The following is a 57671-nucleotide window of genomic DNA, read 5'->3' on the forward strand; positions in this document are numbered from 1 at the left end:
GACTCTCCTACCGATCCAAGTAAGTACAGTTTGGGGCCAAGTGAGGAATGTGAAGGTGCTAAACAAACCATTTGTCAGATCAATGCACCTGCAAATCCATCAAATCCCTCACAACCCGATATGACGGCACTTGTTACCCCATCGGGATCATCTACACCAACAACTATCGCACTTCGTATCAGCGCTGCCAATAGTAGTAAAACACCAAATGAAACTGTCACCGATTTCAGACCGTTTTAATGCAAGCCACACATCAAAAAAGTAGCGAGGAAACTATCCTTCGCTACTTTTCTTATCTATTCTATCCCAGTTATATTTTTGACTTCAATCGGGATATTAAAAATATAGTCTTTGCTATTTGGCTTCAGACTAAAATCTTGAATCTTTCCGTCAACGATGACAGTGCGAACGATTTCTTTTTTAAAACGTTCGTCTTTATTCAACCGTCTCAAATCCGACCACCTTACCCCTCTACGGACCAACTCTTTACGCCGTTCCTGAATAACTATCTTCAATAAAGCTTCGATGTTATTTTCCGTTATCGGCACAAAGAATTGCTTCTCAATCCGATTTTGTAAGAGCTCATTTATTTGCTGCTTAGCTAGCGTCGCATTGCCCAATCGTGCATTACTTTCAGCAGCATTTAATAGGACTTCAGAAGTAGTCGATCCAACAAAGAAAAGGTACGTTCCCGAACCTACATAATGACCTTTAAACGTGTAGCGTCCATCGGTTCCTTTTTTATAATTCGCCCGAAACCTCAGGTCATGAGTATCATACAATTCCAATAATTCATCAGTCATATAAGAACCTCTACTTCCACCAAACATTGTTGTACCATTTGAGTACGCAAAAAACAAAGTTTCTGCATTCATAGCCGGATAAGGAAAAGATGCATCCACAGCCATTGCATTGAGATCCATCAACTTATTGTATCGTGTCAAGACCAATTCAGCATATTTCTTTGCATTTCCATAATCCTCCATCGCCATATAGACTCTTGAGAGTGCAGCATGAGCCGAAATTTCACTAGGTCGCGTCACTATCCCCAATTCATTGGGAAGCAAGACAGCAGCTTGCTTCAAATCCTGAATAACCAAACGGTAACATTCCTCGACTGTTGACCGCTTGGTTTTATCATTGATATCTGAAGTTAACTTGAGCGGGATTCCATCCACATTATTATCGCCCTTTTGATCAAAAGGAGCCGCGTAAATCTGCAAAAGCACAAAATGCATAAAAGCTCGATGGAATAGTGCTTGCCCTTTAATATTGTTTGGATCGAGGCCTTTTAAAATTTTAATATCCGACAACCCGTCCAACACCGTATTCGCTATCGCAATGGCGTTATAGGCATCTCGCCATACTATCAATTTCTCCGTTGCTGAATATATATCTGGATTTTGAAAGGAATACACCTGCTTGTCAAACACATCAAGATTATTATAACCAGCATCCGTAAGGAGAAAATCATCCGTGCAAGCTTCCAAGAAAAAGGGGTAACTTCCGAGATTCAGCTGATTTCCTGCATCTAACAAGGCTTGCATATCTTCCAGCGTAGTTGGTACTGTTGAGGTTTTATTTGTTTTATCCTCCAAAAATTTATTACAGGAAACCAGACAAAATAGGCTTGCTATAAGTAGTTTGTAAATATATTGCTTCATGACACATGTATTAAAAGTTAATATTCCCACCCGCTGAAATCACGCGCGGAGCAGGCAAATCCAAATAATCCGGATCGATATTTTCCTTATTTTTTCGCCAGATCAATCCCACGTTACTTGCTCCAATATAAAGTTGGCCTTTGATCTTATTGTTCCTTAGGCCAAAGTTGTAACCGAACCTAATATTTTGCAGCCTAATGAGATCACCCTTAATGATATTATTCGAAGAGTGCTGATAAAACAGATCACGATAACTATCGTTGGGGTATTGCATCGATGGAACTGTTGTCACCAATTCATCCCCCGATTTCTGCCATCTTTTGGCAAAATCAGCATGCCCATCCCATGAGTCAAATAGACTACCATACACAATGGACTTCTTCTTAAAATAGTGGCCAAATTTGAAGAGCAGGCTAAAATCTAGGTAAAACTTGCCATACCCTATGGTATTATTCCATGCTCCGTATACTGGCGGCAAAGCCGTACCATGATAATTCAGGTATTGCAATGAATCCGTAGTCAGGGCCTGATAATCTTTTGATATTTCACCATTTTTATGTCCCCTCAGATCACCATTGACAGGATCCAGTCCAGCAGATTGATAAGAGAAAACAGGGTACAGTGATTTGCCCAATAGCGGCATTAGCGTCTGCCCACCATCCAGATACAGGCTTGTCGTACCAATTATCCCTCTATAATCAGTCACTTTATTTTTACTATAGGAAAAGTTGAAGGAAGACTGCCAGTACCCTTGTCCGAATTCGCCATTTGAAGATAGGGTTAAATCAATACCATGCGTTGCAATCGTGCCTACATTTCTTGTCAAAAGCGAATATCCAGAAGTCGGATCAAAAGGATCATCAGCAAGCAGATCGAACGATTTTTTTCGATAATAGTCTAGATTAGCAGTTAATTTACCGCCATAGATTGAGAAATCCAACCCAAAATTGAGGGTACGTACCGTTTCCCATTTTAGCCCCGGGTTTGGCGGGCTTCCGATCAGGGCATAAGGCAGATTCGAATATCTAGCATTGCCTACATAACCGATCACTGTTTTATTGAGTGCTCCAGAGGGCTGTACACCACCGTAACCGAAGGTTGTCCGCAATTTAAGATAATCGATCCAGTCGGCCCCTTTCATAAATTTTTCCTTTGCCATCTGCCAAGATAGACCCGCCGACCAGAGTGGATTCCACTGGCTGTTGATATTCGTCCCAAAGGAATTAGCGGCATCCTTACGGGCAGAGAAAGAAAGTCCGTATTTAGCCATGTATTCGTATACGCCATTAAAATACATGGAAACGGTCCGCGACAATGTTCCTCCATACGAATCCAATGGTGTCATAAACCCATATCCGAGTCCACCATACAGCTGATAGATGGCGTTATAATCCAAACTTTTGCGACTGAGAACTTCGGTACTGTAACCATAAGATCCCGAAGAGCGCTGGTCGAGATTTCTGCTGTACAGTTCTGAACCAATCAGCGCATTCAGGACATGATTGGTCCCAAAAGACTTGTTAAAGCTCACTTGTACCCGTCCCCGATGCGATTCCATCTCATTGTCCGCATTGCGCAATATAGCTCCAAACGGAAAATCGTACAGTTTTGCCCCATCGACAATCCGCGTATACTTATTGATCAAATCCCGCACCTCAAAAGAATCTTCTCCGGAGAGCGATTCCGATTTATTGATACTATTCTCATAACCATAGATCAGATCTGCCTTTAGGAAGCGTAAGATATCATAATGCAGGTTAAAATTGAGGTAAACATGTCGATTCCAGGATTTGTAAGTCGACTTATCCCGATCCTCCAGCGGTCTGTAGCTCCAGTCCAATAGTCCATCGGCATTTGCCTGTTCAAGCAAAGAGGCATTATAAAATCTCGGGATTGACAGGAAGTTTCCTTCCGCATCAGCCAATGAAGCATAAGGGTACAACTTATTTTTTCCTCCGCCTGGAACCATGGGATAACGTGGTGTTGAGGAGAAAAGCCGATCCCGACCATTGATCAGAGAAAGCGTGTTCTCTATGGATAGCTTTTGTCCAAATTGCCACCTGTTGGTAGTCCTCAAGGTTATCCGGTCATTATTCGCCCCTTTGGTATCCCCTGTACCGCGATCATACCCAACCGAATACCGATTTCTATTGGTTGCATTGCTTGTGGAGATATCCAAAAAGTACTGCTGATTGACAGCTGCCTGATAAACATATTTCATCAAGTCATTTCGGTAATCATGTTCTCCCAACGCTTTCAGTCTAGTATCCAATACATTATCAGACAAGCTCCCAGTTTTATTGGCATACAACATATTTATGACAGGCGAAAATATAGTAGTCTGATTATAGGCACTATTGTATGCATCATCGTAATACTTATTATCAAATAGAAAACGTTCCACTTCGATAAAATCTTTACTGTCGATCGTCTTGTCATAGAACAGGTCAGGCTTGCTGCTAACCATGGTTGTTGTCGTAAAATTGACTATAGGCTTACTGCCGACCCTCCCTTTTTTTGTGGTCACGACGATCACGCCATTTCCTGCTCGGGATCCCCAAATACTGGAAGCTGCCGCATCCTTTAATACGGAGACAGTCTCCACATCATTTGGATTGAGATCATCCAATGTACCATCGTAGGGGAAATTATCGACCACGATGAGGGGTTGGGCCGCAATTTCAGAAAAGGTATTTATGCCTCGTATATTTAAAACGGATTTTCCAGACCGTCGATCAAACTGTAGGCCTGCCACTTTACCCTCTATACGGTCCAAAATCCCTTTGCTCGGAATTTTATTAAAGTCTTTATTGGACACCAATCCGAAGCTACCTGTAGCCCTGTCTTTCGGGATGATCTGATATCCCGTGTTCACTTGCACCTCCTCGAGTCTATTGTCTTTTCTATCCAATAGAATGGTCCGATTTGTCACATCGGTATCCCAGTTTATCTTTTTGGTTTCGAATCCCAAGGCCGAAACTTTAACAAACCTTATCGCATTGGAAATGGAGAACTCAAATCTACCCAAGGAATCCGTCCGATAAGATGGGGAAGTTCCGTCCAGTTTAATCGTTGCGTAAGCAATGGGATGATGATCCTGATCAATAACATTCCCTCGGTATTTACCCTGCGCAAAGGCCAAAGTACAACAGACAATCGTTAAGATCAGACTAATTAAACTTTTCATAGAGACGGTTATATTTGATAAATGTTTCAACATTCTCCATTTCAACCAAACGTTTTAAGGTTAATGCCGCCACTGTACCGTTTTGATCTACCCAAACATAAAATGGGAACGTACGATGAGGGAACAGCTTTATCAGGTAATCGTCAGCATAAACAGAGCTCAGGTCGTTTGTCCGCAGAACATCTACCGGCATCTTGTGAATACGTTGATATGTGTCTAATTTACCATATGAGTTTACGAGTAAAACATTAAGTTCCTTCCCAAAGCTCTTTTGGATTTTAATCAGATCTGACATACCACTGATACAAGTGCCACAGGTAGTAGACCAAAAGTCCAGAATAAAAGATTTGCCTTTGTATTTGGATAGTTCTACAAATGCTGTATCCCCTTGATTATATATTTTCACTTTCCGCGACCAGAAATCGGCAGGCAGTTTATTTCCAACGAGGACCTGCTGCACCGTATCAAGCCCATTGGCCCCGCTGTCCTGGCGGGGCGTCTGGGCAGATAAACTAAACATAGAAACTAAAAGGAAAGAGAAAGCCAATATGACTATCCTTCTATCTTTTTTCAACAGGTCATTGTGATGCATGTTGAATGGTGTTTTTAATCTTTTCATATTAGGTATTTGTGTGGTTAATAGATTGAAAAAAATCATGGATTTTTTTTGTTAGCTGGATTTCCTGCATATTGACCTCTAATGTTGACAGTTTTATTTGATCTGTATCAATCTGACGACTATGTATCAGGAAATACGCCATTAAAGCACGCAGGATATCCGCCAAAGAGAGTGTTTGCTTTACAGGTTCCGGCTTGTTTTTGGCCACCGATCTGAGAGTTTGGCATTTGAGATCTAATGCATAGAAGTATTCGCGTATTGTGGCGAGCGGGTAATTATCCCAAAAACTTTCGATACATTTCAATGGATCGTAACTGTCCTCATGAATTTCGTAGAATGGCCTGTCAAGATGCAGGAGATCTTCATAAATGGTTTTCATGTGTTTCGTTTTTAGCTGTGACCATAGCACATAACATCCCCTGTCCGATCGAAATCAGCTTTTTGTGGGTTCCTGAACGGACTCAGGTCACAGCAGTGAATAAATAAGAAAATAGGTTCTCGGACGCGGTGCAGGACAATTACACATGATTTGATAGAGACGATACCGCATCCGTTGGAAAAATAAAAAACCGACCTTTTGTATAGAAAATAAATATCTATTTTTTCTAGAATCTTTGCATGTGAATTGCAAAATCCGTACTTTTAAGCTGCTAAAAATAAAAGAAACGAGGATCGTGCAATTGTCGGGCATTGATCTTGAAAAAATCAGGTCGGCAAAATCAACAACATTGTGCCCATAAGCGGGGCTTTTTGAGCCTTTCTTAATGCACATTTCAATACTGTAGGTATTGCGCGTTGTTGATTTTAAGCTCTTTGATACTACTCCGGTGGGCAGTACTTGTTCTTGATGAGCAGCGCAACTGCATCTTGGCGACAATGATCCTTGATCTGTCGTTGTGGGGTGCGTGTGCTTGAATTTGACTCTTTTAATTTCATAATTATTAGCTGGGTTATTACTAAGAGTCTCGAGGGAAGAAAGTGGAGGTATATTAAGATAGGCTCCTGCTTTCAGCCGGCAGAGGGTACTAGCAAAGACCACGACGCAGCATCCAGCAGGAGCCTATCCTACGATTGCAAATATAGGCAAAAGTAGGGATAAAACTCCCAGTGGTCTCGCGTCTGTAAAATTGCTAGTTTTTCTGTCGAGACTCAATCAGCGAACTGATTATTAACAAAGATAATAATAAAAAATATTATCGCAAAATAATTTGCGATTTAAATACAAATATCTGTATAACAATTATTACAAAATGAAGTTTGATAAATTTCTGAAAACCCTAAATAAAGAATTTGAAGCGATACTCTCTAATAAGTATCCTTTAGAGTCCTTGCAACTAAATAGTGATTTATCAACAGTAAAAGGCAGAGTCTTTTACAAAGCTGTAGATCTCTTATCAAATAATTTTGATGAAGACTGTGAAAATGCATTATCAGAAATTGCGAACTCTGCTCAAAAAAAATTCTCAACAAAACAAAAAGACAAAATGAGAGCTGAGAAGACTTTAAACAAGTACCAAAAGTTTATTGCTCAGTTCGTCTCATCACAAGGTGACGTTTCAGAAAAAGCAAGTATTGAAAATACAAGATTTACGAAAGTACTAAATTTAACAGCGGATGACTTTTATGCTTATGAAGTTTTTTTGATTGCGAAATCTCAAAATATCGGACTGAAAGACGCATTTGAACAATTATACAAAGAAACACTTACTGACAACTAATTCTTCCTCATAAAAGGGAAAAAATCAATGGGATAATACGTAACTCTTTTCTACGGCAATTGCGAACCTCCAATAATCGGGATTATACCTACCAAGTAAAGTCGGCAGCTGATATTGAACATTAAGCAGAAAAACAGTTGCAAACTTATTGATATTAAAATATTTATTAATAAATTGGTTCTGCCGGTGCTAGAGGAAAACCAACTTTTAGCTAAGCGCCTCGATTTATTAGGGCGCTTTATTTTAAAATCATCGTTGAATATCATTAAAAATACTTTTCATAAAATTAGTTAATAATAGATAACACCCCTCGCATCGCCCGATGACAGGGGTGTTTTTTTATTCTTAAATCCGTAAAAAATAAAAAGCCACTCCCTTTCGGAAATGGCTCACAATAATTATTTATAAAATTTAAAGTATTTGATTATAGCTCTTATGTTAACTTTATAAACTTAGAAACATCAACAGTAGGACTAACAATGAAATGTCAACAAATTATCGACTTGCGGGCAATTGGTAGCCTATGAAAGAAGGAGAAAACACAGATTTTTAAAATATTCTGGGATAATAGGAGAGGCTGAAAAGAAAAAATTGCTGGATATTATTGACATTGACTTGTCTAATAACATTGTCTTGTAAGATATTACGGATTGTTCTGTTGTTTTTTAAGATATCATAAGCAGAAAGCTTGATTTCGAGCTGCTCTTTTTTCAGCATCCGATAGTACAGTTCGATATTCCAGAGATACTGCTGGTCTGAGGGCAATCCTACTGTATAAAAATTTTTAGCGACCAATCTACTAATTAAGGTCGTTCGTCTAGGCCAGCTCAACACAGCATCCAGGCCCAGATTATGCCCCCCTGTCCGAACCCTAGTCATTCCTATTTTATTCCAGTTTGTGCTAAATGCACCTGACAATCCTATTTTCAGCTGCTCAAGCAGGCCATATAGAGTCCTTGTTTCGAGCCGGAAATCCGTTGACAAACTTTTGTAACGCACCTCATTGCTAAAAAAATAATATTGGTTAGCATTGAGCCGGCTTGTCAGTTCAATGTTAAAGGGCTTATTCCATATTTTTTTGCCTATCTTATATTGATAATCACCCTCAATGAGGGGTAGTCCTGCTGCATTAATGGTCTGGGTAAGTATAGCACCGTCTGCCAGATAGCTTATATTGTCTGTTAGCGCATTTTTCCGAAGTGAATAGGCTATGTGAAGACGTTGCGACATATTCTTATCATAACGCAAGTCGATATAATCAAATGAAAATTGATATTGTTCTTCGGCCCGTAAGGTGTTATTTCCAGTACGATTATAGTCTTTCTGAGTAGTATCTATCAAGGCGATCAACTGATAAATCCCTGGCTGTTTCAACAGTGAACGATAAGCAAACGTTAAAGATTTATTTGAGAGCTGCAGTGCCCGCTCGTACCGTACAGTTGCTGATGGCAATGTAGATAGAAAATATTGGTCCAGTGACCGAAGCTTATGGCTTGAAACATTTTTTCGGGACAAGGCCTGCAAGCCGAACGTTGTGGTAACAAACAAGCTATTTACACCTTTCCCCGTCGACTTGACAACTCCTTTAGATACGCTTAACTCTGGTGTCCATATGGCTTCCTTTAAGTTGTCTATATAGGAAATTGCCTCGTTTTTGATCGTATAGGCTTCTTTTAACGTATCAAGAAAAAGGTCAAGCTGGTCTTCATTCATTTGATTAAGAATCAAATTACTGCGTATATCTAATATAAGGCTGGGCTGCCAATTAAACGCACGTTTTACGAAATTATTGAGTCCCAGATTGGCGTCCAGTTCATGTCGATTATTGCTTTGGTCAGTCTGCTTTAGACGATTGAGAGGGATTTCATTATTGAAAAAAATATCCTCTTGCTGTCCAAGTTGGTTATTTTGCGTTTCAAATTTATAATACAGTTCAAACTTCGAGGCAATCGAATCATTACGCCTCAAGTTAAAACCCAGTTTTCCTTTATGGCGGTCTTCGTCTCTATAAATGCTTTTTTCTAAATTTGATAACAGCTGATTTCCCTGGTCGATCACATTCCGATTATACCGTTGCCTACCACTTGTCTTGTTTTTTTGAACATCTGTATTGATGCGAAGATCCCATTTATTATTTTTGTACTTGATTACACCTAGGTAAGACTGGTTGATTCCATCACTATTGTGTTGCTGCTTTTCAGCTATATATTGTTTCTGATCTCCCTCAAGGATTCGAATTTCCTGAATATCCGTTATGCTCTCTGATTTTCTGTCATTCAAAAGCAATTGGATATCAGTGTTTAATTTCTTGTTCCAATTTCGTTCAAATTTAGCACCTCCAATTAAGAATTTATTCAAACCTGTTTGCCCAAACATTGGCGTATTGGCCTCAAGATTCTCCCCCCCTGGCTTGTAAACATTTGCTGCCAGAAAATCGCTCAAATTGCGAGCGATCTTGTTGGTATTGTTACCGCCTGCAAAAAGACTAATTTGATTTTTCGGGTTAAAAACATTGACTAAAAATGTTCCCTCTTTATGTGCTTCAGTGCCTTCACTTAATGAAACCTTTCCGAATAAACCTCTTTTCTTCTTATTCTTAAGGATAATATCAATTTCGAATTGCTCTTCTTGATGGGCTGTATTTTGTGGGCTTTCATAGACTTTCACTTTTTCAATAGCATCAGAAGGTAGATTTCTGGTCGCGATAGCTGGGTCTCGGCCAAAGAAAGGCTTGCCTTCAACAAGAACTTTAGCCACGTTCTTTCCATTGACTGTAATCTTACCATCCCCCCAAACGATAATTCCAGGTACTTTAGTCAAGAGATCCTCTACAACTGCGTTCGGCTGCAGTAAAAAGGCCTCTGGATTTATTTCCAAGGTATCGCTATTCATTAATATCGGTGGGCGATTGATAACGACCTCTTCCATCCTCCTCGAAGTCCTGTTAAGCTGGATGTTACCTATATTGATCTCTGTCTTTCCAACCGGCACCGATATATCTATCTCTGCTTTGTCAAATCCAATATGCGATATTCGGATTTGGAAAATGGAATCTACAAAAGATAGCTTGGCAAGAGTAAAAAAACCGGTATTATTTGTAAATCCATAGTGTAGTATTTTGCCATTTTTCTTTTGGTATATTGTTACCGTAGCAGCAGCAATAGGTTTCTTAGCCACGCTATCAATAACATAGCCCTGTATAGCCAATTTCCTGTCGGAAATGGATTGGCAATGGACCATGATGTGTGCAGCTAATAAAAATAAAATAATTAGAGATCTAATCATTTAATATGCTTTTTACATTTTTCAAATAAGCGTCCGTTTGATTAGGATACTCTTTAAAAGGTATAAATATTTTATCTACTCTCAATGGATCAGGAGACAGAACAAAAAGGAAAGGTAAATTCTTATTTTCCAAACTCAATCCTAAATTCTGTTCTTCAATAAAGTAGGGTTGTATTTTTAGCCCTAAATCTTTATACTTAATTCTAAAATCTCTTGGACTCATTCCATCTATGATCATACACACATGATGTTCATTGCTTGCGAAAAAAGTCTGCAACTTATTTAATACCTGATCAATACAAAGATGGCAGTCATACTGAGAATACCTGAATACTAACAAAGGTTGTTTTGAAGCGAGTTTCTTAATCGATATTTTATTATTATTTATATCCAAAATATTAAGCTGTTCTTCTACCGTTTTCCCAGTATTAGGAATGACTAACTCAGGATAGATATCCAAAAATAAATTACCATTGTCGCTTGCTGTTATTGTATTCTTATTTTTTGCTTTGGATTGCGGAAGCCACTGGGCTACTATATAGGCAAAAGCTGTAATTATGATGAAATAAAGTATGAAAATATGAATTTTGAGCTTTAACATGATAGTTAATATGGTGAATAATCTTGTTTCAAGTATGATAGCCTTAGAATAATATTGTGTGATCTTCTACTCATCAATGCTTTTAAATGAGTCGGGAGTAAGCTCTCCCGTTCTGACATTGAGAGTTCTTCATATCTCCGTTTTAACGAAAGAAAAGGTAGTTCAGAGATCAATGCTCCCTGATCTATACCAATTACAGGGCTTAATCGCTCCACAATAGACAGGCCTGTTGACAGATCTTCTGTTTTTCTCAGATCAAATAAATCTCCTGTTGACAAATTATACAAAAAAGTGCCTCCTTTCGCATTAGGAAATAAATTGAACGTAAGCCAGCTTCCTGATTGATAAACTCCCTGTATTAAATAGATTATAGACCTATTTGACCGTAAATACTCATTCCATCGATTGTAATACGCTACATTACTTAGAAAGTCCCCAGGAAGCATATTTGACAATGGTAACATGAATCTATACCTTAAATACGGCACAGCAACGCTGTCTATTCCATAAACTGAATAATCATATGGTCTGGTAAAAAACATATTACCCCTGTCAGAATGATAAAAATGAAGCCTACTTTCACTCAATGAAACATTTTTCCGTGCAGTATCAGCTGGTAAATAAGAACTAAGTCTTTTCCCTGTTTGTGCTTCATAGCGAACAAGGCTAACAAAATTAAAATCATCATCAAGATGATAGTATAGTTGATAGCCATTGAATGTTACATAATCTCTATAGTTTCTATCCCGTACTTCAGACTCTAAAACATTACTGTTTAGATCCAAAGTGTATGTCCGTGAAAGCATATGATCATCAAACGAAAGAATGTCTTTCGTCTTTTCAATAGCAAAGCGAGAAATGGACTTAAATGGTCTATTAGCATTGTCTTTATCTAATTTATGACTGAAGCATCCGTCTTTCTTAAAGAAGAAGAGTGTGTTTAAATTTCCATCTAAAATAATATAGTAATTTTTAGATACCTCCAATTGTGATATTCCTAAAAATTGGGATTCTCGATTAGTTTCAAGAGGAACATATCGAATAGAATCAAACAGTTTTACGTCAACTCCTACACTGGCCGATGCAGGATCTATTCGAATTTCGAGCGTTTTTGTTGCTGAATCCGTCATGAATCTACTGTCGGCCCTACACATTAAGACTTGAAACAAGGAAATCAATATAGCGAGTAGAATGCCGTAAGTATCTTTTTTACTTTTTAACGTCATATACAATTATACTTTTGGGTTTTATTAGCGTTAGAATAGGATTTTGGTTATTCCCATTTTTATACAATGTCTTCAAATGGTCAGGCAATGAGGATAAGTACCCTTGATTTTTTATGTTACGGGTTATTGCTTGTATAATTTGGCTAGCTGAAACCGACGAAATATAACTATCACCATCAACTCCTAAAACAGTGTTATTTGCAATAGGTAGAAAAAAAGTAGAGGAATCAGAAAGATAATTCCTAAAATCAATTGCAACTTCAGATCTAAGGGAATAAAGAAACGTACTCTTATACCTAGAACCAATCAACCTACACGAGAGCATATCACCTGCTTTATAAAAATCTGTGATTAAATACACCTTAGAGCGACTAGAATCTAAATATTTACGTCTTTTGTTACTATACTTTTTGTTTGTTAAAAAATCCTCTGGCAGTTTGAACTTTTCTGGCAAACATATATCTATATACCGATTTATTTTTCCCTTTTTGTCAAATTCATAAACAGTATAATCTCCTGGGCGGGAAAACAGCAAATTTTCCTTGGATCTAAAAAAATACTTTCGAGCATCATACATATCATTATAATAGATTATAGAGGGATCAAAAAATAAATAGGAACCTAATTCCTTTTCGCCTTCGTTGACGACGATAGTTGGCGAACTATCTGTATTCGAATTTCTACTTTCGTATGAAAAATAATTGATTGTATACTTACCTAAATGATAAAATTCTCGAATGTTATAATCAATAGGCTTTTTATCTCGCATTTTTAAAAAATTTCCAGAAAAATCAAACTCATAAACATTAGGCTTCTGTTGGTCTAAAAAGGATAAAATTTTGCGATTAGGATCTAATGAAAATTTAGCGATGCTATTATAAGGAACAGGTATGTCCATATTTTTTGGACTAATTCTTCTAACAAATTTTCCGTCTTTGTTGAAAAATAAAATTTGATTAGACATTCTGTCCAGAATCAGATATAGGCTATCAATAATCTCGATCTGTGATATTTCCGCGAATTCCGATTCAGGAGTTGTTTCCAATGGAATAAATTTTACAGAATCTAAAAAATTACTTGTTCTCAGAGATAAAAGCTGATCTGGCTGTATTTTCAGGAAACGTAAATCGGAACGCTGATTAGTAGCATTCCGATTTACAGAATTTGAACATCCCCATCCTAAAAAAATAAAAAACAAAATAATCGCTGTAACCGATAAATATTTCATTTAGAATAATTATCTCGTTTCCAAACATTCAGGATTATCTTCTTCTCGACAAGGTACAAATTTGTCATAACAGGTCCAACCAGTAACTCGAACCTTTGTTTGAGTACAACTTTCTGACTCGTCTCTTGAATCTACACAGGTGATATCTTTCGTAACTATTGGCTCTGAACCAAGTTCATACGAATATAATGTTCCTATCAGACGGCCCTTGTCATTATACATTTCTTGTGACCCTCGCAATTCGCATGCTGGACATTCTACGTCAAATGTTTCTGCTACCCGAGAATACTGGTTGTATTCAACTTTCGTTATCGAGCAGTTAACAATACCGGCTGGGGGATCATCCGAAAAGCTTGTCCCAACAATTAAACAGCTCATAAGAGCTGATAATACACATAGTTTTTTCAAAAAGTTCATAATATTTAATTCTATTTATAATTAATACATGCTAATTTGTTTTGGTCAAAGAAAAATAGAATGCTTGTACAAATCCTCAATAAAATAATTATTGAATAAAAGTTTCAGAAATTCATTTCAGAAATAATAAAGCTCTATATGTGTAAATTTCAATCGCAAAACTTATATTGCAAACATAAATAAGGATAATTAACTAAATATTAATCAATTATTAAACTTAATTTAAAAAACATATATATAACATCAGTACCGTCCTAAATAAATTTTAAGGCCATAAAAATCTCTATCTACTGTTGTTTCCATGCAGATTTTGTTGATACTTTCGGATTTGACCCTCCCTTTGCGTTTCAGAACAGGTTAAACTGTCCATTTTGATCGGGTGGTTTACCCGAAATAAATGGGTCATCGGCCCATTTCTACAGATCAATCTTCACGAAGATATTCAGCCTTATGAAATTCACCAGATTGGATAGGTTCCAGCTATATTTCGCCCGTTTTTGAATGTACCTGAAGAGTAGTATCCCGATCAGCGTTGTCCAGATCTGGATGTAAACGGCATTCTCAGAGTTGTCTACAAAACTGGAGACCTTTAACCGCTGCTTGAGGTGCTTAAAGAACGTCTCGATCTCCTAGCGCTCTTTGTAAAGTGCAGCTACCGTGGCCGCCTTCCATTGAAAATGATTGGTCAGGAACTCGTATTCCACATTTTTGATACTGTCCCAAACCCGGACAAGACGCATCTTCTTATTTCCGTACCGAGCTGCTGAGACGCCTTCCAAGGCAACAACTTGATCTTCAATTACCCCAGCTTCTTTCAGTTCATCGCTTTGCCAAGACTTCAATACCGTATATTTCATATTGGGTTTGCTCCTTGTTACGAAAAAGCAGCCCTTGCTGTCCAAAACGTTCATCCAGGCGTAATCGACGTAGCCCCGATCGACCACCAACACACATCCTTTGGGAAAGGATAGGGCCTTTGCCACTGTGGATTCATGTGTCTTGCCATCGGTAATGTGCACGAAGCTGGGCATACAGCCATCGTAATCCAGTATCGTATGTAGTTTAATCGCACCTTTGGCACTTCGGAACCTTGCCCAATCAAACACCGAAAGGCAAAGCGGGATCACTGTGGCATCCATCAGCAGCACTTTGCGTTTCAACATGCGCAGTTCTGAGCGAAGATGCGTTTATATTTACCATGGTGGTGATTTGTTTTAGCGAACTAAATATAGCATTCCCTGCTATATCATTCACCACCACTTTTTAAATCACGTTTAGGACGGTACTGATATAACATTTAAAACAGTTAAAAAATGGCAGCAAAGATAAAAATGTATTTTCTCAGATTCTTGGTCTGATCGACCGCAGCTTTTTTGATAGAATTGTTCGCAAGCATGATTCGGATAAACATCCTACGTGTATCAACAGTTGTCCCTATCTGATGAACATGCTTTTCTGCCATTTATCTTATGCGGATTCGGTGCGGGACATCAGTAATGGTTTACGGAACACCACTGGCAACATACGTCATATCTTTATTATCAACGGTAAAATTTTCTCATCACATAGTCCGTATTTAAAATTGTTCCTCTTTTATCGTCGGTAAAAGAGGATTTTTTCGTTATGGATACATCTTCCCGAATTAGTAAAGATGGGAGTGGAATAAATTCGTTTTTATAAATTAAAGTGCTTATGCTTGCCTCAACAATACATGCCACGCTACCCAGCAGAACAGCGTCCCTGGGCGTGTCTTTTGCTTTAGTAGCCAATCATTATTTCTTTATGTACGATAAACAAGCCTTTACTATTGATGAACAAATAAAGCAATTAACTAGAAGGGGATTGTATAAGGCATCGGAAAGACCAAAAATCACGACATCCAAACAGGTTTACGATATACTTTTCAATAACTGGCATCTGGGCAAGACAGAAATGACCGAACAGTTCTATATCCTGATAATGAACAGAGCAAACAATGTGATCGGGATGACCGAGATATCCAACGGAGGATTTGCTGGCACCTATGTTGATCCAAAACTGATATTCTCCATTGCCCTGAATGCACAGGATCATCCATCACCCTTGCCCATAACCGTCCAAGATCTAATCTGAAACCAAGTGAACAGGATCTGAACATAACAAAAAGCTGGTTGAAATCGGCAAGCTATTGGACTTGTAGGTATTTGATCATCTGATATCGAACAGGTACAGTTACTATTTTTTTGGAGATGAGGGACTGATGTAGTCCAATAACTGCCAGCTGTTTTTAAAATTGCTGGCTTTCACATTAAAATGACTCTCACAAATTAGTTAGCTATCGGATCATTATTGGTTCTTATCGGATCATATCGGATCATTTTTAGATGAAAATGTGTATATTCGATGTATGAGTTTAGAAAATGTACACACGCAAAAGCTTGATCTTAACTGGAAGCTGATAAGTCTGATCAGTGAGGTTGATCGTTTTGATGCTTCATGGCAGGCCATTGAACGTCGGGAAGGTCAAAGCCTAAAAGAGCTGAAATCAATTGCAACAGTACGAAGCGTAGGTGCATCAACACGTATCGAAGGTTCTAAGTTAAGTGATGACGAAGTTGATGTTTTGCTAAAAAGCATGGATATTTCAAAGTTACAGGAACGTGATCAACAGGAGGTTGCTGGCTATTTTGAAGTATTAGACCTGATTGATGAAAGCTATGAGTTTATCCCTGTTTCAGAAAACGGTCTAAAAAACCTACATAATCAGCTTCTTAAATATAGCGAGAAAGACCAATGGCATAAGGGTGATTATAAGCAGCATACAAATGCCGTTGAAGCGCATTTGCCTGATGGAACAACACAAATCATTTTTCAGACCACAGCCCCTGGCTTTGCTACTGAAGATGCAATGCGTGAAATGTTTGAATGGTACGATACCGATAATATTACTCACCCTTTGGTAAAGGTGGCTTTGTTCTGTTATGAATTTGTTTCTATACACCCTTTTCAAGATGGCAATGGAAGGCTTAGCCGACTGCTATCAACACTGTTACTGCGAAAGTACGGTTATCAATGGATCAGGTATGTCAGCTTTGAACATGAAATAGAAAGTCAAAAAACTGAATATTATAGGGTATTAAGGGCTTGTCAGGCACAGAGACCAGGTGAAGATATTTCTGAATGGGTGATGTTTTTTCTAACGTGTTTACGTAATATTCAGGAAGCTTTGCTGCGTAAACTGGATGCAAGAAGTGTCACGCAAACCTTATCGCCTAAAGAGAAAACGCTGTTACTCATAATTGAAGGTAATCCTGGCATTAAAACTAGTGAGATTGCTGGAAAAATGGGAGCGTCAAATTCAACAATCAAAAGAATGCTGGATAAATTGATCAATGCAAAATTAATTGAGCGACATGGCTCGGGACCAGGGTCATATTATACTCTATTGTAATTGGCTCATTATTGGCTCTTATCGGATCATATCGGCTCATTCTCTTATGGATTAAGCAAAAAATAGACCATTAAAACAAAAGCCAGCAAATTTTCTGGCTTTTGTTTTGGTAATTAAACATTATATATACTCGCCTAATACTTCAATAGGATTATCTGTCATATTTCGCCAAAAGCATTAAATGCTCACTAAACGAGGTCGATAATTGTAACGTATAAAGATGTATCATACCGAAAGTTTTTTTTGGGGGGGGGATTTTTTTTAAGCATACAATTTTATCACACGATATAGGAAAAAGGTAGTATCTCTTACTCCTTGAAAGACACTCCTGAACGCCTTGAGTTTTGCTAGTCTTTAAAGGCACTTCTTATCATCTCTTCGAACACTTGTATCACGGAGGTGAACGTCCAGTAATTGGATTAAGCTAAGAACTAAAAAAATGGAAAAACAAATAGCAAAAGGAAATTTTTGATTTTTCAACTTTAGCAAAATGTTCCTATATCATTTTAGCTGGCCGAAATACACAAAATTCAACGAAACGCCTTAATCTATTAGAGATCTTTAGAATTAAACATATGTCGAACAATTGCTCAGCATTATCTCAATGAAATAAGCTTTTTATCTTTCGACCTGACATGGGGATTTCCCCTTCCTAAAGAACGCTTAATTGACGAGAAATTAGGAAAAGAAAAAAGTGCGGAGATGCTTTAATTAAGAAACTGACAGTCAGTAAATTATATTGAAAAAACATAGATGTCTCCGACACAGATGTCGGGGACATCCCCAAACAAAAGATACAATATTAGAAATATGACTGAAACACAAATAAAGAACCAGCGTTTATAAGTCTTACCAAAGTGAAGCTGTTGGCAGGTCATAAAAAGCTGTATCTTTTTCTTCCTGCCACGGTGCCTGGTGAAATTGCCAGCATTCTTCTACCTTGTCAAATCTTTTTCCTATGCTCATTTCTCCCCATTGATAACCTACTTTGTATTCTTTTCCATTGCTGGTTATGGTTCCGAAAATGATAGGATAAGAGAAACCCGATACCCCATTGGTGTATTGAATGGCTTTTTCAAACTTCAATATAGTTTCTTCCGGAAACCTGATGATCTCTTCCAAATCACCGATCGCTTTTTGTTCTTCGGCATATTGCCATTTCGGATGCAGGCTATCCAACAGCACATAAGGGTAATCACTGTTATGGTTCATTTCTACCTTATCCTTAAACAGAACCGTTTCTTTGTTAAGCGTCACCGTTTTCCCTATCCATTCTTTGAACGGCTCATACTTGTTGATGCTGGTGGATTTGGTTTTTACGGTTGTAAAAATGATAAAACCAAAAAGCACGATACCACCGATAATAACTAATGCAATGATACCCATTATTTTTTTTGTAGACATCTTACTTCTTCTCTGATATATATACTTCCGTCAATCCATCGGCAGATTTAAAGCGGATATTATATCCAGTTTGTTCCGACAATTGCAGAGCAGGAAACGTTTCTGTTTCGTAATCACCGCTGTTCAGTTGTTCTTTAGGTTTGCTGGTTTTGCTCATTTCCGTGCTTTTGGCAAGATAAAAATCCGAGCCTTCAACCTTTATTATTTTGAACCATCCAAACCCTATTTCTGCTCCAATAGGCGTTCCTTTTTCTTTATACTTTTCAAAATGCCCAAAATAGATATCGCCCACCACTGGTGCTTTTTCCATCGCAACGGCTTCTACAGATTTTGGCAGAGGGGGTTTTAATTCCTGATAAACGATCAATCCCATTGCGGCGATCATCAATGCTACGAAGATCCATCCTACAATGGTCAGTTTAAAGATAAAAGGAGGCTGAGGTACTTCTGTCACTTTTTGTGTGGCAAATGCTTTCATTTCCGGTGTCCAATGGTGGCTGGCTATCTTTTTTTGCGCTCCATCATCCCAAAATTCGCCAAATGCTTTCTTGGAGTAAACAGTAAAGAGTGCCGTTCTCGACTGCGTACGGTAAATGCCCAGTACCATTGGGTTAGACGGATTTTTAGGGTTATGCAGACCATCGGTACGATGGACTGCCTGTTCTATTTTATTGATTACAAAAAACATATTGATTCTTATTTATGGTTCTAAAATTTCAAATACAAATGTGCATCCCTCCACTGAAATAAGATCGTGACCTTCTTTTTCATCCAACGGTACCAGATAAAGTTTCCGTTCGGTTTTATTGAAATGGTAACGATAATAATAGCGATCTTCCATTTTAAAAATGGCGAATGACGGACGTTTTTTTCCATCCATTTTAAGAGATAACAATCTTTTATTTTCTTCAATCTCAAAGGCACCTTTCTTTTCTCCGTTGATGAAAATATCGTTTTGAACAAATGCTATGGTTTCATTGTGATCAACATTCATATATTTACGTTCCATCGGATGGAATTCCTGCTTCATCTTCCAATGGTAATCGGTGAACTTTTTAGCATTGGAACTCGGGGAATGCTGAGTCATTTCATCCTCTATCTGAGTCAGCAAAGGCCATACATCTTGCGAAATCAATTGATCTCCGGGTTCCAGCCAATACACCCGATGGACTTGCATATTCTTTTTTATAAATGTCTGCCCAGGCACATGCTCATCAAAACAGATAAACTGGTAATGTTTGCCATCACTTTTTCGGATGGTCATTTCATAGTAATCGGTTTCCAAAAAATCTTTCAGAACAAAAGCTTTTTTCCTAGCGGGTCCCAAGAACACATCAAGTGATGTGAAATTGTAGGAAGGATTGTCACTATCGAGACTGCGGAAAGTCTGTGCCGTTCCGTTTTCCAGTACAAATCCCCTAATCTTTTGAAACAGCGAAGGCCTGAAAATGGACGATGCATCCGTATAGTCGTATTGCTGTATTTCCTTTCCTAAATGACTTATGATGGCGTTTAAACCGTTCAATGTCCCTTCAAAATAGTTGTCGTACTTAAATTTCGGTATAAAATATTCGTCAATGATTTTTTTTGTGGCTACATCGCTCATTATTTTCTCTATACCGTAACCGTTCTCGATACGCATTTGGCGGAGTTGTTTGGATATAGCGATAACTATCCCATTATTTTTTCCGTATTCACCTTGGGCATATCCTGTCAAATTGTTAAATACGTATTGGTCAAAATGCGCTTTGTCGGTATGGCGTCCATCAATAGTGACAATGGCTATATCTGCTATTGCATTTTTCCAGCAGATATTAATGATACTATCCAATATTTGTATATCTTTTTCAGTAAAAATCTTTTCGTAATCAATAATACGCACTCTCTTGACTAAAAACTGTTGGTTTTCGGGAGCAGTTTGACCGAAAGTATTCGATATTAAACAATGGAACAATATGATTAAAAGATAACGCATTTATTATTGATTTAAAGGAGAGGGTATGTGATAAATACTAAGATGATCATTACCTGCACTTAATTTTACTGTATTGCTGATCCATTCTGTTAATTCTTCGGTACAATGAACATGGAATGTAATTCCATTGGTTGGGAAGTATTTGTCAGGTAGTTGATTTCCTTTGTATAATGCTCAGTTATCAATGAAATTAAATTTATCTTCGAATAATTTACCGATTAACGGCAAAGGTTTTTTCACTTCGTTGGCTGCTGTTATAATACCCAATACCATAAGTATAAGAAAAACCAAACCAATTATACCTATCAAAAATGCAAGTGCTGGTACAATATACAATAGTATTCCTGCACCAAGGTTAATAACAGCAGCAGTGATGAATAATCCTAAACCTTGCTTTAAATGATACGTACTAAAATCGTTTCGCTCATCTTTTCCCATAAAAAAAGCTATGAGCCATAAAATGCCTAGATAACTTAAAATAGACTGTACTTTCGGTGTCATAATTCTTCAATTTTGTCGTAAAACAAAAATCGGAAGTATCTTAAGAATTGACAATCCATTTTAGTTAACAAACCGTCTACGACTTTTCAAAGTGTATATACAAAGTATCTACAAGTAATTTATCTAGCTTATTTTCAGTATATTGAAAATAAAATCACCACAAAGTTTAATGTTATCTGATTCGGATGCCATACAATTTTTTTATTACTTTGTAGGAGTATGTATATAGAAATTATATGAGATTTAAGCATATTTTATATTTAATATTTGCTCTTCTGGCATGTTTAAGGCTTCGTGCTCAGCACATCCATTCCAATACCCAAAAAATTCTGGATCAGCTGGATCAGCTTCAGTTGCACAACCAGCAAAAAGAAGCTATTAAAATTTTAGATTCCGGTATTAAGTCCACAACATCACCCGCTGATTTAGCCTATCTCTATGCATACCAAAGTAGCATATATACTTCGATGGATAGTCTTTTACTTTCGAAAAGACTAACTGATTTAAGCTTGGAAAATGCAGAGAAGTCGAAGAAAAAAACATCTTTAGCAGTGGCGTACAGAGCTAAAGCCTTCCTGAATAATACCCTTAATTTACCAGATGCGGTTGTAAAGGATGCTCTTTATGGACTAAAACAGGTAGAAAAAAATGAGGACGATCTGTCCACTAAATACCATCTGAATTATCTGCTGTATGGTGCGTACAGCAGATGGGACGACAGCGAAAAGATGGAACATTATATACATCAGGCTCAATACTGTGCTATCAAAGCAAACAACATCAACTTACAGACGAATGTAAACAACGGTATTTCAAGTATGTATCTGGCTCGGTACAAAAAAAGTAAAGAGCGAAATCTTTTGGACAGCAGTTACCATTATCTGAATAAATCTTTTAATCTGCTGGAAAAGCAGCCGGATAGACTGAGCATTAATACATACGTGATTACGTGTATTAATCTGGCAAATTATTATTTAGAGCATTCGGCTGAAGCATTGATGTATAGAGAGCAGAAAGCATTTGAATACCTTAAACTTGCAGAACAAAAACTGGATAATAGCGAAGCTTTTGCCGACAAATGGGGTAATATATTTGGTATTAAAAGTGGATTTGCCAAGCAAAAAGAAGATTGGGGACTTGCCGAACAATATCTTTTGCAAGGACTTAACAGGTTAATGAATTCCAGTGGGAATCATTTTAGGTTAGAATATGCCATTAACCGGGATTTAGCAGATATTGCCTTAAAAAAACAAGCTTATAAATCGGCATTGACGTATCAGCAACGGGCAGAAGATCTATTAAAAAAATCGTTCAATGAACAACAGCTTTTCAACGCACAGAAATTAGAAGTGCAGTATGAAACCGAAAAAAAAGACCGTGAACTGGAACTTTTGACCGAACGAGAAAATTTCAGGAAACGGCAAAATTACCTCTACGGAGGAATTGCGATTGCGCTGTTATTCGGACTCCTGTTTATGTTTGTATCTTATCATTTCCGCTTACGATATTCCGTAGAACGTGAAAAGCAATTGGCTCAGGAAAAAGAAGATCAGGCACAGCAGGCTGCGATGCAGCTTAAGTTTGAAAAAGAAGAACAAGCGAGGTTGAAAGCTGAACAGGAATTACTGGACTTAAGAAGACTACAATTGGAAAAAGAAGCTTTGGCAAATTCCCTAATAATTGACAGAAAAAACGACACCCTTAAACAGATTCAAGATAAAATAGATAGTGGTGAAGCAAAATATATCCAAAAGCTTATAAAAGAAGAAATGCTCCTGCAGACGGATTATGAAGACATCAAAATGCAGATACAGGAGCTACATCCCAATTTCTTTAACCGGTTGAATGAAAAAGCGATTCACAAACTAACACCGCTTGATCTGAAATACTGTACCTATCTCTATCTGAAAATGAGCACTAAGCAGATTGCACAGGCACTGCACGTTGAACCACAAAGTGTTCGTATGTTTAAATACCGCCTGAAACAGAAATTTGGATTGGGGAAAGAGGATGATTTGGAAAATTTTTTGGAGAGGTAATGATTTATTACGAGGAGCATATATACAATTCGGACTTTTACAGATACTATCGTTCTGGAAGAATATTCTTGAGTGCCCAGAATATCGCTCCTTCCTATTTTTGTTTTTAATTCTTTTTCAAACTTAGATAAATTGCATACAAAAAGCAATTTATCGATCTCTCCTCTGCCATTGAGAGTTAATCTATTGAGGAAATATACCCAAAACTTCCTCATTATCAAAACTTACGTAGTAAGTTAGAAACCGTTATGAGCTAAGCTCATAACAGCATCATTTCCTATTAAAAAAAATTAAATCAATGATAATCATATAGCCCTTGTCTTTTATCCTTATCCTTTTTCTCGCTCCTGTCTTTTTATTGTTTCGGATAAAAAAAATTCCTATTTTAGGTAATCACGTTTTTTCATTTTACCAATGGATGAATCGAAAGCTATGCAAATTGAGGAAATTGAATCTTTTTTGAATGAAGCCCAACGGGGGCTTAAAGCCATAAAAACGGGCGACAGGCTATTTGAACTGTACATGGAACTGACCATCATCAGATCCGAGCTGCACCGGCTGGCCCATTTCTGCGTGGATGATTACGAACGTAAGCAGCTTTTCTCCCTGATCGATCAGTCTAGTGCAATACAGGTGCTGACGGAAAAACAGATCGATGACTATTTTCAGAGCAGAAGTGACAACCTGAAGTATGACTTTGAGGTAGAAAAGCGATACATGCGACAGACACTTCAAACCCACATGAACGAAGCCATCCTCTTCAGGGAATTCAGCAAGAAACTGCTTTCCAATGAACAGTATTCGCGGATCAACAGTCTCTCCATGCGCTGCCGCCAGCTGAACATGAAGGTAAATGATTACATTAAGAAAAATGGTCTGACCGAAAACTGAACCCGAATATGAAAAAAGAACAGTTATTGCTGCTGAAAAAGGAAATCCTCGAGGGAAGAGATTCCGAAAGACTTTTGGAGCTGGATATCAACCTTAAGCAGCTCATCAGTATTTTGGATTACCGGATTAGGGAGAAAACCGGAAATGAGTATACCGAAGGGGAAATAGGGGAATTCAGGAGCTCGGTCGCTATCGCAAGGTCGTACTTGAGGGTGATCGGATGGAAGCTGGAAAACTTCAGATTGGAAAGAGAAAAAGAGCGGATCGATGCCATAACAGAAAATAAACGGGTTATATTGGAGATCTTTGAATCCGGAATGGAATCAGTTCTTAACAGCCCATCGGACACAGAAGAACTCCGCGCCGATAATATTGCATTGAGAGATCAGCTTTCCCGAAAAGAGAAGGAGATCACTGCCCTCGAAAAAAGGGTAAAGATAATCGCGCGTGAGGTTGTCGGCATCCTTGAAAAGACAAAACGGGAATAATCAATGAAATTATACATTCCCTATTTAATATACCTCATATCAGGAAAAATCCTTAAAATTGCCTTGTTGTAATAGCCGAATTGAAAAGCCTTTTGAAATTATTCAGAACCCCGAAACGTATTCCAGAGTCCGTCTAACTTTGACCATACTGGGGAAGATCTCTTTTGCTGCGGAAACTGATGGAAAATACTTTGTACCCAGATAGGTACAGATGTGGTACATTTCTTACCAAATTGGCCGATCGCGAGCGAAGCTTGGTAAACTTTTTACCAAGATGGCATAGATGGTACATTTCTTACCTAAATTGGCCAACCGCGAGTGCAGCTGGGTAAACTTTGTACCCAGATAGGTACAGATTAGAGTACATTTCTTACCTAAAATTGGCCGACTGCGAGTGAAGCTGGGTAAACTTTTTACCAAGATGACACAGATAGGGTACAGATGGATGCATATTACCGGAATATGCAATTAGAGGATGCCAAATAAAAAACGTTAATATCTGGCGGACCAAACAAAAAGCCATTCCCTTGTGGAAATGGCTCTCAATACATTATTATAAACTTTTAAGCGTTATGCTTTTTTTATTTCACCGAAATACTTCTCGACCTCAGGCTTGGCCAGACCGAGCTTTTGGCAGATCTCAGCAATCGTAAAACCTAGCTCCCTAAGCATTTCAATTTTGCCTTCAATCTTGCCCTTCTGAATTCCCTTCTGAATTCCCTTTTTTTCAGCCTTATCTAATAAATATTCTTGAGTGCCCATTGTATCGCTCCTTCCTATTTTTGTTTTTATTTCCTCTTCAAATATACTCAAAACTTCCTCATTATCAAAACTTACGTAGTAAGTAAGAAAATCATATAGCCCTTGTCTCGTATCCTTATCCATCTCCCGTTTTATCATCTCGTCATAAAGATCATGCTTAATTGCTTTCAGACCTTCGTCGCTTATTTTCTTGTTCTTGATAGTCAAAAGAGCAGTAAGGACAATCACAGAAAATGGATTCTCATTAGACCGCAAGACCGATTCTTCCTGATCGAGGATCTTATAACTATTAAAATCGTAGCGCAATGTCGTTCCCATAAATTCCCGGCTATACACCACAGGCCGATAGCTTGCATTTTCATCGGCCAAAATGGCAATTGCCGTAATAGGAACTTTGTAACGATCCCATATCCGGTAGTAATAACGAAACATACGCTCCGCCAAATCACCCCTGCCCTTGTTGCTCTGTATCTCTAAATGGCACAGCACAAATTGTTCGCTGCCGTCCTTTAAAAAGACTTTGACAAGCTTATCGACATAACGGACCCCCTTACCCGTACTTTCTGGCGGAAATAAACGCTCAAACTCTTTATCAAGGTAATCAAAAGGTCTGCTCAAATCAAAAACAGCATCTGTATCAGGAAAGATAAAGCGTAAAAAATGCGAGAATGTTTGCTCTAAAATAGATTTCCACAAGGGATCATCCACACGCCTTGATCTAGAACTCATAATTATTTATCAACTGGTTAACAACACAAAGGTACGAAATAGCTAAACAAAATACTAATAAAATTAGTATTTTGTTTAAAATTTAACCCTATCCTGCTAGCGGTGAAATGGGAGTTTTAGCAAGATCTTATGTGCTCTAGTAAAGATTTCTAAAATTCTTCCTAGCCATCTCTTCGAATCCCTACGCAAAAGGCGAGCGTTCAGTAATTTGATTAGAAATGAGCAGCTGGGTAAACATTGTACCCAGATAGGTACAGATGTGGTACATTTCTTACCAAATTGGCCGATCGCGAACGAAGCTTGGTAAACTTTTTACCAAGATGGCACAGATGTGGTACATTTCTTACCAAATTGGCCGACAGCGAGCGAAGCTTGGTAAACTTTTTACCAAGATGGCATAGATGTGGTACATTTCTTACCAAATTGGCCGACAGCGAGTGCAGCTGGGTAAACTTTATAAATTAGAAAAACCATTCCCTTGCGGAAATGGCTTCAACATTATTTATAAACTTTAAAATGCTTGATTACAGTTGTTCGATCTCCTCGATAAAAAGACCTGTTCCTTTAGCAATATCAACTATAGGTAAACCCATTTTCTTAAACTCCAATGCTATTGCAATGGCTTCTTCCCGCTTGCCTTCAATCTTACTTTTCTGAACCCCTTTTTCTCGTTCCTGTCTTTTTATTGTTTCGATTACTCCCATTTCAATTGTGCCTCCTGTCACTTGATAAATGTACTTGTCAAATTTACTATTTATTTCTTTATCCCATATAAAAAGAAAGCTCTTTAAAAACACTAAAAAGCTCATTATATGATCTTTACTGTATTTAGTATTTATGTTGAATTTTAGCGCGACATCTTTTGCATTTTGGCAGCCCTAGTTTGATTACCTAGTCCATAGACGTATAACTTGCATCAACGGCTAAGAATTCTTCACCATCTGGCGAGACATTGTACATTTTCACCTGAAGGCTATTATCGGTAGGTAATGGAATGTCAATGCGCCAACCCCAATCAGGATTATCCTGCACTTCATAAGAACCCCTTAAGGAAATATCTCCCACCTCATTCATTGTACCATAGCAGTTCATGATCTTTCCACCCATACCCCATGAATCAATCCATGATGCTGTAACTTCGGATTGTTCATTGTTGTTACCCACCAATAGCATCCCTTCTTGCGCCAATCCCTCATGATGCCAGTCATAAGTAAACATCAGAAATTTGTTATTTGCAACGGCTTTTATAGCTAAGTTTGAATCCGAATTAAAATCAGGATCGGGCAACCAGCTTAGGATCAACCGATGGTTGCCTTTCCAAAGCCCAATGTATTTATTTTTTACGTCTTTTAGCTTCATCGTTATTTTCGTTATACCTCCAAACACGCTCTGTAGGAATTAGACTCTATTTTTGCTGTCGCATCACGTTCCAAAAATTATAATCCAACATCGGTGCTTTTAAAACACCTACATGATGCCCAATAGTAACTATTTGCCCGCGATGATAGGTTGTGTGGATTAATAAATGCTGGAGGTACTCATATTTAGGGAAGTTTGACGAAAACCATTGGGATTCTATTAAATAGGGTTCGTTCATCGCTTCGATATTTTCTTTTACATAAGCTGCCAAAAGCTTTGCCTCATTGACCAAGTTGGCCATTTCTTTTTCAATATCCACTGTTGTGGCGATGTATTCAAAACTTGGCACTGGCGTTTCGCGGATCATCGAGGACCAGTATAATTGAGTATCACTGATATGTTTCAGTGTTTTTGCAATGCTACTAAAACTGGATAGACATTCCTTTTGTAACAATTCTTGGGGGTAGGTTTTCAGCCAAGCGACCAATTGCTCCGCAACCCAAATGTTGTATTCAACGCTGTTTGTCATTGATGTACTTAAACTCATGGCATTCTTATTTTTTTAAATCAATAAAACTTACAAATTAGGATGAATTCTGCTATGCTTTCAAGAAGAAGAACATTTCCTGAGAAAGCTTGGTTATTTCTTCTATTAAATATAGTAAATATTCTAACTTAAAGTTCTACGAATTAGATATTTCCGCCAGCCAAATTGACAAGCCTCTCTGAAATTATTCCGAACACCGAAAAGTATCCCAGAGTCCGTCTAACTTTGACCATACTGAGGCAGATCTATCCTGCGGCGAAAACTGATGGAAAATACTTTGTACCTAACGGTACAGATAGGGTACATTTCTTACCAAATTGGCCGACAGCGAGCGAAGCTGGGTAAACTTTATAAATTAGAAAAACCATTCCCTTGCGGAAATGGCTTCAACATTATTTATAAACTTTAAAATGCTTGAATACATAAAAGCATCAGTAAAAACAGTAAAGAACATTGAGAGCAACTATTCGTCGATACTACTTATCCAGTTATTAGCAATGCCATAATCTGTAGGTTTTTCCGTAGATTCAATACGGAGTGTCCCACCTTTTCTGAGTTCATCATGTGTTATCCATAACCTTCCTAAATCCTTCCCGTCCAATTTAATTGATTTGATATAACGTTTTTTATCACTTGCATTGGGGACCTCGATGGTTAACGGATGCCCATTATTGTCTAGTATGATCTCATTAAAAAACGGCACATTGATATAGAAAATAGGCTCACCTATCAAGGGTTGCTGCAGTCCGATGGCGGAAAGCACCCACCAGCTTGACATCGCACCGGCATCATCGTCCATCGTCCGTATAAACGCTTTTGGTTCATTTTTATAGATACGATCGATATGTGCTCCGATGCCGCGGCTATTGTCGTTGAAATAATATTGTATGGTGGTATCCAACGCTATACGATGTACCCATTCCTGATAACGCCAAGGTGTCTTACTTGCATTATACAAGGTCAGCGATTGCATATCCGGCTCATTCGCTCTATTGAAATAATACCCATCATAAAATTCATCCAGCTGCTTTACAAACTCTTCTTCGCCACCAGCGAGCTGCTTTAATCCTGCGACATCGAAGGGCACATTCCAACGATATTGTCTTATTGTACCCTGATACATATCACGCGCTGACATACGATCGACATCCCTTTTGGTCAGATCTTTAAAATCTTTATTCCAAATTGTCTGATATGATCTTGCCCGCTCCAGGTAGATTTTGCTGTCCTTTGGAAAAAGTTTGGCCATTGCCCATAGATCATAACATGCTTCAAGGTATTTATCCGGTTTCTTAAAATCAAAGCGCGTGGTATCACGTACCAAGGAGTCTTTGATGCCTCGAAGATCGACCTGATATCCTTTTCTGACCGCATCCAGCAGGACGACAGCAGCATGCTCCGTCCGGACTGAATTAGCCGGTTCATATGGTCCCGCAAAATCAAATTTGCCATAGCGGTACAAGTCTGCAATAGAGGAGACGACACCTTGGTACATTTTGGGATCTAGCAATTCCAGAAGCGGCAATTGTGTTTTATAATTGTCCCAGATGGCCCAACCGTGATAACGTGTTTCTTTGGAATGATGTATTTTTCCGTCTGTTCCCCGAAAATCGCCTTGCTCATTGCTGATAACATAGGGTGATTGCAAGCTGCGATATAGCAAGGAATAGAACAGATTTACTTTATCCGAATCGCCCTTTACTTGCAGCACTGAAAGGGAACTTTTCCAGCGATCAGCAGCCCTTTTCTTTACGGTCTCAAAATCTAACTTAGCATATTCAGTCACTTTCTTTTTTGCGTCATTTTGGCTCACAGCAGAAAAAGCGATATTAATGTCCGCTATCTTAGTCTCCTCTTTCAGGTCTACCCAGATCTTATTTCCTTCTTTTCGCCATCTACTGGCTTTAGGAATTTCCAGTGCATAATAAATGGTATAGATACCAACATGACAGGTAGTTTTGGCACGCACTTTACCCAAAAGGAGGTTACTTGTCTCTGTGAATTCATTATCAACAAAAGCCCCATTGAAAGCATGCCCGAGATCGATAAAAAACCCTTTCTTTCCGACTGGAAAGTTAAATTGCTCCTTACCGAAGTCATCGTCCACAGCCACTTCGACCTGAATGCCTTCGGCTGTATTCACCGCATAATAACCCGGACTTGCCTGCTCATCAACTTTATTCAAAAGCTTGGTGTCATTTTCTAAAAAGGGCCTAATCAGGATCAGTCCTCCGCTCCCCATACAGCCCACTCCTTCCAGGCGGTTGTGGGTAAAACCTTTAATTTCCTTGGCCAGATACTCGTATCCTGTATGCGTTGTAGGATTGGTATAAGGCACGATACTCAGTTGGTGAAAAGGAGACGCCGCCGCTGGTGAAAGCTGACCGTGGTCGCCAGAAGATCCTAAGAATACATTCACACGTTCGATTTGCGCTCCAGCAACAGCGGCATAACAGAGAAGCAAAGACAGCAGTATTTTTTTCATTTATAATCTATTATTTCCCTAAAGAAACAGTTAATAACCAGAGTTTTGAATCAGATTCGGATTATTTGCCATATGATCCCACTTCCCGGCTCAGCAGCTAGACTTGTTGTTGCTGTTTGGGCAGCATGCTTACCACACACTTTTCCAGGTTGTCAATTTCCAGCGCATGTGTCGGAGCGTGTCGATGATGCGCATTTCGATTTAGCAAATCAGTAAGCTTATTTTACTTCAATATCGTAAACTTTCAGCTCTCAAAATTAACCTAAACAAGGTTAACTTAGCATTAAGCTACTATTAATTCCATTGATTATTGCACTTACAAAGGTTAAATTGATTTTCTTCCGCTAAGAAGGCTCAAATTACTATTCTTTTATGTTAAAAGGAAATCTATTTTCTGCTTGCCATCCCAATCTGCAATATAAACTCTATTTCCAAGATCTATTACAACAACCATCTCCCTTTACATTATACATAAAATTATTTCCCGCACAAAAATCTGTAGCTTACATTCTACAAAAAAACATCTTCCAAAGAAATTTAAACGCAAGAAAGATTAATATACATAATATTGCGTCAAATTATTTACAAAATAAAACTCCATATCGACTATAAAAATTATACTGATCTAATTTTCGTCAAGGGCTTATGGGTTATTTCGAGAAAATATACAGGAATTAAATAAGAAACAAAATAGAACTATGAAAACAAAAAAATTGAAGAATCGCTATGAAAGCCCAAAAATAGAGCTGATAACGATAGCACTCGAACAAGGCATCGCTGCAGGATCGGCAACAGCGCACCCCGAAGACAGCAATGGTCATGTCAAGGACTCTTGGTCACTGGATCAAGATGACAGTAGAACGATTGACTGGTAATTTTTAATAAAGATTAAAACCAAAAAGATGAAAAAAACAATATTTCTTTCCATAACAAAAATTTCAATACTTATCTGCGCTATTTTCTTGATTACGGCATGTAGTAAAGAAACTACCCAGGTCAGCAACACGGGAGATGCGATACTAAAAGTGGGCTCAGTTCAGGTCGCTAAAAGCGAGGACGATAACAATATCGCGAATAGATCAAGTGCAAAAAATTCTGGATCTACCAACAGGAATCAGGCAGCCGAAACCTATGTGATTGCCCTAGAAAACAAACAATTGGTAGAGGTGAATTTTTCGGAAGAAAGTACAGCCACCGATGCACAAAGCAACCTAAAAGCATCCACAGGAACTAAGGCGACATCCAAGACGGAAGAAAATGAACTAGGTAAAGATATCAAATACAAGCTGGTTGTATATGATGAAGGCGGCACTTTTGTTACGGAAAAAGACTATGCGTACGGAAATGAATCCACTACTGCGGGAATACCCTTGCAGGCCAACAAAACCTATACATTTATCGCATATTCAGTAAACAGTAAAACTGATCTTCCTAAGATCAACAATTCGGGCAACATTGATGATGCGATCTTAAAAGCTGTGAATGCAGATTTAATGTATTACACAAAAACGCTAACGGTTAAGGCCGGAGAAAATAAACTTGGTGTAGTGATGAAACATTTATTCAGCCAGATCACTACTACACTAGATATGGATAAGAGCGTCACGGGGTCTATTACAAATATTGGATCCTCGATTTTAAAACCTACACATGGCAGTGCAGACGTTAGGCTAAAAGAAGGAGATGACCAGATCAATTATAATGGAATTCATCCTGATGGAGCGGTAATTATCTTTCCATCTTTAGGAAATGGTTTGCGCACTGTTGAAAGTGAGCCTACGATCCTCATCCACGAGGGTACATCTACAGGTACTGTTAACATCGGTAGTGTAACCATTGATGGCGAAACGAAGAAAGATCTCATTATCAAGAATATCAAAGTCACACCGGGTCACAAATACAACCTGAAACTAACATTCAAGACTTGTACGCAAGATGTGACTTCGGAAGCGATGAATTGGAAATACGAGCGAACAGAGAAGATTATTAATGGGAAGAAAAAGATCGGCATTGAGCTTGAGAATGGCACTTTTATTGAAAACAATCAATATTTGAATAAGTCATTTAATGCACCACAGTCTAATTATGGTTTTGTATTTGACATTACAAATTTAGATAATGCCTTCAATATGGAAGTAAATGGCCAATTTATTTTTGGCAACAAGAAGGAGGATCAGATTCAGTTTCAAACAAATCCTTCTCTGGGTACAGTGCGCAACATTCAGTTTGTGGATGGTTCAGAGCATGGCACCTGGGCAGTCCCTGAAGTCTGGGATATTTTTGGTTCGGAATCAAATCCTTCATTATCCATTTTAATCTCCAAAACCGGTGAAGTACAAATTCTCGCCAGTAAGACGAGTCAAGGAAAATTAGTTCAGATGAAATTAAAAAATGGGCTTAAATTCAATAAAGTCATCTGGAATGAAACCGGGAACAATACTGTCAATGTCACACAGAAAGTGGATGGCAAAACGATAGTCGTTGGAAAAGGAAGGGGTACCAAAAAAGTTAGCTGTACGCTGTAGATATTCGAATGGCCGTGCGCAAATAAGCGCAACTACAGCAGAAGAGTCACTCTCCGAATATAATGCCACCAAATAGTGCTTAACCATTTTAGGGGCAGTGTATTCGGAGATGATTTTATCTCCGGCAAGAAGATCCGCATTAAAATGGAAAACCGTCCTCTGATCACCTGCTTAATATTAGCATAGCCAATTTCTACATTTTCGGGTTTCGGCGGCACAAGCTCGGGCGCCTGCTCATCTTTTTTGCAAGAAACAAACAGCCCTGCTACGAGCATAAATGCCAGGATAATTTTTATTGGTTTGATCATTTGGTATAGTTTTCTTAAATGCAATATGATCGCAAATGTAATCACAAAAGCAATAATATTGCATTTTTACAAATCAATCCTATTCCTCCGGTTTTATTGGAAATGCCAGACATTATCACAAAAAAGGCGGATAACAGTAGTGTTATCCGCCATTCAACTGAATACAGATGTTCCCATAATATGCACCTATATTTTTGAGGAATACTTCCGGCTGTGAAAATGATCAACTTATTTAAATACAGTTATCCTCATATGGCGGGGAGTCTTATTTGTAGACTTTAAAGATATCCTTCAAGATTAAGATTATAGGGTGGTTCCAGGTTACAGGATTGAATTTTTCTTATCGCATAAGCCCACCAGTTACACTTGTATACTGTGATTATAAGAACCGACAAACAATATCGTCCCTACAGGAAAAATTATCCCTGACACTTGCTAAACCTCTCATAGAGTTCAAACAAAGTGTCAGGGACGTTATATCTAAATAATAAATTTTGCTGGCATATTGCTAGTTTTTGACACAACGTACAGAAATGGCTGCACCTATTGAAGCATATGGAGGAATTGCCATAGCATTTTCATGTAATTGTAGCTGAGTATAGCCTGCTGTAGTAGAGGATATGAGATAAAATCCACGTTTAGAAGTAGACTTTGTGTCAGAAAAATCATAAAAACCACTATAATATAAAAATAAATAGTCTGATGGATCATTCCCTAAATTTATCTTTGTTCCAAACGCAACACCTTTTTCCGTAGAATATATAGTAGCATTTTCTGTATTATAGACTTGAGGGTCGAAAGGAGATTCTATCGGATTATTTTTTGGCGTGATGTTCAATTGTGTTAACAATGTTTTTATCTCAGTTTCGGTGGGTAGTCTCCATGTATTTAATGGCTTGACTAATTTACAAGGGTCTCCTGTACTTCCATTTATTTTGCTATTCCCTTCGTTATTCGATACCCCAAACTTTTTAGGTTTAACAAAACTCGGAAAGAAATAACTACCATCGCCATGTGATTGAAAATAATATGAATTATTTCCTTCCTCATAGTAGAGATTTCCCATAGCAAATTCAAGATTACCTATTTTAAAGGTCTTTTCTGTTTTTTTTCCTAAGGAAAGCTCTAATTCATATTTAACGCCCTCTTCAAACATTAAATTTGATAAATGGATATTGCCTTTAATTCCATTAATCTTAACTCCGTGCAAAATTACTTCTCCCTTATCAGTAGATTTTACCTGCATAGGTATCGGACCACTTTTCCAAAGAGCACTGACAGGTTGTGCAGGGAATGAGAACTCGTTACTGCCAAGATATTTACCGTATGTAACTGTTCCCTCAAATTCATCTAGATTCACACCAAAATTAGCAGTATAAATTGGATCTAGAGTCCCTTTATCAATGCTTTCAATCATGCCTACAGTTCCAGTGTTTAACGAAACAGTTATTTCAGCAAACATGTTTGTTAAAGTTAGATTTAGATTTGTATTTTTTCCCGGAACGACTGTGATATTTTCTTTCCGGTGCAGATAGTTTGTTCGGTACTTGGTTTGAGGACTATATCGCATAGAGTTAATACCAAAGACAACAACAGTGTATTCACCTGGGGCAAGATCAAATTCGACAACCTCATTACCATAATGAGTAAAATTTTTTGATGCAACCTTTTTGTCCTTATTATCTTTTTCGTAAACAGATACAGTATAAATTACGCCTCTTTCCAATGGTTCCGTAAGAATTCCATTCGATACAGATTCTGCACGTGTCGACGCTTTAGCTATTGATCGTAAGTTTTTGCTTACCGGCTTCAATGTTGCTATTACGTTGAATTCATCGTTAAAGGAAATTTCTTGTGTTTGCACATCCGAAGCTGTATTTACAGCTTTTTTATTTGACGAGGCCTTTGTTGTTCCGCTTGACTGAAAGTCAGCAAAGCTTGCCCCCCCGATTTTTAGCGTTACTGTTCCCTTCTCTGAGCTCACGCTATTCTCCTGTTTATCTTTTTGACAAGATGACATTAATACTGTTAGGGCAAAAAAAAGTGCCACGAAATTATTTAGAGTAATTTTCATTTTTAATACTTTTAAAATAGATAGGCTGATTCAAGATTACCAATAATAGTTTTCAACCTCTTCGGTCGCTGTCTGTGTATCTTTCCATTGTTGTTGGGGTGCGTTAGATCCACTAGCGATGCCATATTCTAATTCTATCTTCCTTACTTCAATTTTTGGAGCTTCATACATTTGCTTGGAACTGTCTTTGGCTTTAATGTTTGTTTCTTTCATTTTTTTACTTAAAAATTGGTCGATATAATTCCTTATCAACTTAAATAATTTATATAAACGTGGAATTAGAAACCTGTTAAGAATCTTGCTCTGAATACAACAGACTAGGTTAACGTTTTCTAGGCTAAATTTTTTACAATTAAATGCAAAGTTAATAATTAATGGCAAATTTCAAAGGCGTAACGATACTATTGAGTCACATCAGTTTAAAAAATTACAAGAAATCAGAAAGCTATTAATATAAGTTACGATTGATAATAGTCTTTTTAAACCAATGAAAATTATCTAACTGCCAATCAACTGAATACGGATGTACCCATAAAATGCACCTATACGTTCGAAGGAATACTCCCTGCTGGAAAATGATCAAATTATTTAAATTCGGTTATTCGCATTCGGCAGGAGAGCCTTATTTTGTAGATTTTAAAGATATTTCCATAGACTGGAAATAGCCGAACTGAAAAGCCTATGGAAATTATTCCGAACAATGAAAAGTATGCCACAATCCATCCAACTTTGACCATACCGGGGCAGATCTCTCCTGTGGCGAAAACTGATGGAAAATAATGGTGTGATCTGTACCGGGACACTTTCTCACATGTACTGTTGAGTGTAAAGTTATGGGCTGTTTGCCCATATAGTCCACCATTTGAATGGTACCGGTAAAGGTAGATTCATCTTCTCCCTCTGGCTCGGCTAATTTTTTGAATTTAGTCTTAGTTTTCTTGATCAGCTCCTTTGGAAGGGCACGCTTTCCTATGTTACGGTTCACGAGGCCGTCAAAATACATGGACAGATTAGCTTCAATTGTTTTTGAATTGGGCACCTGCTGCCCTTCTATATACCACAAGAAAGCATAAGACCAATACTCATCGCTCCCGGGCTTGCTCCATCCAGTCGTAAAGCGAACATCTTCTACACCCTTGTAAGGAATCTTAGGCGCAAAATCTATGGGTATTGGAAACCGTTCTATTCCCCAGCCATCGAGACTGAGATTATATGGAGCCTTCCACGCTACAGGATCGAATTTTTCCTGTGCACGAAGTTCTGTATGAAGGACAAAAATAACAAGTGCTATAAAGACAGACCTTATCATAATCAACTTATTTATTGTTGGTTAAATAAAGTTAGCGATTTTTGATTAAAACTCGCTGCAATTTATACCAATAGTCTAAGGGCACGCGCCGAGCCCTCACAAGGTGCAATCCACGATTACTATGTCGTAGAGACCTTCTGATAAATACTGCATGGCTAGAAATGAATAAAATCATACATCGATCTACCTAAAATTCATACATCCAGGGCAGATTACTGGGCTAACTTTGGTATAAGATAACAGATCGATTGGACTCAGGTAGTACCGGCCGGTCAATAGAGAACAACTCCAAGGCCGATCCAGGAGGATAATAAGGATAAGCAACAATAATAAACTTAAAAACATTAGAAATGAAAACATTAGTAAAAAGAATCATCGGCACCATGAGCATTGGTGTGATGACATTAGGAATTTCGTTAAGTGCGAATGCGCAAAGTATTAAAAGTGAAAAAGAGGTTAAAAATCAGAAAGAAGTAAAGGCGGCAAAAGATACCAAGATTGTGCGCGCCAATCAGACCTGGTATTTTACAGGCACTTCGAGTGATAACCCGACTGACCCGAGTAAATATTCTACCAGTTTACCAGCTGGAAAAAGTTGTAGTAGCTTGCCCTACCAAACTGTTTGCGAATTGCAGGCTCCAGCTAATCCATCTAATTCATCACAACCAGACATGAATTATATTGCTTTTGGAAGTGAAACAGTACAGCAACGTATTGAGGATGCCCTTGAGACATTAGATCCGTCAGAAACACCTCAAGAAAATGAGACTGTTACTGCTTTTAGAAAACACTAACAGCTGAAGGAAACAAGGGAGAAACCGGCGGTCTCTCCCTTGTTTCTATCTCGTATTTTGTTCAATACCCCCCAAAACAATTACGCTTTCAGGAATTGGATAAACGTAACGGCTATCGTTAGGTTCCAGATAAATTGTCTGTACATGAGTACCATCATCGACTTCGCGGCTAAGTCTTGTTTCAAATTCCTTATCCAGATTCAATCTTTTTAAATCTGACCAACGGACACCTCTAAAAATCAGCTCTTTCCTTCTCTCCTGTAAAATATATTTTCGTGCTTGGGTATCAGTAGTAAAATCGGGTAACTGATACTCGCCGTTTTGATATCTTTTGGTAAGCAATTCCTTTAAAAATATTAGTCCCTCCGACCTCCTTCCCCTTCTGGTATGGCATTCAGCCAATATAAGATAGATTTCATCCATCGCCATCCCTGCAAAGTAAGAAGAAAAATTGCTAGCATAATTCCCCTTAAATCCCTTTGCCCCGTCGCCTTTATCCTTAAAATACACTTTCTTTCTAAGGTCGACCTCATCATATAAATTGTATAATTCCGAGGATATATTAAGGTCATCTTCATTGAGCAGTTCGGCATTTTCCACGGAATAAGCAAGGTATATCATTTCATCATGCAAGGCTGGAAACGGTCTATTGGATTGTATATCCAACTTATTGAAATCAAGCAGAACATTGCTTTTATCATACACCTCTAACGCCATCTTTTCAGCATTTTGATAATCCTGCATATAAAGATAGACCTTTGCTAAGGCCGCACATGCCGCGGCTTTACTTGGCCGTGTTTTGACCGCAACTTGTTCGGGTAATAATTCTCTGGCTAATTTTAGTTCCGCTATGATAAACTCAAATGTTTTTTCCAAAGATGACCTTTGCACCTTTACATTGGAGTCGGATCCTAATCGTATAGGCAATCCCAATTGATTATTTTCCTTTCCATATTTATACGTTTGACAGTAAACCAAAGCGAGATAGTAGTAACATAAGCCACGGACAAAGTGAGCTTCTCCGCTTAGCTCCGTTTTCAAGCTAATATCAGAAGATGCTATTTTCTCCAAGCTTTCCAATACGACATTGGCGACCAATATAGTCCCAAAACTGGCTTGCCAGCTCGATGTACCCGAATTGATTAATTCCCTCTTCCAGAAGTAAAAGTCTTGGTAAAGCTGATATTGGGAGGTAATTTGATCAAAATTCAAATAATAATCATCCGTCCCCACTTCGAGCAGCCCCGGATAAGTCTGATTGATCCGGCTTTCATTGTCAAGCATAGCCCTGAGATCTTTTAATGTCTGCGGAGTCGAAATTGTGGAATCAGGTTTTACATCCAGATATTTTTCACAGGACGTGACTGCAAACAAACCCATTATAGACACAAAAATTAAAATGTTAAATTTTTTACATTTCATAAGATTATGATTTTGTTAATAATAACTAGCTGAAATTTAGTTTAATACGACACATTCAGACCAATAGTGAAATTCCTTGCATTTGGTATTCCCAGAAAATCAGCGTCTAGTCCAGATTTCGTTGCTCTCCATAATACACAGACATTATTGGCATTAAAAAATAAACGCACATTTAATTTCTTCGACGAAAGAAATCGAGAACAATCTGGAGCGTAGCTAAACTGAACATCTTGCAGTTTAACAATATCACCTTTTTCTATATTGGCTTCCGAATTTGCATAGAAGGTATCCCGATTTGTATCAGCAGGATAATTCATTGAAGGTACAGTCGTGGTCAGTTCATCTCCAGGTTTTACCCACCTCTTTTCGTAATCTTTATGTGATATCCAGCTGTTATAAAGCGAGGCATAACGAATAGTCTCTTTTTGGAAGTAATGACCAAATTTGTAGCTAATATTAAATGAGACCGACATATTTTTCCAATTGAATTCATTCCGGAAAGCGCCATAATAAGGAGGTAAGGCTGTACCATGATAGCTTAGGTTTTGAATAGAATCACGCAACATATTGCGATAATCTTTTGAAACCTGTCCTTTGTAAATCCCTTGAGGGTCGCCATTCAGAGGATCTAACCCAGCGAAAACGTAAGAAAATACAGGGTAAAGACTTTTATCTTTCAATGGGCGCATCGATGTTCCTGCATTTGTTGTATAGGTTGTACCTGTACTTAAATTTCCATAGAATTCAAGTACTTTATTCTTGCTGCTTGACAAAAATAACGTCGGGATCCAAGAAAATCTACCATGACCAATACGTCCGGACAATTTGAAGTCAAATCCTCTATTTAGCAGCTTACCGACATTTTTCGTCATGCTTGAAAACCCAGACGTCGGGTCTATCAGATCGGTCGCCAATAAGTCAGATGACAATTTGTTAAAATACTCTATAGAACCTGATATTTTATTATTGAACAATCCAAAATCAAGTCCATAATTTATCATACGGATATCTTCCCATTTTAGCGAAGGATTTGGCAAGGCACTTATTAATGCTCTTGGCAAAGTGGTCTGAGCCCCTGAAGGAGCTTTCGTATATGTGATGATCGGTTCACTTCCGGTTATCCCGCCAATATTTCCACTATGGCCTATGGTCCATCTCAGCTTTAAATGGTTGATCTCCGGAATTTGCTGCATCCATTTTTCCTTGCTCAGATACCAGGCTGTTCCGACCGACCACAATGGATTCCATCGGTCGTTTGTTTTTACGCCAAACAGGTTAGATGCATCTCTTCTAGCAGAAGCGCTGACGGTATACTTATTAAAAAAAGTATAGCCTACATTAGCAAAAAAAGATACAAATCTATTTTCACGCATTTGATCTGACATGAGATAAGGTATACTTTGTTTACCTGCCAATCCTCTATAGGTCTGAAATAGCGTCACATAATCCACGGGCTGGCTAGTTTTCAAGTTGACATCATAACCGTATACTCGGCTTGACGAGCTCTCACTTGTTCTTTTCGAATATTCGGCTCCCGCAAGTACTGTCAAAAGGTGTAAATTATTGTTCACTTCATAATTTAACTGAGCACGACCACGATGGCTCAACATTCGATTACCGGATAAGGTATTTATTGCTCCTTTAGGTATGCCATAAGTAAGCAGGCCGTTAGTTGATGTTGTAAATTGATTAATCAGATTTCGAGTAAAGTAAGCATCTTCTGTAAATAAAGTTTGCTGTTGCTGTATCTGCTTTTCAATATTATATTGTCCAGTAAACTTAAAATTCTTTGAAAATGAATACATCAGGTTGAGTCCGCCATTAAAATAGTCCATCTTATCATCCGTTCGCGAATCAAAGATATCTTTGTACGGTTTCATTGTCCAGTCAAGCAAAGGATCTGAAATACCAATCAAGTAATCTGGGTCATAAGCGTATGCAATAGCTGCTGCGTTTTGGTTTTCATCGACCAATTGGGCATAAGGATACAGAGCTTGTCTATTACCGCCCGGGTTTATGGGGAAGCTGAATGCCGAAGGCGACTGGTTAGCGGTTGTATTGACATATTGAAATGCAGTACTCAGTTCCAGATTTTTTCCTAGCTGATATATCAAATCGGATTTTAATGTAAAGCGGTTATTTTTATCTGTAACTGCATTCGCAAGATTTCTATCGTAGCCCACACTAAAACGCGAAGTAAGCAAATCGGAATGCGTGCCGTAGCTTGCGTTATACTGTTGTAACACGGCATTCCGAAAGAAGTAATGCTCCATATCATCTTTATAATTTATATTTCGATATCTTTCCAACTGTCTATCAGCTTCCGGCTTTGATATCTTACCCACATCTATATCTCGAAGCAGCTTGACCACCGGCGAAAACAAATATGACGCACTACTATTGCTTAAAGCCGATTTATAAAATCCTTTTTCATATAATTGCTGTTCTACTGCTATAAAGTCCGCCGAGGACATTAGCTGCAAATAATCGAGATCAGCTTTTTTCGTGACCATAAAACTAACTCCAGCGTCCCATTTCCCCTTAGACCTTTCAGCATTGCGCTTTGATTTTAGGACAATCACTCCATTGCCAGCCCTCGCCCCCCATATTGAGCTTGCCGCAGCATCTTTTAAAACTGTTACAGATTCAATATCATTGGGGTTTATATTACTTAGCTCTCCTTCATATGGAAAATTGTCCAATATGATTAAGGGCTTAAGCAATGCGTCAGAAAAAGACCCAAGCCCTCTAACATTCATAACAGTAGCGGATTTACGTCGATCAAATTGAAGGCCCGGCACTGTCGATTCCAATTTATCTATGATATTTAAGGAAGAGCGCTGATTGAGGACCTTGTTAGCTATCATTTCGAAACTACCTGTGGCCCGCTCCTTGGGAAGCGACTGGTAGCCGTCACTATAAACAACCACTTCTTCTAGGGCAAGTTCATTTCGTTCAAGAGTGACGATCAGTGAATCTGGAAATGTATACAAGACATTCTTTGGACGATAATTAATGTGCGATACAGCTATATGCCCGTGTTTATTTGGCAAAACAAGTTCAAACTTTCCATTCCGGTCTGTTGATGCTGCTACAGTTCCAGCCCTTACAATAGCATCACCAATAGCCTGATGTTTCGCGTCCAGTATTTTGCCAGTTATCTTAAATTGTGCTTTTGCCGCTATCGATACCCAGAAAGACAGCAAGAAAAGAAAAATATGCTTTTTCATTTTACTTTGTTCTAGGTGTTGGGTCCACAAAAGGGGCATTGTAACCTCTATCCAATAAGTTGCGCATCGTATAAGTCTGTATATTACCATTCTGATTTATCCAGACATAAAAGGGGAATCCATTAAACGGGAATAGGCGATGGAGGTAATCATCGTCTATAATAGAGTGTATGGATTTGAAACCAAAATCACTATGTTTCAATCGTTGATTAAGTCTTTCAACCTTTTGTATATCATCTCTAGTACGCACGGAGTTAACCATAACAACATTGATTTCATTGCCGTACTTATTTTTAAAGAATGCAATTTCCTTTTGGTGAATTAAGCAAGGAGAGCAGGTTGTTGACCAAAAATCTAATACCAGAAGTTTCCCTCTGAAAGGAGCAAGAGTTGATTTAGATAAATGCCCATTGTTATAAATAGTAAATTCTTGTTTCCAAAAATCATCAGGCACGGCATCACCTATGTTAATAGGGCGTTGAGTTAGCCCATCGGCCCCGCTTTCCTTGCGGGGCGTCTGAGCCGATAAACTAAACATAGAAACTAAGCATAGGATAGATAGTAGGGTACTATACCGTTTTATTGTCTTTTGATTGGGCAAGATCTCTCCTGCCCTAAAAAAATGTCTCATTTTTCAAGTTTTAATGGAGTGATCTAAGGCAGAGACTACCTGTCCGATCGGGATCAGCAATTTCATCCCAGGGGTCTGGCCTGAGCCACTCCGGTAAATAAATAGAACTATTAATAGGTCTTCAGATGCGGTGCTAGACAATTACGGGTGAATAGATATGGACGATACCGCATCCATATAGAAAATGAAAAACCGACCTTTTTTATAGAAAAACTATATTTATTTTTTAGAATCTTTGCTTATGAATCGCAAAATCCGTACTTTTAAGCTGCTAAGAATAAAAGAAACGAGGATAGTGCAATTGTCGGGCATTGATCTTGAAAAAATTAGGTCGGCAAAATCAACCACATTGTACCAATAAGGACGGCTTTTTGGGCCTTTCTTAATGGGCATTTTAATACTATAAGTATTGCGTGTTGTTGATTTTAAGCTCTTTGATACTACTCCGGTGGGCAGCGTTTGTTCTTAATAAGCAGGATTGCTGCATGTTGCCGACACTGATCCTTGATCCGTCGTTGTGATGATGATGTACTTGACTCTAGCTCTTTCATAATTTAAATAGCTGGGTTATTACTAAGAGTCTCGAGGGAAGGAAGTGGAAGCTCCTCCAAAATATAGAAGAGGTAAGCTCCGCTACTATCCACTGAACACGGGCACGGCAAAGAGCCTAGACACAGCTTCAAATAGGGAGCTTACCCCTCCTTGTTGTAAAGATACAAAAAGTGTGGGGGCGCGCAAACCCTACGTCCCGTGTCATTTGAAATTTGCCGTTTCGTGCTCGAGACTTAATCAGACTAACTGATTACATAACAAATATACAAAGGCTTAAATTAAAAAACAAGAAAATCCTCGTTTTTAAAAAATTAATATGATAAAACTTGATTACAAACTTTACAACACGATTTCATTTCGTTCCTTCTTAAAAGGATACGTAAATGAAAAATATAAAAATCACCCAGTACTCTCTCAGAAAATGGAGGCCATAGACTGGCTTTTGGAAAAGGAAACTGCAAAATTAACCGCTAAAACTTTTTTTAACGTTATAAAATCCTTGGAGTTAGATTTAAAAACAATTTGTGATCTATTCTTTAAGACGATTCCATCTATCAAACTAAAATCTATTAAATCTTCAAAAAACCGATTAGAAGATTTATTGGGACCTTATTTTAATTCTAAACTAGAACTAGTGACAGCTTCTGGAATTAAGGAAACGACTTTAAACGAACTATTTGATAATAAGTTTGACCGACTATATGCATACGAAGCTTGCGCAATTGCTATATCATTTGGAATTGAACCAGCAGTTCTTTTCGATTACTTCTACGGCGATGGTGAACGCCCAATGATCGGGATTATACCTGCCTAGTAACGTCAGTCGCTGATATTGAATATTAAGCAGAAAACAAATCCAAAACTTTTTGATATTAAAATATTTATTGCGTAACTTAGTTATGCCGGTTAAAGGAAAAACCAACTTATAGCTAAGCCTCCGATTTACATCTGGAGGCTTTATTTTAAATCATCTTGAATTTCAATAGAATACTTTTCATAAAATTAGTTAATAAAAAGGTAACTCCCCTTGCATAGCCCGATGATAGGGGAGTTTTTCTTATTTATAAATCCGTAAAAAAATAGAAGCCAAAACAGGTAGCTTTACCCCAGCACTCTAATTTCTAGAAAATAGGAACCATTGAATATATTATCATCTACCTTCCCATCGAATCGCAATAATTTAAAAATCATTTGTTGTATTTGTAAGGATTAAATAGCGCTATCTGGAGAGTATAGCAACAATCATAGTTGCCTAAGAAAGTGTATTTTGCCTGATTGAGGATCCACCTCTACCAATACCTTTCGGTGATTTTCATAATCGTAGATATACCAGTGGGGATGTTCAGGATCACCAGCTGAATACATACTTAATACCTGGTCGTGAGTTGATGTTGATATTTCTGGCGGATTATTATCCATTCGGGATATTCTTATTAGTGCTCTCTAATTTACGATTTTCTAGTTAGACTTCGCACTAGTTCCTATTTTACATTCGCAACAAAATACTTTTAAGCCCAAGTCATATAGCGTTTATTTTATTTATCCAAAGTTTCAAAAACTGAATTTTGCGAGCGATATTCAGGTACAATATCCTTGATCAGCTGCACCAAACGCATTTTATCCTCATTTGGATCAGCCGCTTTCGCAAGTTTACATAATTGCTCCACACGTGACCGCTGTAATGCTAAATCTGGCGTATTTACTTTGGCAATCATGATTTTTTCATGATAAGTTTTCTCCGTGTTCTCTCCGTTGGCCAAAAGCTCTTCAAAGATTTTCTCTCCTGGACGCAGGCCGACAATTTTGATATCAATATCTTCGGGATAATTATAGCCTTTGAGCCGGATCATCTGCTTGGCCAGATCCATAATCTTCACTGGTTCGCCCATATCAAAGACAAATATCTCGCCTCCTTTACCCATTACCGCAGCCTCTTGTACCAATTGACAGGCCTCGGGTATGGTCATAAAATATCGGGTTATATTCTCATCTGTAATGGTGAGTGGCCCCCCTTTCAGCATCTGCTTCTCAAATAATGGTATAACTGAACCATTCGAGCCCAGCACATTACCAAAACGAGTCACAATAAAATTGGTTTTTGAGTTTATATTGACTGTTGAAATAGCAATTTCGGCAACACGTTTCGTAGCCCCCATGACATTTGTGGGATTCACCGCTTTATCGGTAGAGACCATCACAAACTTAGATACATTGTATTTATCTGCCAACCGTGCCACATTGTAAGATCCCCAGACATTCGTCAAAATTGACTCATAAGGATTGGCTTCCATCAAAGGCACATGTTTGTATGCTGCTGCATGGAAGACATAGGTAGGACGATAAAACTGGAACAACGTCTCCATAAAAGACTCATCCCGAACATTTCCTACAATAAACATGCAGCGCGAAAAATGATTGGAACTACTTAATTCCTGCTGAATATCATACAAAGCCGACTCCGCCTGATCCACCACGATAAGCTGTTTTAGATCGGTATGAGCAAGCTGCCGCACCAGTTCGCCACCGATGGAACCGGCCCCGCCTGTGACAAGAACAATCTGCTCTTTCATTTCAGAAGCAATGGCAGGATTATCCAGATCAATGGCTTTGCGTCCCAATAAGTCTTCAATACGTAAGCTTCGGATCTGCCTTGTGGCTACTTCTCCCGCCAATAGACGGGCAGTATCCGGAATCATCTTAACAATTAACGGAATCGGTTCGGCAAGTTGAAATACTTTATTTAAACGCTCCGGTTTACGGTCATCCACCGCTATAATAATTTCAGAAGCGTTGCCATGCCGCTGTACAAAATCTTTATTTAGGACATTTATATCATGGATTTTAAAACCTTGAATACGATTACCTATACGATGTGGATTATCGTCCATAATGGCGACGATACGGTATTTGTTGCGGGATGTGGTATGTATAAAGTGAAAGGTGGTGTTCCCCATATTGCCCGCACCAAAGAGAATTACCGGAATACGGTTGTCTTTACCTCCCCACATCAGCTCATGATACAAGGCCCGATAAAGCACACGGCTGAAGGTCATGCCGAAACCAGCAATCAGTGCATGAAAAAGAAGCTGTGTGTCCGAAAAAGGTAACATCGCATCATAGGAGGGATACAGCCACTCTATTCCTTTAGAAATGAGTACAGCGGAAAAATAAGCCAATCCAACAGCCAGGACAATACGTTGCAATTCACGGATACCGGTCTTGTGAACAACTCCCTTAAACGTACCGAAAATAAAAAACCAGAACAAATAGACGATCGAAACAAGCAGCGCCTGTCTGATCATGTCATCTATCTCAACTCCTCCTCTATGCTTGAATATAAGAACATAACTGATAAAAAATGCTGTCGCGACAATAATTATGTCCAACAGCAAAATTATCCAACGAGGCTTGTTGACAGACAAGCCTTCCTTCCATAAATTATTCATTTAACTTCTATAATGATATTATATACTTTAATCGCAGAATGCGATTAAAAAGTATCCCTTTCCGTAATTAAATATTTGAAGCTCCCTCTTACTTATTATACCATTACATTTATCGTACCTGAAATAGACTTAACGCCTTACATTTTCAAAAAAGAGCCTTTTTGAACCAACAATGTGTTTTTTAACGCATAGGATTTAATTTCATGACTTCGAAAATAATTAAGCGAATGCAAAATTAATAAATTAAATATTGATCTCCCCGTAAAACAATAAATGCAAATTTCCAGAAAAGCGCTTTTCAAAACGGTCACATTTGACGTCGGTTCTGTTATTATCGCATGGAAATCATTATCTTTGGGACAAATTGTTTTTTGCAGATCATCCAAATGGACAACCAACTAAAGGATATATTTTTTCAATTGCTACGAATAGGTTTATGGGGAGAGGGAACTTTATCTCAAAATCAACCACTAACAATAGATGATTGGAATAAAATACATCGTTATGCCATCAACCATACGATTGAAGGTTTAATTTACGATAGCTTTCCTTTTTTAGAAGAAAATCAGCTTCCACCACAGTCTCTACGGATGAAATGGGCTGTACGTGTTGATCAGATTGAACGGCACAATGCAAAAATGAATCGTGTGATAGCGGAGCAGTTTACTGCTTTTAGTGCGCAGGATATCCGTCCCATTTTACAAAAAGGTCAAGGAGTTGCTTCCTATTATCGAATTCCCAACCATCGGATCAGTGGAGATATTGATTTCTGTTTTGAAGACGAGGGCTATGCAAAGGCCCGAAATTATCTGAAGGAAAAACAGATCAATTTCCAGGATACTGCTGGATTCAGCTTAGATTATAACTTTAAAGGAATTCATATCGAGCATCATAAAAGGACTTTTGATTTCCGTAGCCCCCTGAGAAAAAATTATCTCAGAAAGCTGATAAAAAAATACGAACCCGCAAAGCAGTATATCATCATCAATGAAATCCCTGTTCGATTACTTGCTCCAGAATTACAATTATTGCAAGTCAACATTCACATATTAAAGCATTTGATTACTTATGGGATAGGCCTCCGTCAGTTTTGTGATTCCGCAAGACTTTATCACGCAGTCTCTTCCCAAATAAATAATGAATCACTGGAACAGATTTACAAAAAGACTGGTATCTTGAAATGGATTCATCTCCTGCATAAGCTTTTAGTTGAAAATTTAGGACTCCCTAAAAAAGATCTACCCTTTCCCTATCCTGAAAATATTGAAACAGATTGGATGCTCGATGAAGTGTGGTATTCCGGAAATTTCGGTTTCAAGGATGAAAGGTTCGACAACAGCAAGAAATCAGCCCGTTTCGCCCGCCCAGATTCGCCAAAACGTCTATGGCAAAATTTCAAACGTTATGTCAAATATGCTCCAGAAGAAGCGATCGCTTTTCCACTGATCCATACCTATTCAAAGTTTCTGGGCAAGGATAGTGATTAAATTTAAACAAAGAAAGCGAGTTGCGTTATTCCCATAGCGCAACTCGCTTTCAATTTCTAATTCACTGTTTTAAAGCTTTTCTTCAGTCGAGGTATTGCTTTCCGAATTTTCGGTTGTACTCTCCCCTTGCTGTTTAGATTGGTTATTTTCCTGCTGAGATTGATTGGATTGATTTCCTTCCAATTCCTCCGCTTTGACGCCTTTTGGATTGCTCCATAATTTCTTTTTATAAGCATCCAGCTTCTCTTCTACTTTTCGTCCATCCAATAACTGTCCACCATTTTCTGTTTCTTTTAAATTCTGCAACATGCCCGGAGACGATTCGCGGACAATTGTGCTCGCAAATTTATTCTGTACAAAGAAATCATCCATGGTCATATCATAGAGACCTTTATCCGGATCCGAAATATCCACCTGTACCAGACTATAACGCAATTGCGGAAAATACAGCCAAAACGCAGGGGTTGCCCCCACAGACTCAGCCAGCTCCGCGGATGTGGTAATATTCATTAGCGGAGCAACACCAATAATGCGTGTTTCCAATCTACTGCGCTGTTTGTCAAAAAAGATATCCTCTTTAACCCGAAACTTGGTCACACGAGCAGGATCAAACTCATTGAGCGCCATTTTCGAGTCAATCTGATTTCCTTCACCATCAAAGATGGGCACCAATACACTGTCCGCAAAACGGGCCATTCCCTCCTGTGCACTCAATCTTCCCTTGAAAGAATCATCATCAGGGCTATAAAGCGATAGCTTTCCTTTTTCAATGGCTTTCATCACCACTTCTATCAGGGAATTGCCCGGGATAGCCAATATCCCATTCTTTTCATCCTTTAGATCAATATCACGCCATACACGCTTATAAAAACGGATATTTTTCCTGTTCACCTCAGGATAAGCGAAAGGTACAGCATCTTCCATGCTATTGGCCTGATAAAATCCGTCTGTCGTTGGAATCGTGTCCGGATTAATTTCCCCTGATTCAACCGGAATTCCGGAAATTACGTTATTTACGGTATCCTGATTTCTAGGAACTGTATCTATTTTCGTCTCTTGCTGAGCGAACAACAGCCCAACGACCAAGGTCATGGAAGCTGTCATTACTGTTTTCATTTTCATCGTAATCATGTTTATATTTACAGCCAAGATTAATATTTACGTGTTTTACTTTGTACGGTCGGCATTTCAAATGCAGACATTACACAACGAAAACCAATATAAGAATGCGGTTCATAATCGACCGAATAATTACGAGTCTCGCTATTTAATTGTTCGCCATTATCTTTCCAGGAACCACCACGTACAACCTTTCTCTTCAAAGCATCGCCATCCTTTGCATTGGCATCATATAACAACGCTGGATTAAGATCATTGACAAATACCACTGCAGATGGACTGTATGCATCCAATGTCCACTCAGACACATTTCCAGCCATATTGTACACGCCAAAAGCATTAGGCATATACGATTTAACCGGTAAGGTGAATGTAGCACCATCACGGGAATAAGTACCTTCGCCTTGTTTAAAGTTGACCGCTAATTTTTTCTTGCCTTCTGTTCCATCAATAGTAAATCTTGATCCAGCGATTGTATCCTGCGGATCCAATTTGCCTGATGCCGCATATTGCCATTGGGCCTCTGTTGGTAAGCTCAGACTCAATTGATAACCATTCAGGTAAGAGTTTTTCAATACGGTGGCTGCCATTTCACTTGCACGCCAATCGGTGAATGCTCGAGCTTGTCTCCATGTCACACCTACAACAGGATAATAGTCAAAAGAAGGATGCGTAAAATAATTCGCATCTAAGGAGGCTAATTGCGCATTGGGGAAATCCTTTGTCCAAATATCTTCTACAGGCATTACCGCAACAGAATCCGTCACATAAGCTTTTTTCATATTGCCCTTTGACTGTAAATAAGAAAAGCGGTATTTAATGACCTCTGGATTGAGTGCACGTCGGTTACCGCGCATTTCCAACATTGGAGCTATGCGTTCTTGAATACTTGGATCATTGCTTTTCCATAAAGGAGATATCCTTTTAACCTTTGCCCAATTAATTCTACGCTGCCCAACTTGTTCACCTGCCATCTCTAGAAAGTATTGGTCATCCTGCAGGTAATCCGTTACTGCTACTGAATCTGCAACCCAGTTCACGAATTCCCGATACTGTTTATTTGTTACTTCAGCTTCATCAATAAAAAAAGCACTTACACTTACGTTCTTGCCTACATTACCACTATCTAAAGATCCCTTAAAAAGGATTGTGCCAGAAGGAATATAAACCATTCCCGGAGGCGCAGGTAATTTTCCTCCGCGAAAAGCATTTACCTTGGGAGCTTTGTACATTGCTGAGTTTGATTTACAGGCAGAGAAACCGATTAAAAGTGCCAAAGCACCAATACCCAACAAACGATTTTTATAAATCTGTCTTATTATCGTTATCATTGTTCATTAATTAAATTAGGTTGTTCTTTAGCTTATTTACGATTGAAAAGTGCATATTTTACACCTAACGATACAAAGCCATACTGGTCATTACTTTTGTTTTTTATGCCGTCAAGATTATCATTGGTTGTTAGTGTATGCTGATAGTTGACGTTGATTGCCCATTGGGGACCATATAAAGTACGGCCAAAGGGAATGTCTACCCCAACATTTAAGGGAACTACAAAATGGATTTCACCTAAGTCGTCTGCAAGTTCACCACCTTGACTGGTAATTGCATCAGCATAAATGGGGTCAATATTACGTTTAATGCGATTTTTAACAAGTCCTGCCCCCGCACCAACATAGACGTTGGAAAGAATACGTGAGAGTGTATTAGCCTGTAGTGTGTAATAACTATAATTGTCTGCATGTCCCATAAACTGTCCTAAACGAACTTTACCATTTAAGTTTCCTGCGAAGTAACGATTTTCGAAATCACTATTATAGCCGTTACCACTTAATGTTCCTTTTTCACCGCGCAGACCAACTGATATAAAGGGATTGATTAAGTAATCTGCTTCACCATAAAAGGCGAATTTAGCCTCTACATTAGCTAGATCTGTTAAATTATATGCAACACCCGCACCAGCTCCTACACTAACAGGGCGCGAAAATTGTGCTGAAACAGTTCCTATCATAAAGCCTAAAGTCCCTATTGCTGCACATAATAGTTTTTTTCTCATAGTGAGTTGATTAGTATTAAAAATATTACAATCATAACGGATTGCATCGATAATTATTATAAAATAAAACCCCAAGTCAGGTATTCGACTTGGGGTTAAACAACAATAAGGCCAAAATTAATTCCTAAGGGAATCTATTTTATATTTAATCGATCTTTTATGTCTTGCCAAATCTTAGCAAGGCCAGTTTTCTTTTTACTTCCCTTATCTCCATAACCATAGCCGTAACCATAACCGTATCCATAGCCACGTGCAAAGTCCACGTCATTTACCACTGCAGCAACATTTTTCAATTTGCCTTCCACATACAGTTCGCGCGGCACTTGCAACAACCGCTTATCCAAATAGTTTACACGCGACACATATAGTGTTAAATCTGCATTATGCGCAATCAATAAGGTATCTGTTACTAAACTTACTGGTGCAGTATCTACCAATATGTAATCATAATGTTTACGAGTATAATTGATCACATCATCAAAGTGTCCATTCATTAATAATTCTGCCGGATTAGGAGCAATATATCCTGAATATATTACATCAAAATCATAGTTGCCTGGTTTTTTAATAATAATATTATTCAAATCCATATCCGGGTTAATTAAAAATTGGGTAATCCCAACATTAGTATGTTGCAGATGAGACAAACCAAGATAATCCAATACTTTTGGGCTCCTTATATCTGCGCCAATTAAAACAACTTTCTTTCCCGACATCGATAAAATTTGCGCTAAGTTAGTCGTGACAAAAGATTTACCTTCACCAGAAATCGTAGAAGTAACAAAAACCACTTTAGCAGAGTCTTTCTTTTCAGAGCCAAACATAAAGTTCATATTAGTCCTCAGAATTCGAAATGCCTCCGCCAAAGAAGATCGATCATTTAGATGAACAATGGTATCCTCAGCAGTAGGTATTTCGCCTAAGACTGGTACCTTTACAATATCCTCGATGTCTTTTCTTGAGTGAATTTTGTTATCCAATAAAAATTTTAAATAGAGAATTGCAAAAGGAATTAGAAACCCGATAACTAATGCACCTAGCAATATTATTACCTTTCTAGGAGATACTGGCTTACGATACGTATACGCTGAATCAATAATCTTCAAGTTGTCTGGTGTAGCGGCAGCTTTTACTTCGCTCTCCTCTCTTTTTTGTAACAATAGGAGATAAAGAGATTCAACAATCTGTTGCTGTCTTGATATCTTTTTGAACCCTTGCTCTTGACTTGGAATAGAACTAATTTTATTTTTTATTTCATTTGACTTACTCTTAATACTATTCAACGCAAGTTGTGTTACATTTTGATAGTTCTTAAGAGATTGACGAATATTTTTATCACTTTCAGATATTCTCTCATTAAGTGATACCACCGCTGGATTTTGATCTGAAGCGGATTTCAAAAGATCATCACGTTCTAGAACTAGTCTGTTGTAAGATTCAATGGCATTTCCTATCGATGCATCTTGCAACCCTATATTAGAAGGCAATAGTTTCCCAGCTTCTTGTTTTGCTAAATAATCGTTCATATGATCAACGAGCTCCAATTGAGTACGGTATTCTAAAACCTTTTTGTCATTATCTGAAGCATTGTTTAGAAATACACCTGCTTCTGTAGCCATATCGACCATTGAATTTGCAGATTTAAATTCAGCAGCCTGTTCATCTGCACCAGATAAATCCTTCGATATCAATACCAAACGTTTATTAATAAAATCTGATGTAGCTCGAGTCATACGAAGCTTATCATTGGTCAAATCGTTATTATAGGCATCTATTAATGAATTTAAAACTAACTCAGCTTTTTTCCCTAGTGTGGAAACCATTGAAAAATTAACAATATAGGACTGGATTTCAGTACCCGGAGTAATACTTATTGCAGCTAAGTTAGCATCAATTGCCCAATCCTCAGATAGAACATTAACACTATATTCTCCTTCTAAATCAACCTTAACATCATTATTCCGATGGAATATAACACTATTTCCCCAAATATTCACAACTTTACCTAATCCAGCTTTTAATTTCTCACCAGATACAGTATTTGTAATAAGCAATTCATTTTCACTCAACAGCTTTGCTTTCAAACTGATTATAGAGTCTTGCCTTCCCTGTGGTAGTACCACAAAAGGCATATCCTTTTCCAAAACTTCGGTTGATCGAATATTTCCTTGTGCAGAATAAACTATATTTAAGTGAAGCTTATTGACGACTTTACGCATCAATCTCCGGGAAGTTAGTACCTCCATTTGATCTGTTACAAAAGCCGCTCGACTACCACCAAGTCCCATACTACTACTTAATTCAGCAATTCCTGCCAATTCTCCAGCCGATCCACTACGTTCATCTTTTAACAAAATTTTTGCAGTTGTACTATAAATCTTTTGTGCATAACGCAAATAAAGGAATGCCGTGACTAAACTTAATATAATTGCTATAACAAACCATTTCCAGTAATATGCATACTGTTCAAATAATTGTCTTAGATTAATTTCTTCCTCTTGTTTTTCCTTAATTTGTATAGGTTGTTCCATAAAATATTAGCGGGTTAATACTGAGATTACAGTAATTAATAAGCTGGCAATCGAAATAATGATATTTGTATTTGCCCCTAATTTTGAGTTGTTAATTTGGGCTTTATTTGGTTCAACATAAATCACATCATTTTGCGCTAAATAATAATAGGGAGAATTTAATGTATTTTGTTGCGTTAAGTCTAAACGATGCATTGCTTTTTGACCATCGACTTCACGAATTAACATAACGTTTTCACGAACCCCACGAATGGTCATATCTCCGGCCATACCCAATGCTTCCAGAACGGTAATACGTTCAGTTGGCATAATAAAAGATCCAGGTCTAGCAACTTCGCCTAGGACGGAAATTCGAAAATTGTTAAAATTGATATTGACGCCTGGATCCTTTATATATTGATTAAGTTCGGACCTAATCTTCTCTATAGCTTGAATCCTAGTTAGTCCCTTCACATAAACTTTACCCAACATTGGCAAAGTTATATTTCCTTTATCATCAACAGTATATGTTGGCTTCATGGCCATATCTGATTGCTGAGTAATATTGGTAGTCATGGAACTTACAGGGTTGAAAGGCACTGTCACTTTTGGATCAGCGGCTGTCACAACAATCGTTAAAATATCATTTGCTTGAATCCTTGGAATATATTGTTCATAGAGTGTATTGATCTGAGTAGAATCCGGTTGGAGATAAACCATATTCTTTCGAGACCCACAGGAGCAGATCAGTGCTAGTGATACCATACAAAACACTAAAGTTAAAGTGTATTTAGAAATTAATTGCATGCGTTATTAATAATTATAAAATTTATCTTGTTATTTCCGTGTCAAAAATAATCCTTTTATCCATAATGACATAAAATGATTGTTAAAATAGTAATAAAACTTTCTCACACTATCAAGATTAGTGCCGAAAAATCCTCGTGGTAAATTTCAAAAATCAAGAATTTATATCTGGTGCCAATAAAATTCACTCTTAAAATGATTTGGTTCGCTCAAAACTAAACAAATCTAAAATCCGATTTCCCAAGATATCCTACTTACACTCCCTGACTCAGCAGTTTATTTACAACTTGACTTATACGTTGTCTATCCGAATCTGTCAGATTAGTACCCGATGGTAAACATAGTCCTTGCTCAAATAGTCGTTCTGCTACCATATGTCCATAATATAGAGCTTCACTGAATACTGGTTGCAAATGCATAGGTTTCCATAAAGGGCGAGACTCAATATTATCTTCCAATAACGCTAATCTTAGATCTTCGCGCGTAAATCCAGCTAAAAGTGGGTCAACAACAATTGCTGACAACCAATGATTTGAGTAAAAATCTTCCGATGGCTCAGTAAAAACCTTTACCCCAGAAAAATCAGCAAATAACTCTACATAAAATTGGGTCATAGCACGACGTGATTCAACACGTTGTTCTAGTACTTCCATTTGACCACGTCCTATACCTGCACAAATATTAGACATACGATAGTTGAAGCCTATATGCGAATGCTGATAATGCGGAGCGTTATCTCGAGCTTGCGTAGATAAAAACACGGCCTTCTCCTTATCCTCATGAGTATGACAAACCAATGCTCCCCCACCAGAAGTTGTGATAATTTTATTTCCGTTAAAACTCAAGACTCCAAAACGTCCAAATGTTCCACAAGCTTTACCTTTATATTTAGAACCTAAAGCTTCTGCCGCATCTTCTATAACTGGAACTTCAAATTCTTCAGCAATGGCTATAATTTCATCCATTTTTGCAGGCATTCCATATAAATGCACAACAATAATTGCTTTAGGCTTTTTCCCATTACGTATACGATCATTAATAGCTTCTCTAAGAGCAATTGGGCACATATTCCATGTATCTGCTTCAGAATCAACGAATACAGGAATAGCGCCTTGATATGCAATAGGATTTGCTGAAGCAGAGAATGTCATAGACTGACAAATCACCTCATCACCATAGCCAACACCGCACTCAATTAACGCCAAATGCAACGCTGCTGTTCCTGCCGATAATGCAGCAACCTTAACATCAGTTTTTAAAAAATGCTCCAAGTCCTGCTCAAATCCATTCACATTGGGACCCAAAGGGGCTACCCAATTATTATCAAATGCATCATGAATATATTTCAACTCATTTCCCCCCATATGGGGGGACGAAAGCCATATTTTATTTGACATAACAGTAAAAATTTATTTTTATTTCTTTATTATTCTCCCTGGATTACCTACAACCGTACAACCATCTGGCACATCTCTAATAATTACAGCACCCGCCCCGATTGTACACCATTTACCTACTTTTATTCCTTGTATTACGCATGCTCCAACCCCTATATGGGTACCTTCTCCTATCGAAACTGTTCCTGCTAAGGCCACATTCGGTGATAAATGTACAAAATCCTCGATAATACAATCGTGATCAATTGAAGCATTGGTATTAACAATACAATGATTACCGACTTGAGCATCTGTATTTATAGTCACACCAGCCATAATTACCGTTCCATTCCCGATCATAGCGCGAGTCGAAATTTGAGATTGGGGATGAATCAAAGTAACAAATGCATTTTTAAGAACAATTGCTAATTTTTTGCGAACGGCATTATTTCCAATCGCTATCACGCATTTTTCCTTATTACCAATTTTTGCAACGATGGGATAGTTCCATATTTGTTTTTTTGTTGGCTCATCTTCGCAAAAAGTCAATTCTTCATAATAATTTAGCTCAGCTAGTTCAGCTATTACCTTCGCATGCCCACCTGCGCCATATAAAACCAATTTATTCATTATTATTTCCCTTAAAAGCCTCCATAGTTGCCTGACCCTCTGCAGAAATTCCCTCTCTTACAAACACTTTTTTAATTGTCAAAAAGAAAATCTTTAAATCCAATAAAAAGGACAGGTGATCTACATACCATACATCATATTTAAATTTCTGATCCCAAGAAATAGCGTTTCGGCCATTCACTTGTGCCCACCCTGTAATTCCTGGGCGGACCTCATGTCTTCGCTTTTGAAAATCGTTGTATAATGGCAAATACTGAACCAATAATGGTCGAGGCCCTATTAAAGACATATCACCTTTAAGCACATTGATAAGCTGAGGAATCTCATCAAGAGATGTTTTTCGAACAAATGCCCCAATAGGGGTCAAACGATCGGCATCAGGTAATAAATTTCCCAGCACATCTTTCTTATCGTTCATTGTTTTAAATTTAATGATAAGAAATATCTTATTTTTTACACCTGGCCTAGTTTGAAAAAAGAAGGGTTTACCATTATTCGCAAAAAATAGGCCAATTGTTACCAAAATAAATATCGGGCTTAATATAAATAAACCTACAAAGGCTACCAGGAAATCAAGGACTCTTTTAAAAATTAATTTATACATAATTTTATCATTTCATAACCCGCTCTATAACTTCAACAAATTGCTTTGCTAAAATAGATTTATCATATTTATTTTCTGCTAACCATCGGGATTTTTCTCCCATTTCGGCAACTATGGACGGGTTAGATTGCAAATACTTAATTTTCTCTACAAGTTGTACAGGTTGAACGGGGTTTACATAGAAACCGCAATTAAACTTTTCTACAAGCTCCTTCGTCCAACCCGCAGAATTTACT

The 57671-nt window shown here is 38.1% G+C and carries 46 protein-coding genes and 2 pseudogenes (2 of these 48 running past the window's edge); 13 read left to right on the plus strand and 35 right to left on the minus strand.

Features of this window, described 5'->3' with window-relative positions; genetic code table 11:
• Window positions 1–240 carry the 3' portion of a hypothetical protein gene (locus DCO56_RS18410; protein WP_108635229.1) on the plus strand. The gene continues 174 nt to the left of window position 1, outside the view, so the window shows 240 of its 414 coding nt (coding positions 175–414); the start codon falls outside the window, past its left edge; it ends in the stop codon at window positions 238–240.
• Between the two features lie 56 nt (window positions 241–296).
• Here DCO56_RS18410 and DCO56_RS18415 read toward each other — a convergent pair whose 3' ends face one another.
• From DCO56_RS18415 to DCO56_RS18430, 4 genes are read right to left on the minus strand one after another with little or no spacing between them, the layout of a single operon-like run.
• A complete protein-coding gene (locus DCO56_RS18415) occupies window positions 297–1664 on the minus strand; it encodes a RagB/SusD family nutrient uptake outer membrane protein (protein ID WP_108635230.1) in 1368 nt (455 codons plus the stop codon).
• Window positions 1665–1674: 10 nt separating this feature from the next.
• Window positions 1675–4851, minus strand: coding sequence for a SusC/RagA family TonB-linked outer membrane protein (locus DCO56_RS18420; RefSeq protein ID WP_181390604.1), 3177 nt, complete (start codon window positions 4849–4851; stop codon window positions 1675–1677).
• Window positions 4835–5470: a TlpA family protein disulfide reductase gene (locus tag DCO56_RS18425; protein ID WP_181390605.1), complete on the minus strand. Its 636-nt coding sequence runs from the start codon at window positions 5468–5470 to the stop codon at window positions 4835–4837. The genes DCO56_RS18420 and DCO56_RS18425 overlap by 17 nt, the downstream gene beginning before the upstream one ends.
• Before the next feature lies 1 nt (window position 5471).
• Window positions 5472–5849: a hypothetical protein gene (locus DCO56_RS18430; protein WP_108635233.1), complete on the minus strand. Its 378-nt coding sequence runs from the start codon at window positions 5847–5849 to the stop codon at window positions 5472–5474.
• Window positions 5850–6720: 871 nt separating this feature from the next.
• Between DCO56_RS18430 and DCO56_RS18435 the strand changes: the two genes are divergently transcribed.
• Window positions 6721–7188 carry a hypothetical protein gene (locus DCO56_RS18435; RefSeq protein ID WP_108635234.1) on the plus strand — a complete coding sequence of 156 codons (468 nt, stop codon included), beginning with the start codon at window positions 6721–6723 and terminating at the stop codon, window positions 7186–7188.
• Window positions 7189–7737: 549 nt separating this feature from the next.
• Here the strand turns inward: DCO56_RS18435 and DCO56_RS18440 are convergent.
• From DCO56_RS18440 to DCO56_RS18465, 5 genes are all read right to left on the minus strand, one after another.
• Window positions 7738–10473, minus strand: coding sequence for a carboxypeptidase-like regulatory domain-containing protein (locus DCO56_RS18440; RefSeq protein WP_108635235.1), 2736 nt, complete (start codon window positions 10471–10473; stop codon window positions 7738–7740).
• Window positions 10466–11074, minus strand: coding sequence for a hypothetical protein (locus tag DCO56_RS18445; RefSeq protein WP_108635236.1), 609 nt, complete (start codon window positions 11072–11074; stop codon window positions 10466–10468). Before DCO56_RS18445 ends, DCO56_RS18440 begins: the two co-directional genes overlap by 8 nt.
• Before the next feature lie 5 nt (window positions 11075–11079).
• Window positions 11080–12300: a 6-bladed beta-propeller gene (locus DCO56_RS18450; protein WP_108635237.1), complete on the minus strand. Its 1221-nt coding sequence runs from the start codon at window positions 12298–12300 to the stop codon at window positions 11080–11082.
• Window positions 12284–13528: a 6-bladed beta-propeller gene (locus DCO56_RS18455; protein WP_108635238.1), complete on the minus strand. Its 1245-nt coding sequence runs from the start codon at window positions 13526–13528 to the stop codon at window positions 12284–12286. Before DCO56_RS18455 ends, DCO56_RS18450 begins: the two co-directional genes overlap by 17 nt.
• Before the next feature lie 1046 nt (window positions 13529–14574).
• Window positions 14575–15108: an IS4 family transposase gene (locus DCO56_RS18465; RefSeq protein ID WP_108635240.1), complete on the minus strand. Its 534-nt coding sequence runs from the start codon at window positions 15106–15108 to the stop codon at window positions 14575–14577.
• 176 nt (window positions 15109–15284) lie between these two features.
• On the opposite strand from DCO56_RS18465, the pseudogene DCO56_RS30105 reads away from it, so the two are divergent.
• The 3 genes and pseudogenes from DCO56_RS30105 to DCO56_RS18485 form a co-directional block, all read left to right on the plus strand.
• A pseudogene (locus DCO56_RS30105) lies at window positions 15285–15551 on the plus strand (DUF4372 domain-containing protein); the annotation flags it as partial.
• A 176-nt stretch (window positions 15552–15727) separates the two neighbouring features.
• Window positions 15728–16140 (plus strand): annotated as a pseudogene (locus tag DCO56_RS18475) (JAB domain-containing protein).
• A gap of 191 nt (window positions 16141–16331) precedes the next feature.
• Window positions 16332–17375: a Fic family protein gene (locus DCO56_RS18485; RefSeq protein WP_108635243.1), complete on the plus strand. Its 1044-nt coding sequence runs from the start codon at window positions 16332–16334 to the stop codon at window positions 17373–17375.
• 849 nt (window positions 17376–18224) lie between these two features.
• Here DCO56_RS18485 and DCO56_RS18495 read toward each other — a convergent pair.
• From DCO56_RS18495 to DCO56_RS18510, 4 genes are all read right to left on the minus strand, one after another.
• Window positions 18225–18779: a hypothetical protein gene (locus DCO56_RS18495; protein ID WP_108635244.1), complete on the minus strand. Its 555-nt coding sequence runs from the start codon at window positions 18777–18779 to the stop codon at window positions 18225–18227.
• A gap of 1 nt (window position 18780) precedes the next feature.
• On the minus strand, window positions 18781–19467 hold the full coding sequence (locus DCO56_RS18500; protein ID WP_108635245.1) for a hypothetical protein: 687 nt from the start codon (window positions 19465–19467) through the stop codon (window positions 18781–18783).
• A 12-nt stretch (window positions 19468–19479) separates the two neighbouring features.
• On the minus strand, window positions 19480–20754 hold the full coding sequence (locus DCO56_RS18505; RefSeq protein WP_108635246.1) for a TPM domain-containing protein: 1275 nt from the start codon (window positions 20752–20754) through the stop codon (window positions 19480–19482).
• A gap of 174 nt (window positions 20755–20928) precedes the next feature.
• Window positions 20929–21255, minus strand: coding sequence for a magnetosome magnetite crystal formation protein family (locus DCO56_RS18510; protein WP_108635247.1), 327 nt, complete (start codon window positions 21253–21255; stop codon window positions 20929–20931).
• Between the two features lie 236 nt (window positions 21256–21491).
• Here DCO56_RS18510 and DCO56_RS18515 point away from each other — a divergent pair, with 236 nt between their 5' ends.
• The 3 genes from DCO56_RS18515 to DCO56_RS18525 all read left to right on the plus strand — a co-directional run bounded on the left by DCO56_RS18515 (window position 21492) and on the right by DCO56_RS18525 (window position 24673).
• A complete protein-coding gene (locus tag DCO56_RS18515; RefSeq protein WP_108635248.1) occupies window positions 21492–23294 on the plus strand; it encodes a hypothetical protein in 1803 nt (600 codons plus the stop codon).
• A 414-nt stretch (window positions 23295–23708) separates the two neighbouring features.
• The gene (locus DCO56_RS18520; protein WP_108635249.1) at window positions 23709–24185 is read left to right on the plus strand and encodes a hypothetical protein; all 477 of its coding nucleotides are present in this window, start codon (window positions 23709–23711) and stop codon (window positions 24183–24185) included.
• An 8-nt stretch (window positions 24186–24193) separates the two neighbouring features.
• On the plus strand, window positions 24194–24673 hold the full coding sequence (locus tag DCO56_RS18525) for a hypothetical protein (protein ID WP_108635250.1): 480 nt from the start codon (window positions 24194–24196) through the stop codon (window positions 24671–24673).
• A gap of 570 nt (window positions 24674–25243) precedes the next feature.
• Here the strand turns inward: DCO56_RS18525 and DCO56_RS18530 are convergent.
• From DCO56_RS18530 to DCO56_RS18550, 5 genes are all read right to left on the minus strand, one after another.
• Window positions 25244–26164: an RpnC/YadD family protein gene (locus DCO56_RS18530; RefSeq protein ID WP_108635251.1), complete on the minus strand. Its 921-nt coding sequence runs from the start codon at window positions 26162–26164 to the stop codon at window positions 25244–25246.
• Window positions 26165–26688: 524 nt separating this feature from the next.
• Window positions 26689–26973, minus strand: a complete 285-nt coding sequence (locus tag DCO56_RS18535; protein WP_108635252.1) for a hypothetical protein — start codon at window positions 26971–26973, stop codon at window positions 26689–26691.
• Between the two features lie 82 nt (window positions 26974–27055).
• Window positions 27056–27523 carry a DUF1579 family protein gene (locus DCO56_RS18540; protein ID WP_108635253.1) on the minus strand — a complete coding sequence of 156 codons (468 nt, stop codon included), beginning with the start codon at window positions 27521–27523 and terminating at the stop codon, window positions 27056–27058.
• 46 nt (window positions 27524–27569) lie between these two features.
• The gene (locus tag DCO56_RS18545; protein WP_108635254.1) at window positions 27570–28070 is read right to left on the minus strand and encodes a DinB family protein; all 501 of its coding nucleotides are present in this window, start codon (window positions 28068–28070) and stop codon (window positions 27570–27572) included.
• A gap of 463 nt (window positions 28071–28533) precedes the next feature.
• Window positions 28534–30555: a glycoside hydrolase domain-containing protein gene (locus DCO56_RS18550; RefSeq protein ID WP_108635255.1), complete on the minus strand. Its 2022-nt coding sequence runs from the start codon at window positions 30553–30555 to the stop codon at window positions 28534–28536.
• Window positions 30556–31253: 698 nt separating this feature from the next.
• On the opposite strand from DCO56_RS18550, the gene DCO56_RS29340 reads away from it, so the two are divergent.
• Together DCO56_RS29340 and DCO56_RS18555 are read left to right on the plus strand one after the other, a co-directional pair.
• Window positions 31254–31430 (plus strand): hypothetical protein, encoded by a 177-nt coding sequence (locus DCO56_RS29340; protein WP_181390606.1) that lies wholly within the window; start codon window positions 31254–31256, stop codon window positions 31428–31430.
• A gap of 27 nt (window positions 31431–31457) precedes the next feature.
• Complete coding sequence (locus DCO56_RS18555; protein WP_108635256.1) at window positions 31458–33080, plus strand: hypothetical protein; 1623 nt, start codon at window positions 31458–31460, stop codon at window positions 33078–33080.
• Window positions 33081–33112: 32 nt separating this feature from the next.
• Here DCO56_RS18555 and DCO56_RS18560 read toward each other — a convergent pair whose 3' ends face one another.
• From DCO56_RS18560 to DCO56_RS18580, 4 genes are all read right to left on the minus strand, one after another.
• The gene (locus tag DCO56_RS18560; protein ID WP_108635257.1) at window positions 33113–33388 is read right to left on the minus strand and encodes a hypothetical protein; all 276 of its coding nucleotides are present in this window, start codon (window positions 33386–33388) and stop codon (window positions 33113–33115) included.
• 508 nt (window positions 33389–33896) lie between these two features.
• Window positions 33897–35462: a hypothetical protein gene (locus tag DCO56_RS18570; protein ID WP_146191083.1), complete on the minus strand. Its 1566-nt coding sequence runs from the start codon at window positions 35460–35462 to the stop codon at window positions 33897–33899.
• Window positions 35463–35498: 36 nt separating this feature from the next.
• On the minus strand, window positions 35499–35675 hold the full coding sequence (locus tag DCO56_RS29345) for a hypothetical protein (RefSeq protein WP_181390609.1): 177 nt from the start codon (window positions 35673–35675) through the stop codon (window positions 35499–35501).
• 475 nt (window positions 35676–36150) lie between these two features.
• The gene (locus DCO56_RS18580) at window positions 36151–36771 is read right to left on the minus strand and encodes a hypothetical protein (RefSeq protein ID WP_108635261.1); all 621 of its coding nucleotides are present in this window, start codon (window positions 36769–36771) and stop codon (window positions 36151–36153) included.
• Window positions 36772–37121: 350 nt separating this feature from the next.
• On the opposite strand from DCO56_RS18580, the gene DCO56_RS18585 reads away from it, so the two are divergent.
• Window positions 37122–37565 carry a hypothetical protein gene (locus DCO56_RS18585; protein ID WP_108635262.1) on the plus strand — a complete coding sequence of 148 codons (444 nt, stop codon included), beginning with the start codon at window positions 37122–37124 and terminating at the stop codon, window positions 37563–37565.
• Between the two features lie 45 nt (window positions 37566–37610).
• Here the strand turns inward: DCO56_RS18585 and DCO56_RS18590 are convergent, their stop codons facing one another.
• Genes DCO56_RS18590 through DCO56_RS18600 form a run of 3 tightly spaced genes read right to left on the minus strand, consistent with a single transcriptional unit; the run spans window position 37611 to window position 42848 of the window.
• Window positions 37611–38987: a RagB/SusD family nutrient uptake outer membrane protein gene (locus DCO56_RS18590; RefSeq protein ID WP_108635263.1), complete on the minus strand. Its 1377-nt coding sequence runs from the start codon at window positions 38985–38987 to the stop codon at window positions 37611–37613.
• A 41-nt stretch (window positions 38988–39028) separates the two neighbouring features.
• Window positions 39029–42217: a SusC/RagA family TonB-linked outer membrane protein gene (locus DCO56_RS18595; RefSeq protein WP_181390611.1), complete on the minus strand. Its 3189-nt coding sequence runs from the start codon at window positions 42215–42217 to the stop codon at window positions 39029–39031.
• Between the two features lies 1 nt (window position 42218).
• Window positions 42219–42848, minus strand: coding sequence for a TlpA family protein disulfide reductase (locus DCO56_RS18600; protein WP_108635265.1), 630 nt, complete (start codon window positions 42846–42848; stop codon window positions 42219–42221).
• Between the two features lie 868 nt (window positions 42849–43716).
• Between DCO56_RS18600 and DCO56_RS18605 the strand changes: the two genes are divergently transcribed.
• The gene (locus DCO56_RS18605; protein ID WP_108635266.1) at window positions 43717–44214 is read left to right on the plus strand and encodes a hypothetical protein; all 498 of its coding nucleotides are present in this window, start codon (window positions 43717–43719) and stop codon (window positions 44212–44214) included.
• A gap of 721 nt (window positions 44215–44935) precedes the next feature.
• Here the strand turns inward: DCO56_RS18605 and DCO56_RS18610 are convergent.
• A complete protein-coding gene (locus DCO56_RS18610; protein WP_108635267.1) occupies window positions 44936–46846 on the minus strand; it encodes a polysaccharide biosynthesis protein in 1911 nt (636 codons plus the stop codon).
• Between the two features lie 338 nt (window positions 46847–47184).
• Here DCO56_RS18610 and DCO56_RS18615 point away from each other — a divergent pair, with 338 nt between their 5' ends.
• Window positions 47185–48333, plus strand: coding sequence for a nucleotidyltransferase domain-containing protein (locus DCO56_RS18615; protein ID WP_108635268.1), 1149 nt, complete (start codon window positions 47185–47187; stop codon window positions 48331–48333).
• A 69-nt stretch (window positions 48334–48402) separates the two neighbouring features.
• On the opposite strand, the gene porN is transcribed toward DCO56_RS18615, so the two are convergent.
• From porN to DCO56_RS18660, 9 genes are all read right to left on the minus strand, one after another.
• Entirely contained in the window at window positions 48403–49455 is a 1053-nt protein-coding gene (gene porN / locus DCO56_RS18620; protein WP_181390613.1) for a type IX secretion system ring subunit PorN/GldN, read from the minus strand.
• A gap of 29 nt (window positions 49456–49484) precedes the next feature.
• Window positions 49485–50783, minus strand: coding sequence for a T9SS ring complex lipoprotein PorK/GldK (gene porK / locus DCO56_RS18625; RefSeq protein WP_108635270.1), 1299 nt, complete (start codon window positions 50781–50783; stop codon window positions 49485–49487).
• Between the two features lie 32 nt (window positions 50784–50815).
• Window positions 50816–51508, minus strand: coding sequence for an outer membrane beta-barrel protein (locus DCO56_RS18630; RefSeq protein ID WP_108635271.1), 693 nt, complete (start codon window positions 51506–51508; stop codon window positions 50816–50818).
• Between the two features lie 134 nt (window positions 51509–51642).
• Window positions 51643–54039, minus strand: coding sequence for a GumC family protein (locus DCO56_RS18635; protein WP_108635272.1), 2397 nt, complete (start codon window positions 54037–54039; stop codon window positions 51643–51645).
• Window positions 54040–54045: 6 nt separating this feature from the next.
• Entirely contained in the window at window positions 54046–54825 is a 780-nt protein-coding gene (locus DCO56_RS18640; protein WP_108635273.1) for a polysaccharide biosynthesis/export family protein, read from the minus strand.
• A gap of 254 nt (window positions 54826–55079) precedes the next feature.
• Entirely contained in the window at window positions 55080–56222 is a 1143-nt protein-coding gene (locus DCO56_RS18645; protein WP_108635274.1) for a DegT/DnrJ/EryC1/StrS family aminotransferase, read from the minus strand.
• A gap of 18 nt (window positions 56223–56240) precedes the next feature.
• On the minus strand, window positions 56241–56831 hold the full coding sequence (locus tag DCO56_RS18650) for an acetyltransferase (RefSeq protein ID WP_219929418.1): 591 nt from the start codon (window positions 56829–56831) through the stop codon (window positions 56241–56243).
• Window positions 56824–57435 (minus strand): sugar transferase, encoded by a 612-nt coding sequence (locus DCO56_RS18655; RefSeq protein WP_108635275.1) that lies wholly within the window; start codon window positions 57433–57435, stop codon window positions 56824–56826. Before DCO56_RS18655 ends, DCO56_RS18650 begins: the two co-directional genes overlap by 8 nt.
• 7 nt (window positions 57436–57442) lie before the next feature.
• On the minus strand, window positions 57443–57671 hold the final stretch of the coding sequence (locus DCO56_RS18660; RefSeq protein WP_108635276.1) for a glycosyltransferase family 4 protein. 968 nt of this gene lie beyond the right edge of the window; 229 of the gene's 1197 nt are visible here — the last part of the coding sequence; its start codon lies beyond the right edge, outside the window — the gene reads right to left on this strand; the stop codon is at window positions 57443–57445.

The sequence above is a fragment of the Sphingobacterium athyrii genome (genome assembly GCF_003071065.1).
In the GTDB taxonomy this organism is placed as follows: domain Bacteria; phylum Bacteroidota; class Bacteroidia; order Sphingobacteriales; family Sphingobacteriaceae; genus Sphingobacterium; species Sphingobacterium athyrii.

Bases quoted from the DNA above. Each gene is read 5' to 3' on its own strand.
- DCO56_RS18415 (WP_108635230.1), bottom strand. From the start codon at position 1,664: ATGAAGCAATATATTTACAAACTACTTATAGCAAGCCTATTTTGTCTG.
- DCO56_RS18420 (WP_181390604.1), bottom strand. From the start codon at position 4,851: ATGAAAAGTTTAATTAGTCTGATCTTAACGATTGTCTGTTGTACTTTG.
- DCO56_RS18425 (WP_181390605.1), bottom strand. From the start codon at position 5,470: ATGAAAAGATTAAAAACACCATTCAACATGCATCACAATGACCTGTTG.
- DCO56_RS18430 (WP_108635233.1), bottom strand. From the start codon at position 5,849: ATGAAAACCATTTATGAAGATCTCCTGCATCTTGACAGGCCATTCTAC.
- DCO56_RS18435 (WP_108635234.1), top strand. From the start codon at position 6,721: ATGAAGTTTGATAAATTTCTGAAAACCCTAAATAAAGAATTTGAAGCG.
- DCO56_RS18440 (WP_108635235.1), bottom strand. From the start codon at position 10,473: ATGATTAGATCTCTAATTATTTTATTTTTATTAGCTGCACACATCATG.
- DCO56_RS18445 (WP_108635236.1), bottom strand. From the start codon at position 11,074: ATGTTAAAGCTCAAAATTCATATTTTCATACTTTATTTCATCATAATT.
- DCO56_RS18450 (WP_108635237.1), bottom strand. From the start codon at position 12,300: ATGACGTTAAAAAGTAAAAAAGATACTTACGGCATTCTACTCGCTATA.
- DCO56_RS18455 (WP_108635238.1), bottom strand. From the start codon at position 13,528: ATGAAATATTTATCGGTTACAGCGATTATTTTGTTTTTTATTTTTTTA.
- DCO56_RS18465 (WP_108635240.1), bottom strand. From the start codon at position 15,108: ATGTTGAAACGCAAAGTGCTGCTGATGGATGCCACAGTGATCCCGCTT.
- DCO56_RS18485 (WP_108635243.1), top strand. From the start codon at position 16,332: ATGAGTTTAGAAAATGTACACACGCAAAAGCTTGATCTTAACTGGAAG.
- DCO56_RS18495 (WP_108635244.1), bottom strand. From the start codon at position 18,779: ATGTCTACAAAAAAAATAATGGGTATCATTGCATTAGTTATTATCGGT.
- DCO56_RS18500 (WP_108635245.1), bottom strand. From the start codon at position 19,467: ATGTTTTTTGTAATCAATAAAATAGAACAGGCAGTCCATCGTACCGAT.
- DCO56_RS18505 (WP_108635246.1), bottom strand. From the start codon at position 20,754: ATGCGTTATCTTTTAATCATATTGTTCCATTGTTTAATATCGAATACT.
- DCO56_RS18510 (WP_108635247.1), bottom strand. From the start codon at position 21,255: ATGACACCGAAAGTACAGTCTATTTTAAGTTATCTAGGCATTTTATGG.
- DCO56_RS18515 (WP_108635248.1), top strand. From the start codon at position 21,492: ATGAGATTTAAGCATATTTTATATTTAATATTTGCTCTTCTGGCATGT.
- DCO56_RS18520 (WP_108635249.1), top strand. From the start codon at position 23,709: ATGGATGAATCGAAAGCTATGCAAATTGAGGAAATTGAATCTTTTTTG.
- DCO56_RS18525 (WP_108635250.1), top strand. From the start codon at position 24,194: ATGAAAAAAGAACAGTTATTGCTGCTGAAAAAGGAAATCCTCGAGGGA.
- DCO56_RS18530 (WP_108635251.1), bottom strand. From the start codon at position 26,164: ATGAGTTCTAGATCAAGGCGTGTGGATGATCCCTTGTGGAAATCTATT.
- DCO56_RS18535 (WP_108635252.1), bottom strand. From the start codon at position 26,973: ATGAGCTTTTTAGTGTTTTTAAAGAGCTTTCTTTTTATATGGGATAAA.
- DCO56_RS18540 (WP_108635253.1), bottom strand. From the start codon at position 27,523: ATGAAGCTAAAAGACGTAAAAAATAAATACATTGGGCTTTGGAAAGGC.
- DCO56_RS18545 (WP_108635254.1), bottom strand. From the start codon at position 28,070: ATGAGTTTAAGTACATCAATGACAAACAGCGTTGAATACAACATTTGG.
- DCO56_RS18550 (WP_108635255.1), bottom strand. From the start codon at position 30,555: ATGAAAAAAATACTGCTGTCTTTGCTTCTCTGTTATGCCGCTGTTGCT.
- DCO56_RS29340 (WP_181390606.1), top strand. From the start codon at position 31,254: ATGAAAACAAAAAAATTGAAGAATCGCTATGAAAGCCCAAAAATAGAG.
- DCO56_RS18555 (WP_108635256.1), top strand. From the start codon at position 31,458: ATGAAAAAAACAATATTTCTTTCCATAACAAAAATTTCAATACTTATC.
- DCO56_RS18560 (WP_108635257.1), bottom strand. From the start codon at position 33,388: ATGATCAAACCAATAAAAATTATCCTGGCATTTATGCTCGTAGCAGGG.
- DCO56_RS18570 (WP_146191083.1), bottom strand. From the start codon at position 35,462: ATGAAAATTACTCTAAATAATTTCGTGGCACTTTTTTTTGCCCTAACA.
- DCO56_RS29345 (WP_181390609.1), bottom strand. From the start codon at position 35,675: ATGAAAGAAACAAACATTAAAGCCAAAGACAGTTCCAAGCAAATGTAT.
- DCO56_RS18580 (WP_108635261.1), bottom strand. From the start codon at position 36,771: ATGATAAGGTCTGTCTTTATAGCACTTGTTATTTTTGTCCTTCATACA.
- DCO56_RS18585 (WP_108635262.1), top strand. From the start codon at position 37,122: ATGAAAACATTAGTAAAAAGAATCATCGGCACCATGAGCATTGGTGTG.
- DCO56_RS18590 (WP_108635263.1), bottom strand. From the start codon at position 38,987: ATGAAATGTAAAAAATTTAACATTTTAATTTTTGTGTCTATAATGGGT.
- DCO56_RS18595 (WP_181390611.1), bottom strand. From the start codon at position 42,217: ATGAAAAAGCATATTTTTCTTTTCTTGCTGTCTTTCTGGGTATCGATA.
- DCO56_RS18600 (WP_108635265.1), bottom strand. From the start codon at position 42,848: ATGAGACATTTTTTTAGGGCAGGAGAGATCTTGCCCAATCAAAAGACA.
- DCO56_RS18605 (WP_108635266.1), top strand. From the start codon at position 43,717: ATGATAAAACTTGATTACAAACTTTACAACACGATTTCATTTCGTTCC.
- DCO56_RS18610 (WP_108635267.1), bottom strand. From the start codon at position 46,846: ATGAATAATTTATGGAAGGAAGGCTTGTCTGTCAACAAGCCTCGTTGG.
- DCO56_RS18615 (WP_108635268.1), top strand. From the start codon at position 47,185: ATGGAAATCATTATCTTTGGGACAAATTGTTTTTTGCAGATCATCCAA.
- porN (WP_181390613.1), bottom strand. From the start codon at position 49,455: ATGAAAATGAAAACAGTAATGACAGCTTCCATGACCTTGGTCGTTGGG.
- porK (WP_108635270.1), bottom strand. From the start codon at position 50,783: ATGATAACGATAATAAGACAGATTTATAAAAATCGTTTGTTGGGTATT.
- DCO56_RS18630 (WP_108635271.1), bottom strand. From the start codon at position 51,508: ATGAGAAAAAAACTATTATGTGCAGCAATAGGGACTTTAGGCTTTATG.
- DCO56_RS18635 (WP_108635272.1), bottom strand. From the start codon at position 54,039: ATGGAACAACCTATACAAATTAAGGAAAAACAAGAGGAAGAAATTAAT.
- DCO56_RS18640 (WP_108635273.1), bottom strand. From the start codon at position 54,825: ATGCAATTAATTTCTAAATACACTTTAACTTTAGTGTTTTGTATGGTA.
- DCO56_RS18645 (WP_108635274.1), bottom strand. From the start codon at position 56,222: ATGTCAAATAAAATATGGCTTTCGTCCCCCCATATGGGGGGAAATGAG.
- DCO56_RS18650 (WP_219929418.1), bottom strand. From the start codon at position 56,831: ATGAATAAATTGGTTTTATATGGCGCAGGTGGGCATGCGAAGGTAATA.
- DCO56_RS18655 (WP_108635275.1), bottom strand. From the start codon at position 57,435: ATGTATAAATTAATTTTTAAAAGAGTCCTTGATTTCCTGGTAGCCTTT.